Origin of the sequence: Phyllobacterium sp. (assembly GCF_037994425.1) — a bacterium.
Taxonomy (GTDB): Bacteria; Pseudomonadota; Alphaproteobacteria; order Rhizobiales; family Rhizobiaceae; genus Phyllobacterium.
In genome coordinates, this window is record NZ_JBBNAM010000341.1 from 1 (window position 1) to 44,171 (window position 44,171).

General features: G+C 58.9%; 41 protein-coding genes and 1 pseudogene. 17 read left to right on the forward strand and 25 right to left on the reverse strand.

Translation table 11 applies throughout. From position 1 onward, the window contains the following. The 5 genes from AAAB35_RS22410 to AAAB35_RS22430 form a co-directional block, all read left to right on the forward strand. On the forward strand, nucleotides 1-427 hold a 427-nt coding region (locus tag AAAB35_RS22410; RefSeq protein WP_340670483.1), incomplete at its 5' end, for a DUF4381 domain-containing protein. Continuing rightward, nucleotides 414-1,427: a VWA domain-containing protein gene (locus AAAB35_RS22415; protein ID WP_340670484.1), complete on the forward strand. Its 1,014-nt coding sequence runs from the start codon at nucleotides 414-416 to the stop codon at nucleotides 1,425-1,427. The genes AAAB35_RS22410 and AAAB35_RS22415, both read left to right, overlap by 14 nt. After that, nucleotides 1,424-2,992: a VWA domain-containing protein gene (locus tag AAAB35_RS22420; protein ID WP_340670485.1), complete on the forward strand. Its 1,569-nt coding sequence runs from the start codon at nucleotides 1,424-1,426 to the stop codon at nucleotides 2,990-2,992. The genes AAAB35_RS22415 and AAAB35_RS22420 overlap by 4 nt, the downstream gene beginning before the upstream one ends. After that, complete coding sequence (locus tag AAAB35_RS22425) at nucleotides 2,989-4,350, forward strand: BatD family protein (RefSeq protein ID WP_340670486.1); 1,362 nt, start codon at nucleotides 2,989-2,991, stop codon at nucleotides 4,348-4,350. Before AAAB35_RS22420 ends, AAAB35_RS22425 begins: the two co-directional genes overlap by 4 nt. Before the next feature lie 68 nt (nucleotides 4,351-4,418). Continuing rightward, complete coding sequence (locus AAAB35_RS22430; protein WP_340670487.1) at nucleotides 4,419-5,393, forward strand: formylglycine-generating enzyme family protein; 975 nt, start codon at nucleotides 4,419-4,421, stop codon at nucleotides 5,391-5,393. 126 nt (nucleotides 5,394-5,519) lie between these two features. Here the strand turns inward: AAAB35_RS22430 and AAAB35_RS22435 are convergent, their stop codons facing one another. Further along, a complete protein-coding gene (locus AAAB35_RS22435) occupies nucleotides 5,520-7,232 on the reverse strand; it encodes a cache domain-containing protein (RefSeq protein ID WP_340670488.1) in 1,713 nt (570 codons plus the stop codon). Between the two features lie 240 nt (nucleotides 7,233-7,472). On the opposite strand from AAAB35_RS22435, the gene AAAB35_RS22440 reads away from it, so the two are divergent. Then, entirely contained in the window at nucleotides 7,473-8,129 is a 657-nt protein-coding gene (locus AAAB35_RS22440) for a hemolysin III family protein (protein WP_340670489.1), read from the forward strand. Nucleotides 8,130-8,134: 5 nt separating this feature from the next. On the opposite strand, the gene AAAB35_RS22445 is transcribed toward AAAB35_RS22440, so the two are convergent. From AAAB35_RS22445 to AAAB35_RS22460, 4 genes are all read right to left on the reverse strand, one after another. Next, nucleotides 8,135-8,533, reverse strand: a complete 399-nt coding sequence (locus AAAB35_RS22445) for a hypothetical protein (RefSeq protein WP_340670490.1) — start codon at nucleotides 8,531-8,533, stop codon at nucleotides 8,135-8,137. Between the two features lie 143 nt (nucleotides 8,534-8,676). Continuing rightward, the gene (locus AAAB35_RS22450) at nucleotides 8,677-9,570 is read right to left on the reverse strand and encodes a substrate-binding domain-containing protein (RefSeq protein WP_340670519.1); all 894 of its coding nucleotides are present in this window, start codon (nucleotides 9,568-9,570) and stop codon (nucleotides 8,677-8,679) included. Nucleotides 9,571-9,674: 104 nt separating this feature from the next. Next, nucleotides 9,675-10,949 (reverse strand): ABC transporter permease, encoded by a 1,275-nt coding sequence (locus AAAB35_RS22455; protein ID WP_340670520.1) that lies wholly within the window; start codon nucleotides 10,947-10,949, stop codon nucleotides 9,675-9,677. A 38-nt stretch (nucleotides 10,950-10,987) separates the two neighbouring features. Further along, nucleotides 10,988-12,544, reverse strand: coding sequence for a sugar ABC transporter ATP-binding protein (locus AAAB35_RS22460; RefSeq protein WP_340670491.1), 1,557 nt, complete (start codon nucleotides 12,542-12,544; stop codon nucleotides 10,988-10,990). 110 nt (nucleotides 12,545-12,654) lie between these two features. On the opposite strand from AAAB35_RS22460, the gene AAAB35_RS22465 reads away from it, so the two are divergent. Continuing rightward, nucleotides 12,655-13,359, forward strand: coding sequence for a GntR family transcriptional regulator (locus AAAB35_RS22465; protein ID WP_340670492.1), 705 nt, complete (start codon nucleotides 12,655-12,657; stop codon nucleotides 13,357-13,359). An 8-nt stretch (nucleotides 13,360-13,367) separates the two neighbouring features. Here the strand turns inward: AAAB35_RS22465 and AAAB35_RS22470 are convergent, their stop codons facing one another. From AAAB35_RS22470 to AAAB35_RS22485, 4 genes are all read right to left on the reverse strand, one after another. Continuing rightward, on the reverse strand, nucleotides 13,368-13,940 hold the full coding sequence (locus tag AAAB35_RS22470; RefSeq protein ID WP_340670493.1) for a DUF1349 domain-containing protein: 573 nt from the start codon (nucleotides 13,938-13,940) through the stop codon (nucleotides 13,368-13,370). Nucleotides 13,941-13,963: 23 nt separating this feature from the next. Next, nucleotides 13,964-15,022, reverse strand: a complete 1,059-nt coding sequence (locus AAAB35_RS22475) for an ABC transporter ATP-binding protein (RefSeq protein WP_340670494.1) — start codon at nucleotides 15,020-15,022, stop codon at nucleotides 13,964-13,966. Continuing rightward, nucleotides 15,019-16,524, reverse strand: coding sequence for an iron ABC transporter permease (locus AAAB35_RS22480; protein ID WP_340670495.1), 1,506 nt, complete (start codon nucleotides 16,522-16,524; stop codon nucleotides 15,019-15,021). The genes AAAB35_RS22475 and AAAB35_RS22480 overlap by 4 nt, the downstream gene beginning before the upstream one ends. 205 nt (nucleotides 16,525-16,729) lie before the next feature. After that, complete coding sequence (locus AAAB35_RS22485; protein WP_340670496.1) at nucleotides 16,730-17,746, reverse strand: iron ABC transporter substrate-binding protein; 1,017 nt, start codon at nucleotides 17,744-17,746, stop codon at nucleotides 16,730-16,732. Between the two features lie 224 nt (nucleotides 17,747-17,970). Here AAAB35_RS22485 and AAAB35_RS22490 point away from each other — a divergent pair, with 224 nt between their 5' ends. Further along, the gene (locus AAAB35_RS22490; protein ID WP_340670497.1) at nucleotides 17,971-18,969 is read left to right on the forward strand and encodes a bile acid:sodium symporter family protein; all 999 of its coding nucleotides are present in this window, start codon (nucleotides 17,971-17,973) and stop codon (nucleotides 18,967-18,969) included. Nucleotides 18,970-18,985: 16 nt separating this feature from the next. Here AAAB35_RS22490 and AAAB35_RS22495 read toward each other — a convergent pair whose 3' ends face one another. From AAAB35_RS22495 to AAAB35_RS22510, 4 genes and pseudogenes are all read right to left on the reverse strand, one after another. After that, the gene (locus AAAB35_RS22495) at nucleotides 18,986-20,368 is read right to left on the reverse strand and encodes an AcvB/VirJ family lysyl-phosphatidylglycerol hydrolase (RefSeq protein ID WP_340670498.1); all 1,383 of its coding nucleotides are present in this window, start codon (nucleotides 20,366-20,368) and stop codon (nucleotides 18,986-18,988) included. Continuing rightward, nucleotides 20,365-22,995 carry a bifunctional lysylphosphatidylglycerol flippase/synthetase MprF gene (mprF, locus tag AAAB35_RS22500; RefSeq protein ID WP_340670499.1) on the reverse strand — a complete coding sequence of 877 codons (2,631 nt, stop codon included), beginning with the start codon at nucleotides 22,993-22,995 and terminating at the stop codon, nucleotides 20,365-20,367. Before mprF ends, AAAB35_RS22495 begins: the two co-directional genes overlap by 4 nt. A 185-nt stretch (nucleotides 22,996-23,180) precedes the next feature. Then, nucleotides 23,181-23,660 carry a hypothetical protein gene (locus tag AAAB35_RS22505; protein ID WP_340670500.1) on the reverse strand — a complete coding sequence of 160 codons (480 nt, stop codon included), beginning with the start codon at nucleotides 23,658-23,660 and terminating at the stop codon, nucleotides 23,181-23,183. Nucleotides 23,661-23,924: 264 nt separating this feature from the next. After that, nucleotides 23,925-24,577, reverse strand: a pseudogene (locus AAAB35_RS22510) (fumarylacetoacetate hydrolase family protein). 139 nt (nucleotides 24,578-24,716) lie between these two features. On the opposite strand from AAAB35_RS22510, the gene AAAB35_RS22515 reads away from it, so the two are divergent. Beyond that, nucleotides 24,717-26,012 carry a glucoamylase family protein gene (locus AAAB35_RS22515; RefSeq protein WP_340670501.1) on the forward strand — a complete coding sequence of 432 codons (1,296 nt, stop codon included), beginning with the start codon at nucleotides 24,717-24,719 and terminating at the stop codon, nucleotides 26,010-26,012. 95 nt (nucleotides 26,013-26,107) lie between these two features. Beyond that, nucleotides 26,108-27,016: a diacylglycerol kinase family protein gene (locus AAAB35_RS22520; protein WP_340670503.1), complete on the forward strand. Its 909-nt coding sequence runs from the start codon at nucleotides 26,108-26,110 to the stop codon at nucleotides 27,014-27,016. Nucleotides 27,017-27,062: 46 nt separating this feature from the next. Here AAAB35_RS22520 and AAAB35_RS22525 read toward each other — a convergent pair whose 3' ends face one another. The 8 genes from AAAB35_RS22525 to AAAB35_RS22560 all read right to left on the reverse strand — a co-directional run bounded on the left by AAAB35_RS22525 (nucleotide 27,063) and on the right by AAAB35_RS22560 (nucleotide 33,871). Continuing rightward, the gene (locus AAAB35_RS22525; RefSeq protein ID WP_340670504.1) at nucleotides 27,063-27,503 is read right to left on the reverse strand and encodes a hypothetical protein; all 441 of its coding nucleotides are present in this window, start codon (nucleotides 27,501-27,503) and stop codon (nucleotides 27,063-27,065) included. A gap of 69 nt (nucleotides 27,504-27,572) precedes the next feature. Next, the gene (locus AAAB35_RS22530; protein WP_340670521.1) at nucleotides 27,573-28,472 is read right to left on the reverse strand and encodes an alpha/beta hydrolase; all 900 of its coding nucleotides are present in this window, start codon (nucleotides 28,470-28,472) and stop codon (nucleotides 27,573-27,575) included. 36 nt (nucleotides 28,473-28,508) lie between these two features. After that, nucleotides 28,509-30,128 (reverse strand): molybdopterin-binding/glycosyltransferase family 2 protein, encoded by a 1,620-nt coding sequence (locus AAAB35_RS22535; RefSeq protein ID WP_340670505.1) that lies wholly within the window; start codon nucleotides 30,126-30,128, stop codon nucleotides 28,509-28,511. Next, nucleotides 30,125-30,838: an XdhC family protein gene (locus AAAB35_RS22540; RefSeq protein WP_340670506.1), complete on the reverse strand. Its 714-nt coding sequence runs from the start codon at nucleotides 30,836-30,838 to the stop codon at nucleotides 30,125-30,127. Before AAAB35_RS22540 ends, AAAB35_RS22535 begins: the two co-directional genes overlap by 4 nt. Before the next feature lie 2 nt (nucleotides 30,839-30,840). After that, entirely contained in the window at nucleotides 30,841-31,173 is a 333-nt protein-coding gene (locus AAAB35_RS22545) for an XdhC family protein (protein WP_340670507.1), read from the reverse strand. Between the two features lie 20 nt (nucleotides 31,174-31,193). After that, nucleotides 31,194-32,459 carry a VWA domain-containing protein gene (locus AAAB35_RS22550; protein ID WP_340670508.1) on the reverse strand — a complete coding sequence of 422 codons (1,266 nt, stop codon included), beginning with the start codon at nucleotides 32,457-32,459 and terminating at the stop codon, nucleotides 31,194-31,196. A gap of 1 nt (nucleotide 32,460) precedes the next feature. After that, nucleotides 32,461-33,408 carry a MoxR family ATPase gene (locus tag AAAB35_RS22555; protein WP_340670509.1) on the reverse strand — a complete coding sequence of 316 codons (948 nt, stop codon included), beginning with the start codon at nucleotides 33,406-33,408 and terminating at the stop codon, nucleotides 32,461-32,463. 7 nt (nucleotides 33,409-33,415) lie between these two features. Continuing rightward, nucleotides 33,416-33,871, reverse strand: a complete 456-nt coding sequence (locus AAAB35_RS22560; RefSeq protein WP_340670522.1) for a flavin reductase — start codon at nucleotides 33,869-33,871, stop codon at nucleotides 33,416-33,418. A 225-nt stretch (nucleotides 33,872-34,096) separates the two neighbouring features. Here AAAB35_RS22560 and AAAB35_RS22565 point away from each other — a divergent pair, with 225 nt between their 5' ends. From AAAB35_RS22565 to purB, 5 genes are all read left to right on the forward strand, one after another. Then, nucleotides 34,097-35,179, forward strand: coding sequence for a branched-chain amino acid ABC transporter substrate-binding protein (locus AAAB35_RS22565; protein ID WP_340670510.1), 1,083 nt, complete (start codon nucleotides 34,097-34,099; stop codon nucleotides 35,177-35,179). Continuing rightward, entirely contained in the window at nucleotides 35,176-36,189 is a 1,014-nt protein-coding gene (locus tag AAAB35_RS22570) for a P1 family peptidase (protein ID WP_340670511.1), read from the forward strand. The genes AAAB35_RS22565 and AAAB35_RS22570 overlap by 4 nt, the downstream gene beginning before the upstream one ends. Before the next feature lie 70 nt (nucleotides 36,190-36,259). Further along, nucleotides 36,260-36,925: a ribulose-phosphate 3-epimerase gene (gene rpe, locus AAAB35_RS22575; protein WP_340670512.1), complete on the forward strand. Its 666-nt coding sequence runs from the start codon at nucleotides 36,260-36,262 to the stop codon at nucleotides 36,923-36,925. Beyond that, entirely contained in the window at nucleotides 36,922-37,656 is a 735-nt protein-coding gene (locus AAAB35_RS22580) for a DUF2259 domain-containing protein (protein WP_340670513.1), read from the forward strand. Before rpe ends, AAAB35_RS22580 begins: the two co-directional genes overlap by 4 nt. 89 nt (nucleotides 37,657-37,745) lie before the next feature. Continuing rightward, on the forward strand, nucleotides 37,746-39,050 hold the full coding sequence (purB, locus tag AAAB35_RS22585; RefSeq protein WP_340670514.1) for an adenylosuccinate lyase: 1,305 nt from the start codon (nucleotides 37,746-37,748) through the stop codon (nucleotides 39,048-39,050). Nucleotides 39,051-39,109: 59 nt separating this feature from the next. Here the strand turns inward: purB and AAAB35_RS22590 are convergent, their stop codons facing one another. Both AAAB35_RS22590 and AAAB35_RS22595 read right to left on the reverse strand, forming a co-directional pair. After that, entirely contained in the window at nucleotides 39,110-39,922 is an 813-nt protein-coding gene (locus AAAB35_RS22590) for a VOC family protein (protein WP_340670523.1), read from the reverse strand. A gap of 224 nt (nucleotides 39,923-40,146) precedes the next feature. Further along, nucleotides 40,147-41,130, reverse strand: a complete 984-nt coding sequence (locus tag AAAB35_RS22595) for an NAD(P)-dependent oxidoreductase (protein WP_340670515.1) — start codon at nucleotides 41,128-41,130, stop codon at nucleotides 40,147-40,149. Between the two features lie 148 nt (nucleotides 41,131-41,278). On the opposite strand from AAAB35_RS22595, the gene AAAB35_RS22600 reads away from it, so the two are divergent. After that, nucleotides 41,279-41,827: an alpha/beta hydrolase gene (locus tag AAAB35_RS22600; protein ID WP_340670516.1), complete on the forward strand. Its 549-nt coding sequence runs from the start codon at nucleotides 41,279-41,281 to the stop codon at nucleotides 41,825-41,827. On the opposite strand, the gene AAAB35_RS22605 is transcribed toward AAAB35_RS22600, so the two are convergent. Both AAAB35_RS22605 and AAAB35_RS22610 read right to left on the reverse strand, forming a co-directional pair. Beyond that, nucleotides 41,828-42,592, reverse strand: coding sequence for an aldolase/citrate lyase family protein (locus AAAB35_RS22605; protein ID WP_340670517.1), 765 nt, complete (start codon nucleotides 42,590-42,592; stop codon nucleotides 41,828-41,830). A gap of 121 nt (nucleotides 42,593-42,713) precedes the next feature. Continuing rightward, nucleotides 42,714-43,031, reverse strand: a complete 318-nt coding sequence (locus AAAB35_RS22610; protein WP_340670518.1) for a DUF1476 domain-containing protein — start codon at nucleotides 43,029-43,031, stop codon at nucleotides 42,714-42,716. Nucleotides 43,032-43,345: 314 nt separating this feature from the next. Between AAAB35_RS22610 and purC the strand changes: the two genes are divergently transcribed. After that, entirely contained in the window at nucleotides 43,346-44,110 is a 765-nt protein-coding gene (purC, locus tag AAAB35_RS22615) for a phosphoribosylaminoimidazolesuccinocarboxamide synthase (protein WP_027231626.1), read from the forward strand. Nucleotides 44,111-44,171: the final 61 nt, after the last annotated feature.

The following is a 44,171-nucleotide window of genomic DNA, read 5'->3' on the forward strand; positions in this document are numbered from 1 at the left end:
GTCGTGGGTCCCGCAAACCTGGGGCTGGGGGTTGTTGGCGATCATCTTTCTGGCTGCAATCGCAATCACTTGCTGGAATTGGCTGAAAAAACGCAGAGCCAATCGCTATCGGCGGGATGCCTTGGCAATACTCGCCCAGCTCGAAAGCGATGGTAATCCCGAGACGATCAACAGGGAGGTGCCTAAACTTGTAAAACGGGTTGCACTTGCCGCCTGGCCGCGCGATACCGTCGCTTCGCAAAGCGGCGACGCATGGGTCGCATTCCTGCGAAATTCGATGCCGGATCGAACGCTCGGTGAGGATCTAGCCCGTGTGCTCGACGATCTGGAATATCGCCCGGCAAAAGCGAGTGGCACTTCCGGCGACACAAAACAGTTGCTCGCGAGCGCGCGCCACTGGATCGAGAAGCACCATGTACCAGCTTGATTTCCCCTGGTTGCTTGCGCTGTTGCCGCTCCCGATTCTGATCTGGTGGCTGCTCCCGCCCTACCGCTCTGAATCAGCTTCGGTACGCATTCCATTCTTTGAGGAAGTGACACAGGCTGCAGGAATTGCCCCGACGACCGGATCGCTTGTGACGCGCAGAACGTGGCCACAACTGATGGTGGCAACGATCTGCTGGTTTCTTGTGGTCGTCGCCCTTGCCCGTCCGCAATATGTCGAACCGCCAATCGAGAAGACCGAGCCGCAGCGTGATCTAATGCTGGCGATTGACCTTTCGCAATCGATGGAAACGAAGGACTTTCGCGATCCAGGCGGTACCTTGATCTCGCGCATAGATGCAGTCCACAAGGTCGTCGGCGACTTCGTCAGCAAGCGACCGGGCGACCGTATCGGTCTCATTGCCTTTGGTGATGCCCCCTATCCCCTGGTGCCGTTCACGATGGACCATTCCACGGTAGAGACCATGATCGCCGAGACGCTGCCCGGCATGGCTGGTCCGCGGACATCGCTTGGCGACGCCATTGGCCTTGCAATCAAGATGTTCAAGGACACGACGGCCCCCGAAAAGGTGCTCGTCGTGCTCACCGACGGCAACGACACGGCGAGCACAATGCCGCCGTCGAAGGCTGCGGACATCGCCAAGGATGCGAAAATCACGATTCATACCGTGGGTATCGGCAATCCCGAGGCATCTGGAGAGGCGAAACTCGACACCACCACGCTTGAAAAGATTGCCGCAACGACCGGCGGACGCTACTTCTTCGGGCAGGACCAGGTTGGGTTGCAGGATATCTATGCGACGCTCGACCGGATCACTCCCATGAACCAGAAAACGCTTTCCTGGCGTCCGCGCATCGAATTGTTTCACTACCCTCTTGGTGCCGCGCTGCTGCTGGCTATCTGCTATCATCTGTGTGCTTTCCTGTTGGCGCGGCTGCGAAACCGCGCTTCGATGGCGCCAGAACCGGTGAGCGGCCGATGATCGCCGACTTCCACTTCCTGCGGCCCTGGTGGCTCCTCGCGATCCTCGCGGCCATCGCAATTCCATGGCTGGCGTCGCGTCAGTCCGACATGAGGTTGCGCTGGCGCGAAATGATCGCGCCACAACTGCTCGACCACCTCGTATCCGACGATCCATCCAAGGGCCGGTTGCGGCCCTATCATCTAACGGCGATCCTTATCGCCCTGGGCGCCCTCGCTCTTGCTGGCCCGACGTGGCAACGCGAACTGCCACCTTTCGTTCAGGACGAGGCCCCGCTGGTGATTGCGATCGACCTGTCGCAGACAATGGATGCGATCGACGTCACGCCGTCGCGGCTCGAAAGGTTGAAACTCAAGGTCCATGACATCTTGGCGGCGCGTCCAGCCGCGAGGACCGCCATCATCGCCTATGCCGGGTCGGCGCATCTGGTTCTGCCGCTGACCGACGATGCGGCTCTTGTCCGCACCTATGTCGACGCCCTCGCAACGCGGATCATGCCGGTTGCCGGCAAGAACACCACGGTTGCATTGGCGGCGGCAGAGAAGGCGCTCGCAAACGCGCAGGCACCCGGAACGATCCTTCTCATGACTGATGGCGTCGATACCCCTTCATTTGAAGCTGTCACCCGCTTCAGCAGTCAGAACAACGTGATCCTCCTCGCAATTGGCACTCCTGAAGGCGGACCGGTCAAAACCAGCGACGGAAATTTCGCCAGCGACGCAGCGGGGAACCGTCTCTTTGCCAAGCTCGACGTAGATGCCCTGAAGCGACTGCAGAGCGCAGGCGACTTCAGCGTCGCCACCTTTACCAGTGACGATAGCGACGTGCGCTGGATCGTTGATCGGATCAAAACGCACTTCGCACAGAAGGCTGCCGAGGCGGAGACGCGCTGGCGCGACTTTGGCTGGTGGCTGACCATCCCGGTTGTTCTACTTGCGGCGCTCTCCTTCCGGCGCGGTTGGGTCGTCCGTTGGGCCGGAATACTCCTCGCGTTCCATCTTGTTGCCAGCCCCGACATGTCGATGGCCGCCGATCTGAGCTTCGGCAATATGTGGCTGACGCCCGACCAGCAGGGACGGTTTGCTTACGAACGAGGCGATTATCCGGGCGCGGCAGCACACTTCAAGGACAGCGAGTGGCGGGGGGTTTCGCTGTATCGTGCCGGTAAATTCAGCGAGGCTGTCGACGCGTTCGCAACGCAGGATACGGCCGAGGCCTGGTATAACCAGGGTAACGCGCTGCTCCACCTCGGGCGGCTGGATCAGGCTGTCGCCGCCTATAAGCGTGCCTTGGAACTGCGCAAGGACTGGCCGGAAGCCAAAGCCAATCTCGCCATCGCCGAACGGCTTGTTTCCCTGCAAAAGCAGGAAGAGCAGGAACAGCAGCAAGACCCCAATCTCAAGCCCGATCAGGTTCAGTTCGACGAAAAGGGTAAGCAAGGCAAGAAAGGGCAGGTCAACGTTGCCGAACAGGCGGCTGACATCTGGATGAAGAACATCGCGGTCAGTCCTGCCGATCTTCTCGCCCGCAAGTTCGCTATCGAGGCTGGAGGCGCGCGTCAATGAGGCTTCCGCCGTGGATTTTTGCGCTCTTCCTGCTGTTGGCATTTCCGGCCAAAGCGGCCGAACCCTTCGCCGAAGCCTCAGTCGGCACAAAGGGCAAGATCGTCATCGGGCAGCAGGTCAGCATCGACGTCGATGTTTACGTTCCGAACTTCTTCACCTCGCCGCCGCAATTTCCGTTGCTCGACATCGCGAATGCAATCGTTACCCTCCCCGATGAACGGGCACAGAATCTCGTCAAGTCCGTGAACGGCGAAGAGTTTTCCGGCATTCGCCGTACGTATCTCATCATTCCCCAGGTGGCCGGCGAATTCACGCTGCCGCCGGCAACTGTTCCGCTTGGCTACGCCAAGGTACCCGGCCAGTCGACGGAAGCCGTGGTAAATCTGCCATCGATTACTTTTGCGGTCGACGATTTGCCACCTGAAGCGCAAGCATCGGCATTTTCGGCCACCAACGCTGAACTCAGCCAAACCTTGGACGGCGATCCGGCCAAACTCAAGGTCGGCGATACGCTCGTACGCACGGTCACTCTTTTTGCCACAGCGACGAGGGCGATGATGCTGCCACAATTGCAATTTGATACGCCCGACAGCGTGAAACTATACCGGCAATCACCGGTCCTCGCGGATGGGGTCAGCGGCCCGAACCGTGAACAAGGGAGCCAGCGAACTGACCGCGTCACCTACATGATGGACAGGGAGGGCACGTTCACGCTTCCTCCTCTCGTGGTTGATTGGTTTGACACCCAAAGCATGCAGCCGCAGCGCACCGAGTTGAAATCCATCGTGCTTACCGTTAAAGCTGGGCCTCCCACGACCAATGTCATTCCGCCGGAACTTCCCAAGGCAGATGATGACTCTCACCGGCTTTCCGTTCGCGCGGTGATAGGCATTAGCCTGGTGGTTCTCGCCCTCGTCCTGTTGGTTCTGCTCGTCCGTGGCCTGTTGCCTCGGTTGCGGCGATGGGTTGATGCCCGCCGGGAGGCGCGGGCTCAATCCGAACACACCCGTTATCGGCAAGTTTTGACCGCGCTCAATTCCGGTGATGCGAAGACCGCCTATGCAGCGCTCAATCTTTGGACGAAAGCCATGGGATTCAAGAGTGCAACGGAATGGGCCACCACCAGCGGCGACAAGACGCTTCAAACCGCATTGGCGGCATTCGAGCGGGATCTCTTCGGCCCACCCCACTCTGCGACGCAAGGTAGCGCGCGCATCCTGACCTCGGCCATCTTGGCGTGGCGCGTGCGCAATCCCGGGCGCAACCGTCGCTCCGCTACAGTTGCGCCAGCCCTTCCTCCGCTCAATCCTCCTGTCGGCGATGACTGGCAGCAGAACGCTAGAAATCCCGGTTTGTAACCGTAACGTACTTCAGTCATGGCCCTTTCGCGGCGATGCTCCCACAAGTTGAACTCGGAGACCGAAGAATGCCAGTCGCAGCCCAGCATGATGGCCTCAGCGAGCAGTTGAAATCGGAGGACGGCCGTATCTGGATCCCTGGAAGAACCTTCATGATGGGTTCTGACAAGCACTATGCTGAGGAGGCCCCGACTCATCCGGTCGAGGTTGACGGCTTCTGGATCGATGCAACGCCCGTCACCAACCGCCAGTTCACCGAATTCGTTAAAGCCACCGGGCATGTGACCGTTGCCGAAAAGGCACCTGATCCAAAGGATTATCCGGGTGCCTTGCCACACATGTTGAAGCCGGGGTCGCTAATGTTCGACCCGCCAACGCGGCCCGTCACGAGCCCCGACATTTCCCAGTGGTGGACTTACAAATTCGGGGCCGATTGGCGCCATCCGTATGGACGGCGCAGCGATTTGCGCGGCAAACTCGACCACCCTGTCGTGCACGTTGCCTGGCACGATGCCAAGGCCTACGCAGACTGGGCTGGCAAGGACCTTCCGACGGAGGCCGAATGGGAACTCGCCGCCCGTGGCGGACTTGATGAGGCCGAATATACATGGGGAGACGAACTTACGCCGGGCGGCCGGCAAATGGCCAATACGTGGCAAGGCATCTTTCCCCATCACAACCTTCGCTCCCAAGGCGACGACCGGACATCACCCGTCCACAGATTTCCACCAAACGGTTATGGCGTTTACGACATGATCGGAAATGTGTGGGAGTGGACGGGTGATTTCTGGTCAACCCGCCATCCGGAGCCAGCGGCAAAGGCGTGCTGCATACCGCTTAATCCCCGTGGCGGCCCGGTCGATGCGAGCTACGACCCCCACCAGCCTCAGATCCGAATTCCGCGGCGGGTTCTAAAAGGCGGATCGCATTTATGCGCACCCAACTACTGCCGGCGTTACCGGCCAGCGGCAAGGCATGCCGAACCTGAGGACACTTCGACCAGTCACGTCGGTTTCCGCTGCGTCAAGCGCCCCGACCGATAGTCGACCCCGGGCTGACGGGAGTCTGGTAATTCCCCAAGCGGCGTTGCTTCTCCAGCATTTTACGGGCATTCCACCAGTCAACATAGGCTAGATCAGCCAGTTCGACGCCAAACTTAAACGCCCCTTTTAACCGCGCACTTGCACCGAGAGTGTGGTTCCCTTCTTGCTGGTGGAGATATCGAGCAGGCCGTTGAAGGGCCTTAGCCGCGCTTCCATTCCGGATAGCCCAACGCCGACTATCCTGCGATTTCTCCGTTCAATGCCGATGCCGTCATCCTTTACAGTCAGCGACAGCGTGGAATGTGCATCGCTGCCCTGACGCACAAGCCTTATCGTGGCGTGGCGGGCGTGGGAGTGGCGGTAGATGTTCGTGAGTGCCTCCTGAACGATACGAAATATCGCCAGTTCGACCCCGGCCGGGGGCCGTTTCGTTCCGATTTCCGGCGCGACGCGCAGCTCGATTTCGAGCCCGCTCCGCTCTTCGAAGCCGACAACGAGCAGTTCGAGCGCATTGGGCAGGCCCGACTCGTCAAGCATCGGCGGGTGCAGGAGATAGGAAAGGGTGCGCAGTTCCTCGTTGCTTTGCACGATGAGTTCAGCCGCCCGATTCAATGCCCGCGACGTCTCGTCATCAACGTCCGCGATGCGCGATCTGGCATTATCAAGCTCCATTGCCGCCCCGATCAGATGCTGGCCGGTGGAATCGTGCAGGTCGCGCGCTATGGAGCGGCGCTCCTCATCCTGAGATACAAGAACACGCTCGCTTACCTCGCGGAGTGACTCATTCGAATAGAGCAGCGCAATCGAATTGCGGCGCGCCATCCACGCGGTCGTCATGAATGCCGCAAGGGCGGTTGCAAGCACAGCGCCGTAGACGAAGACCGATTGCCACCAACCGGTCATCAACTTTCCCTCGTCGATGGCATAGCTCACATAGAACGGGAAGGCCTCCACCTTTCTATAGGCCACCAGCCGGTCGGCCCCGTCGCCCGGCGAAATGCCGCTAACGACCCCTGCAGTGGGATTGGATTCCACAGCGGACGCGAACCAGGCAGGAGCCTCTTTGCCGTCTTGCGCGAACGGAACATTGACGACGACTCTGCCATCGTTTCGCAAGAGTTGCGCAACGTCCGAAGGCGAAGCGGCACCATTGAACAGATTGGAAAAGTATTCGAGCGGCATAGTGATCAATATCAATCCATCGAACTTCCCGTCCTGCCGGTGCAAGGCCTTGCTCATCGTCAGAGAAAGTTTTCCATGAACCCTGCCGATGAGGGGTTCGCCAATGAAGGTCTCACGCAAGGGATTGTCGCGCAGGTAGCGGTAGTAATCGCGGTCCGTCACGCTGAACGACTTGGCGGGAAATCCTTCGCTGTAGGCGACGAGTGAGCCCTCCCTGTTGACGAGGGCAATGACGCCCGAGTGTTTCAGGAATTGCTTCTGCTCGGCCAGGATGGTTGCCACAGCTGGCGACGCCACGATGTCCCTCCAGGACATCGGATCGATTTCCGAGGAAATGTTGCGCAAGACCATCTCGTTCGCTTCGAGGATTTTGCTGACATAGGCCTCGAGGAGCGCGGTCTTCTGGCGCAACTGAACCTTGGACTCGACGATCATCCTATCCCTGCTCTCGCCCACGCCAATGATGAAGACAAGAATGATCGCGGCGACGCTGAGGAAGAGCAGAAGTCCATAGGGAAGCAGCGGCAATGGACGGGAATGCGGCCGAATTTCGCCGCTCAGCGCCTTGCCATCCGGCGCCATCACGCCAAGGCGGCGCAGGAACGCAGGTACTCCTGCAAATGTCGCCCGATCACTATATCTGCGCAGAAAATTCAACGGCCACCCCCAACTCGGAGCGGTCGCTCGGCGTCCGCTCCGGTTTTTCTATACTGCAATCCTCTCAAGTAAAAATGAATGTCATTACGAATGTAATTACCTAGCATTGTTACACATTCTCCCGCATTGCGCATCGGGATTCTCCTGATTGGCCATCGAGAGGATGCCGGTGGATTTTCGGTTGTTAAAAGCCCAGAATGAAATACGCTGCTTGCGCACCGCCGAGATTCAGGAACTCTTTTGACAAGATCGCAGTTACGAGCACTACCCGTTACGATCTTCCGACGTTATTCGGTCGCGGAGCTTTGGGCGGATGGCGTCGTTCATGTTCTTGGCACGACCCTCGCAATCGTCGCATCGGTCATTCTCCTGACGATCGTGCTCGGTCAGCCGGCACGAGGCACGTCGACCGCAACGGCCGTCTATGTTGGGACACTGGTACTTTCGATGGGGCTCTCGGCCACGTACAACATCTGGCCGGACTCTTCGATCAAGTATTTCCTGCGCCGTTTCGACCATTCGGCCATTTATCTGCTGATTGCCGGAACCTATACCCCGTTCATGGCCAAATCCGGCACGTGGTGGCTTCTCGCCAGTGTCTGGGCCACTGCCATTGCCGGCGTCGTCCTGAAACTCCTGATGCCGGGACGGTTCGACCGGCTCGCAATAGGGCTGTATCTCGCCCTTGGATGGAGTGGTGTTGCCGCCTATCGCCAACTTGAGGGCGCGTTATCAGCCTCTGCGCTGTGGCTGATCCTTGCGGGAGGAATCGTCTACTCCTGCGGCGTCATATTCCATGTTTTCGAACGCTTGCCCTTCCATAACGCGATATGGCACACCTTCGTCCTCACTGCGGCGAGCATCCACTTTGCCGCCGTTTGCGCCGTGGTCGTTTAGACCCTTTACTGCGTGTCCACGGTCGGCTGATCCTGCCCGCTTTTTGGCGCAGTGAACGGCATGGTGAACACTTGCCCGCCGATACCGGCAGCAAGACCCGACGAGAAGGTCAACGGCATGCAGGATTCGATGGCGCCGATCGCTGACCCGACGAATTGTTCACGCGCCTTTTCGTCGCCGTCTACAGCGATATTGGTCGGTTGGGGCGCGCCTATCAGGGTTCCATCGCGTTTGAAGCTGAAACTCAGCGTCACCGTGCCTTTCCAATCCGAAGCGGGCTTCCAACATGCGGCTATGGCCTGTCCGACGTCATCCATAGTTTGCAATGGTTCGGCGGAAGAACCGTTCATCGACGCGGCGCTTACGGCAAACACAATTGCGGCGGCAAAGGCGTGCTGCTTCATGTCGGTACCTCCATCCAATTGCTCTATGTCGCGGCGCTGCGAGCCACCCCACCGCCAAATCATAGCGCAGAAGCTTGCAATAACAATAAGATGTCGGAGAAAATCGAGCCGCGCAAAAATGTGCGGCTCGACATTGTGGAAGCTTAGAGCCCATTCGCCTTCAGGATTGCAGGCGCATTTTCCTTCGTAATCGTTTCCGTGCCAAGAACGATCTTTTTCTCGACCTTTTCGCCCGCAAGCACCTTCAAAGCTTGACGCAGCCCCTCGGCGCCTGGCGTTGGGTAGAGGAACGTTGCGGCGAGTTCACCCTTGTTGACCCACTGGACGCCTTCATTGGGAAGTCCGTCAACGCCGAGAAAGAGGATATCCTTCTCACGGCCAGCGTCCTTCGCGGCAAGGTAGGCGCCATAGGCCATGGGGTCGTTATGGCCATAGACCATTGTAATGTCTTCATGGTTGCGCAGTGCGGTCGCCATGATGTTGTAGGCCTGATCTTGCTTCCAGTCGCCCGACTGCTTGTCGAGCAGATACTTGATGCCCGGTTCAGCGTCCGTATACTTGTGGAAGCCATTGCTGCGATCATGGCTCGCCTGAGTCCCGAGCCCGCCCCAGACTTCAACCACAGTTCCCTTTGCCTTGCCCTTCCCGCCGAGACGCTCGACGGCATATTTGCCGGCCGCTTCGCCGATCACCACATTGTCGCCGCCGATCCATTGGGTGTATTTTTCGGTATCAACGTTTCGGTCGAGTACGATGACCGGGATACCGGCATCCATTGCCTTCTCGACGACGCCGGTCAGGCCTGCCGATTCCTTGGGGGAAATCAGGATCGCATCCACCTCCTGCCGAATGAAGTTCTCGACATCGGCCACCTGCTTTTCAGTCTTGTCCTGGCCGTCGGCAACCAGCAGCTCGACATTGGCGTGCTTCTTGGCCTCCGCTTCGAGATCCTTGTTGAACTGAACGCGCCAGGGTTCGACGGTCGTCACCTGGCTGAAGCCGATCGTGTATTTGTCCTTGGCTTGCGCTGAGGACATGTTGAAGGCGACAGGTGCGATCAGGGCCGTCGCAAGTGCCCATGTGGCAAACTGTCTGCGGGTTATGCTCATTATCTCTCTCCCTTTTGCTGTGGTTATGCGCGTTATTCGCCGTGCCGATGTGTTTCCGTCTGCTGACTGGTCACGGATCTGTCGGGTGCGTTGCGCACCTTGAGCTGGGAAAGGAAGAACATCCAACCACTTGAGCGGCGTTCCTGAAGTAGGACCGCCACGATAATGATGATGCCCTTCAAGACAAGCTGGGTATTGCTGTCGATGTTGTTGAGCTGTAGGATATTGCTGAGAAAGCCGAATATAAGCACGCCGACCAGCGTGCCGATCATCGACCCTCGACCGCCCATGAGGCTCGTTCCGCCGATGACAACGGCGGCAATTGCATCAAGTTCAAGGCCCATGCCGGCATCGGGTTTCCCCTGACGATATTGCGCCACGTAAAGAATGCCGGCGAGAGCCGCGAGATAGCCCGATATCGCATAGACGGTGATCTTGACGCGCCAGACGGGAACGCCGGCGAGCCGTGCGGCTTCCTCGTTGCCACCGATCGCATAAATGTAGCGGCCGAACTTCGTGAACTTCAGGATGATCCAGAAAAGAACGATGATGCCGGCAAAGATGACGCCTGGAACCGGGATGATCCCGAAGATGAGCGAGCGCAACGCCTCGAAATCCTCAGTGGCATTGCTGCCAGTATAGACCGGCCAGACCGCCGTGTTTTGCCCCGCAGTCAATCGGGCAACGCCGAGACCCGCCACCATCATTGCGAGCGTGACGATGAACGGCTGCAGCCTGCCGCCCACGATGACAACACCGTTGATCGCTCCGAGCATGAGGCCGACCGCGGGAACGACAAGAAGGACAAGCAGAACGCCTGCCTTGCTGCCGGAATTCGAAGCAACCCGCAATGCGATGAGAAGAGCTGCGACCAACGCCACGACCAGTGCAACCTTTGACATGCCGGGTGCGGCTTCCGCGTGTACCGCGCGCCGTTGAACCCTCAGGGCAAAGGACATGGTGCCAAGGACGACGAAGAAGGCAAGAAGAAATACGGCCGGAACTCCGAGCAGATAGGCGGATGACCAACCCTCATTGGTAAGGAGCATTGCACAGACCACAGAGCCCAATGCCAGGACCGAGCCCACCGACAGATCAATCCCGGCAATGAGAATGACCAGTGTCATACCGACGGCGGTGATGCCAGTGACGGAGATTTGACGGAAGACATCCGATAAGTTGCCAAACGACAGGAATATATTGTGCCCCTTGGAGGAGACCGGCGAAGAGAGCACGCCTACCGCAAACAGCAGCGCCAAGCCCCAGTAGAGCTTTGTGGCCTTAACGACGCCCTTCAGCCACTCCATAGTATTCGATGATGACATTGCGCGCTCGCCTGGATCGGTCATGCAGCTGCTCCGGTGAGGGCATTGCCTAATGGCGTTGCCAACTCCATGACACGCTCTTCAGAAAAATCATGCGCCTCAATAATGCCTGCCGCCCTTCCTTCGCACATGACAAGAATGCGGTTCGAAAGCGAAAGCAATTCCGGAAGTTCCGAGCTGACCATCACGATCGCGACGCCCGATCCTGCAAGCCTTTTGAGAAGATCGTAAATCTCCTCCTTTGCGCCGACATCGATGCCGCGCGTCGGCTCGTCGAGCAGGACGACACGCGGTCTCGTCTCCAGCCATTTGCCGAGAACCACCTTCTGCTGGTTTCCGCCACTGAGTTCATCGATCCCCTGATCAGTTCCCTCGCACCGGACGCGCATGGCAGTGATGATGCGACCGGCAACCGTATCTTCACGCGTCTTGCTGATCCAGCCGAGCGGCGCAAGCCATGGCAGCGATGGCAGCACGGCATTGGAACGGATGTCGGCATGCATCAGAAGTCCGGTCCCCTTGCGGTCCTCAGTAAGGAACGCAATCCCTTTACTGACGGAACGGCGCGGTGTGAGCGACTGCGCCGCCTGGTTGATGCCGGCGCGCTCGACGCATCCCGTGCGCTTGCCGATGGCCGCGCCAAAGATGAGCTCCAAGACTTCCGTCCGGCCCGAGCCCAGAAGTCCGCCGATGCCGAGAATTTCACCTGCATGAAGATCGAAGCTTACGTCATTGACAACACTGTGAATCCGGCCGCGCGAATTGGGTCGTTCAAGACTGAGATTGCGCACTGAAAGGACGATCGGGCTCTCCGACACCGAAGGCGCCACTTCCTGCTTCTTCACGTCCCGCCCAACCATCATTCGGATGACGTCGCGTTCGCTGATCTCTCCTGAGCGGCGCGTCGCGATAAAATTGCCGTCGCGCAAAACGGTAATCTTGTCGGCAAGAGCGAACACTTCGCTCATCCGGTGCGAAATGTAGACGATTGCAACGCCTTGGCGCGCCAGATCCCGCACGAAGGTTGCGAGCCGTTGGGCTTCAGCCTCGGACAGTGCGGATGTCGGCTCGTCAAGCACGAGGACGTCCGCATTCAGCGAAAGCGCCCTCGCAATTTCAACGAGCTGCTGCTCGCCAACACGCAGGTTCTCGACATCGGCGCGTGGATCGATATCGATGCCGAACCGGGTAAGTATTTCAGCGCTGCGTCTTTCAATTTCCGCGTAGTCGATGAAAAGACCCGCTCGGAGCGGCTCGCGTCCGAGGAAGATATTTTCCGAGACGCTCAGGGATGGAATGAGATTCAATTCCTGATGGATGATGGCGATCCCGTTGCGCTCGGCCTCCTTGGGGGTAGCGAAATCAACGGCCTCGCCGCGAACTTCCATATGTCCACCGCTGCGGCGATGTACGCCACTCAGAATCTTGACCAGAGTCGACTTTCCCGCCCCGTTCTCGCCCATGATTGCGTGGATCTCGCCCGAGTAGATATCGAGGTCGATACGGCGCAAGGCAATGACGTGCGCAAAGGATTTGCTGATCCCGCGCAACGACACAATAGGGGACTGATTATCCAAATGCTCCTCCCAAAACATTCTTCCCCGTTGGTATGTAACATGTTAGATGTTGGCGCGGGAGTCAATTGCTGCAACCACAGGTTTGGCAAGCATTCGGAGAGAACTCGACCGTGCAGATCCGTTCTGCGAGAAGGGATTTCAAGGAACAGAAGGTCGTCGCGGTCACGCGCAAGGACCAAGTCTACACTATACTGCGTCAGGCGATTATTTCATCCCAGCTCGCCCCAGGTGAAGCCATTCGCAAGGAAGTGATCGCCGCGCAGCTTGGCGTTTCACGGACTCCCGTCAGCGATGCGATAAACCGGCTAGCCGATGAGGGATTGGTCGAGATTTATCCGCAAACGGGTACGTTTGTCGCGCGGTTGTGGCTGGAGAAGATCGAGACGGCGCAATTCGTCCGGGTCGCTCTCGAAACGGCCGCCATCCGCCGAGCCACGGAACAACTGACGCCGGATGCCCTCGAACAGATGCGGCGAAACCTGGAGCGACAGCGGGAAGCCGCTACACGCAGGGATTTCGAACAGTTCTACGAACTCGATGAGGCGCTGCATGACATGATCAGCGATGCCGCCGGATTGGTGGGACTGCGCGAGATCGCATCGCGCGAAAGGAGCCAGATCGACCGGGTGCGGCGCCTCCTCCTCCATTACGAGGCGCGCATGGCGGATACACTTGTCGAACACGAAGCGATCATCGCGGCGATCGCCGAAAAGGATGCCGATCGTGCGGCCAGAACGATGGAAGCGCATATTTCGCAGATGGGCAAAATGCTTCTGCACCTTCGCAACAAACGCCCGGAATTATTCAAGGGCTAGAGCCTGAGCTAGTCGTGCAGCTTGCGGTCGATGGCAGGACCGAGACTGAACCCGCGAAAGTTTGCCGAGAACCCTGCCCTTTCCGGCGAGCAGGCCATCATTCCGACTGAAGCGTCGGTGCCCGGAAATGGCGCAAGGCGTGCCAATTGCCAAGGCGCATCATTGACAGAAAACTGAACGCGGACCGCGCTTGCGTGGCGGGTCAATCGCACGGCGACCTCATCGTCACGATCCGCATCAGGCAACGGAATGACCGACCAGTCGGATGAGCCGTTCGTGACCACGACGCTGAAATGCATCAGCCCGTCCGTATATTCGATGCCGGTCTTGATCCACGCCCGGGCGTCGATCCTTAACATCAGCCCGGCTTGATCGTAGAGTTCCCGGTAGTCGCCTTTAAAGCGGACGTGAGCCGTAAAATCGCCCTCTACCAGCGTGAGATAGGCATGACCGTTGTCGCGCGCGAAACCATAAAACGTTTCCTGCCAGAAGTCGGTTTTCGCGCCCGTCGTAACGTGCAGGTCGGCGGCATCGCCGCGATGAACTTCAGGTTCGTTCAGCCAGATAAAGTGCCCGTCCATTTGTTCGTTTCCCCGCCCAAGGATCAGGCGAAGACGTGGGCCTGACCGATCAGGCTGATCTGAACACGGCTGCCAACCGGCGGCAAGTCCATGCGCGCGCTCTTGATCAGGAGCGGCGCTGCGCGCACCTCGCCATCGATGCCGGCAAGCGACAGCGAAATCAAGCTTGACGGTCCGTTGAAATCAATCCGCGTGATCATTCCATGGCAAGCCTGCACACCGTTATGCACGCCGCTCGGCAAGGACAAGACCACCTGCTCAGGCCGCAGCATGATCTGCGCCTTGCCGCGATAGGGGGTCAATACCTCCACATGCCCAAGAGCGCAGCTCGCCCACCCGTCCTCGATCTCGGCTGGCAGGATGATTGCATCCCCAAAAAAGGCGGCGATGCCGGGATCGGAGGGCCTCATGTAAAGGTCGCGCGGCGGACCGGACTGAAGCAGCCGTCCGTCGCGTAGAATGGCAACCTGGTCGGCAAATGACAGTGCCTCGGCCTGATCATGCGTGACCAGCATGGCCGTTATCTTCTCGACCCGCAACAATTCGGCAACGGAGATACGGATCGCCTCCCGCAGCCCCGTGTCAAGCGCCGAGAATGGTTCATCAAGCAGCATCAACTTCGGCTGCCTTGCCAAAGCACGCGCCAGGGCAACCCGCTGCTGCTGACCGCCGGAGAGCTGATGAGGCCGCCTGTCGCGCATCGGCCGCGCCAGTTCCACCATGTCCATCAGTGCCAGGATGCGCTGATCTCGGTACGGCGCCTTTCGATCCAGGCCGAAACCAATATTGTCTGCCACGGTGAGGTGAGGAAAGAGTGCCCCGTCCTGCGCGACAATGCCAATGCTCCGCCGGTGTGGAGGAATGGCTGCCCGGCCCTCCGCCAGAAGTTCACCGTCCAATTCGATCCGGCCCGCGTCTGGCACTTCAAACCCGGCAATGAGGCGCAAGAGCGTGGTTTTGCCCGAACCGGACGGGCCGACGATCGCGGTGCGACTTCCGGCGGCGACATCGATGCTGACGGCGTCGAGGGCGGTAACCCGTCCATAGCGTTTGGTGACGGTTCTTACTGAAAGGAAGGTCATCGTCCGGCCATTCGCTTCGATTGGATGTAGAGCAGCAATGTCATGGGCAGGGAAAAGAGAACCATCAACAGTGCGTAGGGTGCAGCCGCCACGTAGTCAATCTCACTCGTCAGCGACCAGAATTGCGTCGCGAGCGTGCGCGTGCCGTTGGGCGAGAGCATCAGCGTGGCGGTAAGCTCGTTGGTAATGCCTAGTGCAACAAGCGCCATGCTGGCGGCAAAGCCAGGCGCCGCGAGCCGCATGGTGATCTGCGCTACGGCGTTGAACGGCGTACGGCCAAGCGCCATCGCCGCCTGTTCAAGCTCGACGGGAACTTGCGCAATGCTGGCGCGCAACCCTACGAGGGATCGCGGCAGGAACAGAAGAGCATAGGCGAGCAGCAGGGTTGCGACCGTCTGGTACAGCGGCAGAGCGAAGCGCACGGTAATGGTCACGAGCGCCAGCGCCACGACCACGCCTGGAAGCGATCCTACGTAATAGTGGCATGCCTCCATGATACGTTGGGCCCGGCCGGGCGCGCGGACGGATAGCCACGCCATCGGGAAGGTCAACACTGTCGTCAAAGCCGCTCCGGCGAGCGCGAACAAGATGGTTTGCCCCAGAGCGTTGCCAATGAGGTCAATGCGCCAAACACTGGCCCCGCCAAGGATGAGCCAGCGGCCGAGTGTCATGAAGGGAACGCCGATCGCGAGTGCCGCGGTCAATGCGCAAAGGACCAGCCCCGGCACCACCATCCAGCCAAGCGCCCGTTTGACCGGGACGCGCGCCGCGCCGGAGCCGACGCGCGCATAACGTTCGTTGCCACGGGCCGCGGCTTCAAGACCGAGTAAACCGAAGCAGCAAGCCACCAGAACGCCGGCAAGCATATTTGCTGCAGGACCGTTGTAAGCTGATTGGAACTGGTCGACGATCGCCGTCGTAAATGTGTCGAACCGGATCATCACGTAGAGACCGTACTCAGCGAGTAGATGCAGGCCGATCAGAAGAGAACCGCCGCAGATCGCCAGGCGCAGTTGCGGCAATACGGCAAAGACGAATATTCGCCATGGGCCGTTGCCGAGCGAAGCCGCGGCATCCTCGATTGCCGGATCGAGTCGCCTGATCTGCGCGGAAATCGGAAGGTAGAGAAACGGAAAATATGCGAGAACCGAAACGAGAACGCCGCCGAACAGCCCTTGCAGCCCCGGCACCAGACTAACCCAGGCATAGCTGTGAACGAAGGCGGGAACGGCGAGCGGCGCAACCGCAAGCCACGACCAGAAACGTGCGCCGGGAAGGTTCGTGCGCTCCGTGAGCCATGCGAGGGAGACCGACAGCAAGATCGAAATTGGAATCGTGAATACGAGCAGGAGAACCGTATTGATCAGTAATTCGCCGACACGTGGGCGAAAGATCAGGGCCGACGCCGTTACCCAACCGGTCTGAATGGTAATCCAGATAACAAAACCGACGGGTAGCAGCGAGAACGCCGAAACGATCGCCGCGGCGGCAAACACCGACATGCGTGGTAGCCCGCGGCGACGGCCTAGGGGAAACGGAGCTTGCAGCAATAACTCGCCTGGCTGGTTTGACTGGCTTGGCGGCAATGGAGAAATTGCTTTCCTCGTTTTGGTGCAGGAGGCCCGTTTCTGGGTTCTGCACGGAACTAGCAGCACCCCGACATTGATGCCGGAGTGCTGCGACGTGCCTTATGAACGCGACGGCCGCCTAGAGCAAGCCAGCCGCAGTCATCAAATCCGTCACCTTCTTGCTGTTGAGCTTCGAAGGTTCAACCTTGGGTGCCTTCAGGTCGGCCAGCGGTACCAGAGCGGGATTCGACGCCTCCCCCTCACCGACGGCATACTCGAAGGAATTGCCATCGCGAAGCACTGCCTGGCCGCCCTTGCCGGTTACCCATTTCAGAAAGGCTTGCGCCTGATCCTTCTTCTTGCTCGAGGCAAGCACGCCACCACCGGAAATGCTGACGAATGCACCTGGATCTTCGTTCTTGAAGTAGTGCAGAGCAACGTTCTTGCTGTTTTCGCCGGTCTTCGCCTGATCGCCGTAATAGTAGTAGTGATAGATCACGGCACCGTCGACTTCACCGGTGTTGACACCCTTCATGGCAATGCTGTTGCCCTTGAACGGCTTGGCGTTTTCCTTCATGGCCTTGAGCCAATCGGCTGTTACTTTTTCGCCCTTGAGTTCGAGCAAGGCGCTGACGATGGCCTGGAAGTCGGCGCCCGCAGGCGCTGCACCCCAGCGGCCCTTCCAGCTCTCATCCTCGAGATCGACCAGCGATTTCGGCAGCTTGTCCTCGCTCAGCTTGTTCTTGTCGTAGGCAAAAACGGTTGAACGGGCAGCGATGCCGATCCATTGCCCATTGGCCGGCCGATAGTTTTCGGGCACCTGGGCGAGGATATCCGCATTTAACGGCGCAAATAGACTTGCGTTGTCGACCAGCGCCATGGCTGGCGAGTTCTCGGTCAGGAAAACGTCCGCTGGGGAAGCTGCACCTTCCTGGACGATCTGATTGGCGAACTCCATGTCCTTGCCGTTACGGATCGTGACCTTGATGCCGGTTTCCTTGGTAAATCCGTCCGCCCATGCCTGCGTCAGGCTCTCATGTTGGGCGTTGTAAACAGTGATGCCATCAGCAGCTCCTGCCGTTGCCATCATGGTCGCACTTGCAACGCCTGACGCCACGACGAGCGCGCCAGCAAATTGCGGAAATGATATCTTCATGGAAACTACCCCCTATCAAATAGCGTCAGGACCGAGCTGATGCTTCATCCGTTGGTTAGGCAATTATGATAAAGCTTGTCAAGTTAAACCAGTGACATTTATGTGAGCGGTTGGCTCATATTTTCTGTATCTTTCACCACCTGCAAATGTGATTGTCCTGCTCCGTTTCAGGACGGCGCAGCCTGTGATAGACGAAACCATTGTATTTACATCTGGAAGTCGTAATGCGCCGCTTTTTGCCTGATAATTTCACCCTGATGTTGGTCGGGGCCGTGATCCTGGCCTCGCTCTTTCCGGTAAGCGGGGTCGCGGCGGACTATTTCGGCATGGCGACCAAGGTCGCTATTGGCATCCTGTTCTTCCTGCATGGCGCCCGTCTGTCGCGTGATGTCGTCGTTGCGGGTTTCCTGCACTGGAAATTGCACCTGACGATTCTCGCGGCGACCTTCTTGCTGTTTCCGCTCCTCGGTCTATCCACGGGGTTTCTGGTACCGAACATTCTGCCGCCAGCCCTTTATACCGGAATCCTTTTCCTCTGCGTTTTGCCCTCGACGGTGCAATCATCGATCGCATTCACCTCGATCGCCGGCGGCAACGTGCCTGCCGCGATCTGTTCAGCTTCTGCCTCGAACATTTTCGGCATGTTCCTCACGCCGTTTCTCATCGGACTGCTGCTTTCGGCGGGCGGAAACGTTGGATTTTCCCTTGATGCGTTGCAGTCCATACTTCTGCAACTTCTCGCCCCCTTCGTTCTTGGGCAAATTCTCCAGCCGTTCATTGGCAGTTTCATTCGCGGTAAACGCAAACTTCTGATGCCTTTCGATCGCGGTTCGATCCTGATGGTCGTCTACCTTGCCTTCAGCGAGTCGGTCACCGAAGGCCTTTGGCGTACCATCACCATTCGCGACCTTGCGGTTGTGATCCTCCTCGACATTGCAATCCTTGCCATAGTGCTTGCCACTACAATGTTCGGCAGCCGCTGGGCGGGTTTTTCACGCGAGGACGAGATTGCGATCACGTTCTGCGGCTCAAAAAAGAGCCTTGCGAGCGGCCTGCCGATCGCGACGGTGATCTTTGCCGGTCAGAGCATTGGCAGCATCGTGCTACCATTGATGCTCTTTCACCAGATTCAATTAATGGTATGCGCCGTCATTGCCCAGAAATATGCTGACACCGCAAAGCAACCTCGCCACCAAGAAGCCCATCCTGCGGCTCAGGCGTAAGCACGGAAGTGCAGCGTTATTTCGGCTGACGGGAGGCTATTGCCTGCATGAGCTTTGCGGCCAGCATGTCATATTTCTCATCGTAGTGATGGTCGCCCTGCAGTTCGATTTTCTCAGCGGCAGCAAGTGATGGGTTTTTGCAGGCCGTATCGTCCTCTTCGGAACCATAGACACACAGCACCTTTTCGAGCGGCAGCTTGGCGACAGCCGGCGCAACCTCATTGTCGCCCCCAAGTCCAAGCCACGCGCCGACGGAAACCTGAAATGGCGTCGTCTCTTCCGTACCGATCAAGCCGACCATTCTGATTCGTTCCTGCAATTGCTGCGGTATGTATGGCCACGAGAATGGGATTGTGTTGGCGCCAAACGAATAGCCGAGAAGAACGACCGGCAACTTTCCGGATGGATCCGCTTTCGCAACGATCCGGCTGATGTCCTTGGCGATATCCTCGGGGTTGCGCAGCGTCCAGAAATAGCGAAGCGAGTCAACACCAACGACATGGACGCCTTCCTTGGCGATGATGTCGCCGACCGATTTGTCGATATCGCGCCAACCGCCATCGCCGGAAAAGAACACGGCAAGATATTTGGGATCGCCGGTCGCGGCCGGCACATCGACGATGGGTAGCGATGCGGCGGAGGCGTCTTCTCTTGCGATCTCAACCGCTGCATCGGCAGCAATCTGAAGTCGATCCGGCTTGGTTGCACCAAGCTTCTCCTGGGCAAGGAAATATCCAGCGCTGGGCGGGCCCTTGGCTTCCGCATCCGCCTTTTCGCGTACGATCGTTCCGGGATTCGGCAGATCGGCATCATAGGAGTAACTGAAGCCCTCACCCGCCACCGCGTCATAGTCCGCGCCCTCGCACGACGGGAGCTTGGTCTTGAGACCGATTGATGGATCAATGACGACCGCACCAGCCAAGGTTGCCGCCGGCGCATCTGCAACGGAAGCATAGGCCATTACCCCGCCCTCGCCTATGCCGATCACGACGGGGTGCATGTAGGTGTCGACCGAGATCATGCGCTGCGCCTCCTTGGCGACGCCTTCAAGATCGGACACGAAATAGGTGCAGTCGCCAGTGTCCTGGTCGAGTTCCTTGCGCCATTTTTCAAGATCGACGGTCAAGACCAGAAAGTTCCTGTCGAGCAAAAGCTTGCTCAACGCTTCGTCGTCCGCGGCAAGGCCACCCTTTTGCGAAACGACGATGGCGAGGCCCGATGGCTTGCCACTCGGCTGCAGCAACGGCACGTGGCTGAGCCGTTCGGATGAAACGAGGATGCGCTTGCTCCCGGCACCGAAACCAAACTGAGGCGCATAGTGAAGGGCAGCGGAAAGCACAACGCTCACGATCAGGAGCGCCAAAATGACGAGCAGGTAGGGCCTGCGCAGGAATTTCATCGTTTGAAGACCTCAAAGGGGCTGCCGCTCACCAGATTCGTTGCATCAATAAGCGAACGGGGCGTTGCGAGGCCCGGTGGGCAAATCAGGTAGTAGGGTGTCCATTTCGGGCCAAACTTATCCTTGAAAGCACGAAGGCCGTCAAATCGATAAAATTCTGCGCCGCGTCGATAAATGAAGGAGCCGATCCGGTTCCACCGCGATGCCAGATGGCTGTCGGAGAGCCCCGACAGCGGCGCCGCGCCGAGGTTGAACCAATGATAACCTTCCGTCTTTGCCGCCATCAAGAGATTCGCGAACAGTCCGTCCATGACGACGCTTGAGGCATCCGGGACGTGGCGCATCAGGTCGACGGCGATTTCCTGCTTATCCGCACCACGCCACATATTTGCAAAGGCAACGATCTTGCCCTCCTTGCGCAGGACCGCGATATCGAAATTGGCGAGATAGGCATTTTCGAATGATCCGAGAGAAAACCGCTTCTCGGAACCCGATTTCATCTCGAGCCAGGCGTCCGAAACCTCGCGGAGTTCATCCATGATGTCCTGCGTTGCTTCCTTCGAAATGACCTCGAAGGTCACCCCCTCCTTCTCGAGACGACGCGCGGCGTAGCGCAGCGGTTGACGCTTCGAGCCCTCGAGCGAGAAATCGCTGAGATCGACGCGCGCGACTTCGCCAAGCTTCAAGGCCGTAAGGCCCATGTCGAGGAACAACGGCAGCCTTTCCGGCCCCACACCATAGAACACCGTGCGCGACCCGGTTCTATCCGCGAGGCCGCGGAACGCCCAGGCGAGGTCCGACATCACCACACCATCGCTGCCGACAGGCTCGCCCATGGATACGAGGCTGCCGCCGGAACGAGCATACATGACGAAGCCCCGTCCCTGCGGATCCATCAGGAAACGTTTGTCACCGAGAAGGGCGAGTGCATCCGAGGCTCGCGGCGACGCGGCCACGAGATCGGGCACTTGCTCGGGAATAGGCTGGGCCTTCAGCTTGCTGCGGCCGACGCCATTGATGACAGTATTGATCGTTACGGCGGCAAGGAAGGTTAGCAGCAATACGCTTGCCCGCAAGAAGCGCGAAGCCTGGGCGTCCCACGCAAACTCCCACCAGAGTTCATTGGCATATTCGACGTGGTGATAGGCGAAAAATCCGAGCCAGATCACGGCAAAGGCCGTCGTACCGATGCTGGCGAGCCAGCCCCAGGTCAGCGTGAATCTTTCATTGAGCGGTTTGCGATAGAAGGAATCGCGGAACAAGAGCAGCGTTCCCGCCATCAACGTCAGTATCAGGGCCTCTTCCCAGGCAAGACTCTTCGCCAAGGCAAAGATCGCGCCGAGGCTGAAAAGAACAAGTGCGAGGAACCATGCGCGCCAGAGCCGCCGGGCTAGTCCTCGCGCAACGATAAGGAGCGCGAGGCCGACGAAACTTGCGCCGAGATGCGACATTTCGAGAAACGGCATCGGCAGGATTTCGGCAAGCATCTCAAGGCGATAATGCATTCCTGGAACGACCGCCGAAATCAGAAGAACAATGCCGCCGAGAAAGGCGATGCCTGCGGAAAGCGGCGGAATGAGCGGCTCGAACATGCGCGCGGCCAGCATCGTCGGTGCGGCAAGGAGATGCCGTTTGCGCAATATCTCGGAGACGACGAAGCCGGCGATGGCGACAAGGAACGGGATGAGGGTATAGATGACCCGATAGGCAACAAGTGCGGCGATCGCATCCGGGTTCTGCCCGAGGCCAAGGCCCGCGACGATCGTTGCTTCAAAGGCGCCGATTCCGCCGGGCGCATGGCTGACGATGCCGAGGGCGACCGCGACGACGTAGACCAGTGCAAATGCGGGAATGCTGCCGACCGATCCTGCTGGCAACAGGACATAGAGCGTTGCTGCGGCTGCCGCGACATCGACAAGTCCGGCCAGGATCTGCAGGAGCGCGCCCTGCGAGGACGGCAGGCGTACCGACATGCGGCCGATCTTCAGCGTGCGCGCGCGGCGCGACAACCAATAGAGAAGCACCGCGACGGCAGCGAGAATGGCCGCGCCAATCACCTGGTCAAACAAGGGGCCGAAGGAAACTACCCAGGGAATGCGTGTAGGATCGATAACGAGGGCAACCGCAATAAGGATCGTAAAGGCGAACCAGATTGCCAGCCATGAGGTGCCGATAATGCGGCCAATATCAGCAATATCGATGCCTTCAGCGGCGTAGACCCGGTAACGAAGCGCACCGCCCGTCAAAAGCGAGAAGCCCAATGCATTGGAGATGGCGTAGCCGGCACCGCCCGCCATGGCGGAAATGTGATAGGGTACGCGTTTGGGCGCGATCGTTTCCACCGCAACCACATCATATAGCGCGACGGCCGCAAAGCTGATGATCGTAAAGAGCAACGCAATCAGCAGGGTGCTGTTTGGAATGGCGTGCAGAGATCGCTTCACGTCATGCAGCGAAATTTCGCTTGAAAGGTGAGCGAGAACGAGCAGGCTCACCGCGGCAACGGCAATGCCGATAGCAGCGAAGAATGCCGATTTCGCCTTCTTGCCCCACCACGGGAGGCGGGATTGCGCGCGGGCCTCTAGCCTCTGTATTTGTTTTTCGTGGTCTGCGACAGCCGTCGTCATGGATTATTCCGAAATCAGAATGGATCTGAGGGAAGCGAATTTCACCGTTTCAAGGATGGCGCATTAGCCTTGAAATAATGGCGGGATTGAGCCGAGTGTAACGACAAGCTGATCTTTCGCCCGGCGGGGCCCGGCGAACTATATCCGATCTGTTATTACAGTCTTATTGGGAGATCAATCTCGGCTCACGCCGGGTCAAGCGACAATTGCCGATGACTCCCCGGCGCCCGCACACGGCCAATGGCCTGGCGCGGTGGCATAAGGCCCATCCCCTTCGTTACGGCCGTTGCGACTGAATTACTGTTCTGGGTAAGGAAAGAGTAGCGCAGTTCCGATTGGCGTATCCGTTCGGCAACGCCCATGGCGGCGCGCCAGCGCGCGGCGATCGTCGCGTGGTTGCCCTCGATCAGCAGCGTGGTGCGCGAAGTCGGGCGTACGTAAAATTCGGGAAAGTAGACGAGATCGCGCTTGGCATAGTCGGTAACGACGGCAGTCAGCGGCCCGCCGATCGCGCAATAGTTGAAACTCCCATCCGCGTTTGCGGCCCCGCCGTTGATTTCAAACAGCGGACGCCCGCTCTTGTCCGTCCAGACCACAAAATTGTGGCTGGCAATCCCGCCAAAACGCGGGATGGGATAGGAGCCAAAGAGAATACGGTGTTCCATCGAAATGAGCGCTCTGAGATACGAAACGGGAATGATTGAATCTCAAATACTCCATTTATTTTCAAACACAACACTGCAATTCTTCACAGATATGCGAGGTGATTTCGCTTAGCCGACGCAGAATTGCCTAAGGCGCGGCGATCGCGTGGAAATCCTGCCAAAACGCGAACGTCCGCATCAAAAGTTTTATTTTGCCAGGTTAATCCGTTTCAGCCGAAAACAAGTTGGCTTCGTCGGCAAAATTGTATCGGATTGCAATCCGCCTCAAACCACGCGTAGCTGAATTTCGCCGATTCCGTCGACACCACCATGCATTTCATCGCCGCGCTGGACCGCGCCAACGCCCGCTGGCGTGCCAGTGAAGATGAGGTCTCCGGGTTGTAGCGTGAACAGCGTGGATAGGTAGGAAATCGTCTCCGGAACCCTTCCAGATCATTTGACTGAGATCCTCCACGCTGGCGTTCGGTTCCGTTGATCTTGAGCCATATGGCTCCGCTCGCCGGATGGCCAATCGCGGCCGCTGGCACAATCGCGGAGCAGGGTGCTGACGCTTCGAATGCCTTGCCAACTTCCCATGGGCGACCGAGCTTCTTCGCCTCCCCCTGCAAGTCGCGCCTAGTCATATCGAGGCCGACAGCATAACCGTACACATGGTCGAGTGCATAATCGGTGCTGATGTCAGAACCGCCCTTTGCCAGCGCCACGACCAGCTCCATTTCGAAATGGACATCCTTCGTTGCGCTCGGGTAAGGAAAATCATGCCCTTCCGTCAGCAGGCTATCGGGGTTCTTCTGGAAAAAGAATGGCGGCTCGCGGTTGGGATCGTGTCCCATTTCGATGGCGTGGTCGGCATAATTGCGCCCCACACAATAGATGCGATGGACCGGGAACAGCTTGTCCACCCCGGCCACTGGCAATGCAGATTGCGGAAGCGGGTCAAAAACAAAACGGTCCTGCTGCTTCCTGGTTTTCGCTGGTACATCTTCTCACGCGGTACCAAGCGTAATATAGATTCGAGACGTCCGCCCGATGCAACCCGGCATATGCAGCGGCATAATGCCCTTGGCAAGGATCTCGCTGCACCTGATGGACCTTCGACTTGACCAGCCCAGCGGGTTTCATGCCGACGACAGTGACGAAACCCTCCTCGATTGGGTGCAGCGTGCAACCTTCCGCTATTTCTGGGAAGGTGCCCATCCGTACAGCGGCCTTGCCCGCGACAGGTCTGGCCGGACAGCCGATCCCAAAAATGACCTCGTTTCAGTCGGCGGCTCCGGTTTCGCATTCATGGCGATCATCGTCGCCATGGAACGCGGCTGGATCACACGCAACGATGCGATCGCCCGCATTGGCGCAATGTTGTCGACCCTCGAATGCGCGACACGATACCAGGGTGTTTATCCGCATTTTATCAACGGACGGGACGGCTCCACGGTCCCTTTCTCCCGTCTGGACGATGGCGGTGATCTCGTTGAAACGTCTCTGCTGTTTCAGGGGCTCATATGCGTTCGGCAATATTTGGCATCGGTTCGCTCTGCCGATGCCGGCATCAGCGCGCGGATTGACCGACTCTGGCGCACGGTCGATTGGAGCGGGCACGTCAAGCCCGGAACAAATGTGCTCTACTGGCATCACAGCCCGAAACATGGCTGGGCGCGCAACCTGCCGATCCGCGGCTGGAACGAAGCGCTAATCACCTATGTTCTCGCCGCCGCCTCCCCTGATTTCGGCATCGAACCCCACATCTACCACGAAGGCTTTGCCGCCAATGGCGCTTTCGTCAACGGGCGGGACTATAACGGGATAACGTTGCCTCTCGGCCCGGACCATGGCGGTCCGCTGTTCTTTGCCCATTACTCGTTCTGCGGGCTCGACCCGCGCGGGCTCAAGGATCGCTACGCCGATTATTGGCAACAAAACTGCAATCATTCGCGCATCAACTACCTGCACAGCATGCAGAAGACGCGCTCAGGCGACTGTTGGGGGCTGACCTCGAGCCATGCTCCGAAAGGCTACGCCGTCAGTTCGCCGGCGTCCGATACGGGGCTGATCGCGCCGGCCGCCGCGCTGAGCAGCCTGCCTTACACGCCGGACGAGTCGATGCGTGCCCTGCGCCATTTCATGTCATTGCCGCGGGGCAGGATTGCCGGACGTTTCGGCTTTGTGGACGCCTTCGCGCCGGCTCGCAATTGGTATGCCCGAACCTACCTAGCGATCAACCAGGGTCCCATTGTCGCGATGATCGAGAACCATCGCAGCGGCCTTCTCTGGGAGCTCTTCATGAGCGCACCAGAAATCACGGACGGGCTGCGCAAGCTCGGCTTTGCAAGCCCGAAGGTCCTACCAAAGTAGAGGAACCAAAAGGCCGCTGAGGGATTGTTTTTAACGGGGCAATTGATCATCTTCCGCTCACTTCGCTGCGTTTCTCCGCTGAACAAGGATCAGACATGAAAGTCCACGCCGTTTTCAACCGCGATGGCGGCACGTTTCGGACGATGGACATGGACGCGTTCGCAGCAGCGGCAAAATCAACGTTCGAAGCCCACGGGCATACGTTTGAAAGCGAGATTATCGCGGGCAAGAAGCTCATGAAAACGCTCGAACGCGTCTGCGCCGAGCCGGGCGATCACGTCCTGATGGCCGGCGGCGGCGACGGGACCATTTCGGCAGCGGCCGACTTTGCGTGGAAATCGCAGATTCCGCTCGCCGTGCTTCCCGCTGGAACAATGAACCTTTTCGCGCGGGCGCTCAAAATTCCCCTGGACCTCAACGCTGCCCTTGAAAGCCTCGCCAACGGCACAATCGAGGCCGTCGATATTTCCACGGCCAATGAAGAAAGCTTCGTCCACCAGTTTTCCATCGGCTTTCAGCCGCAGATGATCCAGGTACGCAATACGCTGGAATATCGCTCCCGTTGGGGAAAACGGCTTGCCAGCATGCGTGCCTTTGCCAAGGCCATGGGGCGTCCGCCGAAATTCCTCGTTCGCATGGTGGTCAACGGAACGACCATCGAGCGTACTGTTTCGGCCATCTCTGTTGCCAACAACGCGTATGGCCATGGTGTCTTGCCGGTACCGGAAGTCGTGAACCGCGGCGAGCTCGGCGTCTATATTGCCGGTCGGCTTACGCCATGGGCCCTTCTGAAGCTTGCTTTCACGGTCCTGACCGGATCCTGGCGCAGCAATCCGGACGTGGACGAAGTGCTTGCGAAACAGGTGGAGTTGCACTTTCCGCATTTGCGGCGCGGTGCAAAGGCTACGATCGACGGCGAACTGATCGCCCTGCCGCGTGATGTCAGGATTGCCGTCCACGCCGGCGAACTCAAAGTGCTTGCGCCACAACGCCCTGAGAAATGAAAACAGCGCGGCATGCCGCGCTGTTCGAACGTTCAAGAAACCATGCTTAGCCGCTGGTTTTCTTTGTCTTTTTCGCAGGCTCCGGCTCGGCGGGCGTTGCCGATGGGTCGGTGGCCTTGCGTGCGGCCGCTTCGTCGGCGGCAGCCTGGTCGGCACTCTTGGGCATTGTATCGACGACCGAGCGCACCTTGCCCTTATCGGTCACTGTGCACATCGCATCTCGCAGATCGGCCTTCAGGCGAACCTGGTTCACACCACCGCCGATCGGTTCAGCTTCAACTGCCTTGATATTGCTTTCGGAGAGGAAATATTTGGTGGCAGCTGCAGAAATGCAGGGCTCGGCGAGAGCGGAATCCACAGGGGGGCGAACCGGCGCGAAAGTCGGGATCATCGGAACCAGCGGGGGCTGACCGGTGGTGGAGCATGCTGCCAGGGGAATTAGAACTGCCAAGGGGGCAATTCGGCTCAGGATTTCAGGCAGGCGCATGGGTCTCTCCGCAAAGTCTCATCGCAGTGTTGGATATAGGCCGGAAACTATTCGCTTTTCGTCATTTGTCTAGTGGCACAACTGCCACAATGGGACTTTATTGCCACAACCCAAAACAGCTCGCGGCGTGACTGACAACATCCAGTTCAAGGCACTTCTCCAGTCCGTCATGCGGATGGGCGTCCCATGGTTGCCGCTCTCGAAGCGTGCAAAGCGCACGGGATAGCCTTTGGCCGAACCGCGGATTTGCTGGTAAAAGGCTTCCTGTTTATCGATGGCAAACACCGGGTCGCGGCTGCCGTGACCGAAAAAGACCGGTATGCGCCGCTTGAACGCTGGGGATCCGACGAAGTGATCGTCCCATAACGATCCGAGAATGATCAATCCTGAGATATCCTCAGCTGTCTTCGAATCCTTTGCCAGGCGCCAGCACAACATTCCTCCCATGGAACCGCACGCGACGAACACCTTCGCCCGCGGCGCTTGTGCCTTGAAATGAGAGATCAGGCCGGCAATCTGAGCCTCACCCTTGTCGCCGAAATCGGTGAAGTCGGGCGTAAGATATAGCCCGCCGTTGCGGTCCATGAGGTTTTTGAGGCGATTGAAATTGCCACCGAAGGTAAAATCATTCATGCCCTGCTGGCGATTGCCCCCCTGACCGTGCAGGTAAATCGTGATGATGGCGGGGTGCTCCAGATTACCGGCAGCCATGACTTTGACCGGACCGACCTCCGTCGTGACCACGAGGTCTTTTTGCGATCGCTTCGGCTGCAGGGAAACATAGTTCTGTTTAACCCGCCGTTCCGGCACCGCGTCGCGGCCATTGATGTCGCGCATCTCGTTGTAGCCGACCACCACATAGTCGCCGCCGTCTGCAGTCCTCAAAATTTCCGGATAGCCAAAAAGATCATCCTTGTAGGGGTCCAACTGTAGCGCTGAAGCGGGCGGTATCAGGCACAGAAAAGCCAGCGCAGCAAATAATAGAGGTCTCAGCAAGGGTTGATCCTATACGTTCGGTACGGCGAGCGTGCCGCCGGCGCGATTGAGCATATCGGGCGTATCGACATCAATAGCCGCCGCTTCGCCGAGTTCAACATCGATCAATGGAAAATCCCCTCGCTCGATTAAATGGCGGGCGCCGACATCGCCGGCGAGCGTGAACACTTCGTCAAACAACTGGCGGGGCAGCAGCACCGGATTGCCTCGCTTTCCATTAAAGGTCGCCCGTACAATGGATTGGGCGCCGGCCTCCCTGAAGCGTGTGATCATCGTATCAATGTGAGCGCTCGAGAGCGCCGGCATATCGGCAAGCAGCATCATCACGCCATCCGCCGATGCGGGGACATGCTTTATCGCGGTTTGCAGCGAGGAAGCGAGGCCACTTGCGTAGTCCCGGTTGATGGCAATGACAACGTTCAGACCTTCAAGGGCTGCACTGCATTCCTGCGCCATATGACCGAGGACGACAATGACCTGATGGCCGCCAGCCCTGATTGCCGTGAGGGTGGAGCGTCGTATCAGTGACGTTCCGCCGAATGTGGCAAGCAGTTTGTTGGAGCCGTTCATGCGCGTCGATTGCCCGGCTGCCAGCACGGCGATCGCAACATCAGAGCGTGACGAGGACGGCCGCGGATCGCGCGGTTGCGGTCGCGACGGAATCTCCATCAGTAGGCCTCCTACTCCCATGCCGATCACATCTTTCGGTTTGACGGGTACGCCCGCCATAAGCCGGTCGAGCACCCAATCGAAGCCATTTTCCTTGGGGCTGCGGGCGCAGCCCGGCGCGCCGATGACCGGCTTGCCATCAAGTTCGCCAAGCACCAGCAGGTTTCCCGGATCAACCGGCATGCCGAGGTGATGCACGATACCTCCGGCCTTCCTGATGGCCGCGGGTACAACATCGCCTGCGTCGACAACCGCCGACGCGCCGAAAGCAATGACGATATCATTCGATCCATGAAGTTCGCGTATGGCTTCGGCGAGCGCGTTTTCCGAGTGAGCCATACGCCGCTCGGCCGTCACCTCCCCGTGATTACCCGCGACGCGCGCTTCGATCACACGCCGCGTCTTGTCGAGGACATTCGCCTTCACCGACGGCAGTGTGGTCTGGGCAAGGCCGATACGTGCGCCGGCAAATTCGTGAACGCCAAGGGCCGTGCGCCCCCTCGCAAGTGACGCGATCCGGCCCACGATTTCCACCGGGATCGCGAAAGGAATGATCTTGATCGTGGCGACCATCTGCCCCGGTTCAACACGCTCGAACGGTTCCAAGGTGGCGATCGTTGCCGCCGGATCGACGGCATTGATGGCGTTGACGAGAGCGGCATCGACGCGAAAAAGCCCCGGCTTCTCCGCATAGCAATTGACCCGTCCCGTTGACGCTGCTCCTGCTCTAACGTTGAACATCTCCAGCGCTTTGGTGATTTGATCTGCAGCGGCATTCTCCTCGATATCACCGCTCTCCAGCCGGGCGGCGATGACATGGGTCAGCCCGGCGGACTGCAACTGCACGATATCGCCTGGCGACAGCACATGCCCCTTCTTCAGCTTGAGAGCACCTGCATGCGTCGAATGAGCGAGGATTGTCCCAATCGCATCCTCAAGCCGTGTTTCACCAAATATCATGCGGTTCGGTCCAGTTCGTGCGAGGGTAGCAGCTCCCGCGCATGGAATGTCTTGATGACATCGGCAAGTACTGCAACTGCAATCTCGGCAGGACTGGAGGCGCCAATATCAAGACCTATAGGGGCCCTTATCCGACTGATTTGTTCCTCCCCAAGGCCTAGCGCCAAAAGGCGCTCTATCCGCTTGGCATGGGTCTTGCGGCTGCCAAGGGCGCCCACGTAGAAGCAATTGGACGTCAAAGCCGCCGCAAGCGCGGAATCGTCGATTTTCGGATCATGGGTGACAGCTGCGAGAGCCGTATAAGGGTCGAGCGGCCGCGCTTCCAGGACGTCCTGCGGCCATTCCGCGTGCAGCGTCACGTCCGGAAAACGCTCCTCCGTCGCAAATGCGGTGCGCGGGTCGACAATTTCCATATCGTATCCGGCAATCCTTGCCATAGGAGCCAGAGCCTGGCTGATATGCACCGCGCCGATGACGACGAGGCGTGGCGGCGGCAGATGCACATTCAGGAAGAACGAACGTCCGTCGACCTCGGCAATTCCGGATTTTCCAGACAGGAACGCCGTGCGAACCGCTTCACCGAGCACACCGGCGACCGGATCGCCCTGCCGGATGACCCGGTCCCTTCCATCAACCATGTCGGTCAGGAGGATGGCCGCGCGACGCGCATGACGCTCCTCATTCAGCTTCTTGAGGCAATAGGGGTCCACGATCAGCCAAGCCGCTCTACATAAACTCTTATGCGCCCACCACACGAAAGCCCGACCTGCCAGGCGGTCTCGTCGGCGACGCCGAATTCCAACATGCGGGACGTGCCGCTCTCAATTACGTCCATTGCCTCGGCAATCACCGCGCCTTCAACGCAGCCGCCCGAAACCGAGCCCTCGAAATTACCGGACCGGTCGATCACCAGATGGCTGCCGACGGGTCTTGGAGCCGAGCCCCATGTCTCGATTACGGTTGCGATCGCGACGTCCCGACCATCCGACATCCATTCCTGCGCCGTCGTCAGCGGATCAAGTGCCTGTTGTTTGGAACCTTGCATCGTCATGCCCTCCAGCATGCTCAATATGGGTGCGTACCCGGCGCATGGGAAGGGCCTTCCCGCTTCAACCACCGCTTCGGATCATCATTCCTGTCGCGCGGCCCGCCGAGCGCCTTGCACAGGTCATCCAGCGCCTCAAGGTTGTGAACGGCGCGGAAGTCATCGACATGGGGCAGCATCGCCCTGACGCCGCGCGCACGCGGTTCAAAACCTTCGAACCGCAGTAGGGGGTTGAGCCAGATCAGACGCCTGCAAGATTTCGACAGCCGCTCCATCTCCATTTCGAGTTCACTCGTCTCCTCGCGCTCGAGCCCATCGCTGATGAGCAGAACTACCGCGCCCTGTGTGAGGACGCGACGCGACCACTGCCGGTTGAATTCGTGCAGGGTCTCACCAATACGCGTGCCGCCCGACCAGTCCTTCACTACGTCGGTACAGCGCGCGATGGCATCGTCGGGGTCCCTGTACCGCAGCGGCCGCGTGATATTGCTGAGACGCGTTCCAAATACGAAGCAATGGACGCGGCGCCGCCTCGCCATGATCGCGTGCATGAAGTGCAGAAAAATACGCGTGTATTGGCTCATCGAGCCGGAAATATCGGCAAGAACGACAAGCGGCGGGTGCACGAACCTGCGCGAACGGAACTTTGGCAAAATCAGGTCGCCTCCCATACGCAGGCTTGCCCGCATCATTGCCCGAGGATCGACGCGCAATCCATGCGGATCGCTGCGAAACCGCCTGGTTTTGACCTCATCGAGCGGCAAAGTGAGTTCGCTCATGGCGCGGCGCGCCTCGCTGAGTTCGGCGGCGCTCATCTGGGCAAAATCCTTTGTACGCAGGACCTCCTTGCCGGAAAACGTGAAGCGGGCGTCGACATCGATTTCCGGTGGCCTTTGGCCCGGCTCCGGCTGCCGGCTGCTCTTGAGCAATGCCTCCGCCACCCGCCCTTCTGCTGCCCTTGCCCGTTCACGGTCCTGCGCCATCGCAACCGGCGAGAACATCGCCAGCATCTTTTCGATCAATTCCCGCGAGCGCCAGTAAAGGCGGAATGCTTCGTCGAACGTCGCGTGGTCTTCGCGTCGCGTCACGAGAACGCTGTGCAGCGTCCAGTAAAAATCATCGCGCGACCCTATGCCACCAATCAGAACAGCCTGGATGGCGTCCTGAACGGATGCGGGACCGACGCGTAAGCTGGCCTTGCGCAGGGTGCGAGCGAAGTAGACGATGTTATCCGCGAGGTGACTGCCCGAACCCGCCTGATGCGGTAATGGTTCGAACGCCGCCATGTCAGACGGCATTCAAGCTGGCGGCCGATTGGCGCATCTCCGCCTTTACTTCATCGAGAATGCGTCGCCCCTCGCCGCCAGCGATCCGTGCAATGTCGTCCTGATATTTCAGGAGCACGCCAATCGTGTCCGACACGGATTCAGGATCGAGAGCGAGCTTGTCCATCTCGGTAAGGGCGCCGGCCCAGTCGATGGTTTCTGCAACACCAGGCAGCTTGAATAGATCAATCTCCCGCAGTTTCTGGACGTAGCGAACAATCTCGTCGGAAAGGCGCTCATTGGCCGATGGCACCTTGCGACGGACGATTTCAAGTTCGCGCGCGGCCGACGGATAATCCACCCAGTGGTAGAGGCAGCGCCGCTTGAGCGCGTCATGAATTTCGCGCGTACGGTTGGTCGTGATGATAACCAGCGGCGGTTCGCTTGCCCGAATTGTGCCAAGCTCGGGGATTGTCACCTGGTAGTCCGACAAGACTTCGAGTAGGAAAGCCTCGAACGCTTCGTCAGTTCGGTCCAGTTCATCGATCAGGAATATTGGCGCCTTGCCGGCCTCACCCGAAAGCGCCTGGAGGACAGGCCGCCGGATCAGGAACTTCTCGGAGAACACATTTCGTTCGATCGAGTGCTTGTCGACGATGCCACTGGCCTCGTCGAGGCGGATTTCGATCATCTGGGCCGCATAGTTCCACTCATAGACGGCTGAGGAGACGTCCAGGCCTTCGTAGCACTGCAACCGGATCAAGGGTCTGGCGAGCGTCGTGGCAAGCACCTTGGCAATCTCTGTCTTGCCGACCCCGGCCTCGCCCTCGAGAAACAGCGGCCGCTTCATGCGCAAACTCAGGAACAGCACGGTCGCTAGCGCCCGGTCAGCAACGTACCCACCGGATTCGAGCAGGGCCAGCGTGGCCTCGATCGATTGCGGCAGGGACGAAACGGCTTGCTTGCCCATGCTGATGCTAGTCCCCGGCAGCGTGATAGGAGCGGTTGAGATATATCAGTGACCTTGCTGGGTCGCCCATATTGAGGGCCGTCACTTTGCCATAGATCACATAGTGGGTTGCTACCTCGTGCGTCGCAATGATGCGGCAGTCGAAGCTAGCCAGGGCGTCCACGAGAACCGGCGCACCGGTCTGCAACGTTTGCCAGCGGCCGAGCGCGAACCTGTCACGCTGCGCCAGGTCCCCCTTGCCGGAAAAAACCTCGGAAAGCGCCTGCTGGCCAAGGGACAGGGTGTTCAACGCAAACACCTGGTTCTCGATGAAAAGGTGATTGAGATCATGCTGCCGATTGAGGCAGACAAGCATGGTTGCGGGATTGTCGGAAACGGAGCAAACGGCCGAAACAGTTACGCCGCGACGTCCCGCCGGACCATCGGTCGTGATGATGTGCACGGCTTCCGCGAAATGGCTCATGGCATTGCGGAATGCGAGCGGCTCTATCTTCTGATCCTTGGCTATTAGCAAGCTTTCAATTCCGTATCTGCAGCATCAGTATCGCAACAATCGCCGCAACCAAAGAGTGCCCGCAAATTTTTGTTCGATCCCTTTATTATATAGACCCCAATTGCGCGGAATGAAGGAAACAGTTACCGAAAACATGTAACTGGTTACCACGCAACAGGAAACGGCCCTCTCCCGATGAATCGCTTGCTATGCGCCGCAACATTCGGCCTTGGCCTTATGGTCACGAGTGTCGCACATGCAGAAGACAGGATTGGCGTTATTGCGCCGCTTTCCGGTCCTTTTGCGCGCCTCGGCATGCAAGTGGTCGATGGCAGCACGGTCGCGGTGAAAACCGCCGCAAACGGCCAGGCCATATCGATTATCACGGCTGACGACAAATGTGACGCGGCTGGCGGCGAGGCAGCGGCCAAGCAAATGGTACAAGCCAATGTAATGATCGTCGTCGGCTTTCTTTGCGCTGAATCCCTGGAAGCGGCGCTGCCAATCCTCAACCAGAAGGGAATTCCTGTCATAACTCCCGGCGTGCGCTCGCGGACGCTGACCGAAAGGCGAGCCGAGCAGCCCTTTGCGGTATTCAGGCTGGCGCCATCCGATCAGAACGAGGTAACTGAAACTGGCGACATTCTCGCTGAGCTATGGCATTCCACACCCTTCGCCATCATCGATGACGGCACGATCTTCGGCCGCGAACTCGCATCTGGCGTGCGAGCACGTCTTGAGGAAAAGGGCCTGAAGCCGGTCTTCGCCGACACGTACCGCCCCGGCCTCGATAACCAGAATGCCCTTGTCGGGCGGCTGAAGCGTGCCGGAGCCACGCAGATCTTCGTTGGCGGTGAACGCGACGACGTCGCCGCGATCGGGCGCAGCGCCACCGCCCTCGCCTATCCACTCGTTATTGTAAGCGGCGAGGCTCTCGGCGAGGTCGGCAATGGCAGCGACCTTGCGGTTGGAACGTTGATGATCGCCCCGCGCGAAGCTGAGAAGCTCGACAGCGCCCGTAACGCCAAAAATGCCGTCGAACTCGCCGGCAAGGTTCCGGAGGGCTACGTCATAACGGCCTACGCCGCTACCGAGATCGCCTTGCAGGCACTTGCGGCCGCACAATCGCAGGCGGGTTCGCTTAGCGAGCTTCTGCATAGGAACGCCTTCGAGACCGCACTAGGGTTGATCCAGTTCGATCCTTTGGGCGAGCGGATCGCCGATACCTACCGGGTGCAGAAATTCGACGGAAACCAATTCGTCCTGGAGGCGAAATGATGGCAGTCGTGAAGACAGGACCACGCAACCTCATCACCGATGTGGAGGGACTCAGCGTTGGCAATGCGACCGATGAAACGGTCAAGTCGGGCACAACCGTGATCCTCTGTGATGCCCCGGCAACCGCTGCCGTCCAGATTCTAGGTGGCGCGCCCGGAACGCGCGAGACGGACCTGCTCGAACCGCACAATACGGTCGAAACGATCAATGCGCTGGTGCTATCGGGTGGCTCGGCATTCGGCCTTGATGCTGCGTCGGGTGTTCAGTCGGCATTGCGCGAAAAGGCGATTGGCTTCGAAGTCGGAGGCCACCGTATTCCCATCGTCCCGGCAGCCATTCTGTTCGACATGCTCAATGGTGGCGACAAGGATTGGGGGCGCTTCCCGCCTTATCGCGAACTCGGCTATGCCGCTGTCCAGTCCGCATCACGCAGCTTCACGCTTGGAACCATCGGCGCGGGCTCTGGCGCAACAGTTGCCGGGTTGAAGGGCGGGCTCGGCTCGGCCTCATCTGTTCTGGCAACCGGCGCAACTATTGGCGCCCTCGTCGCGGTCAACGCGCTTGGATCGGTAACGGTTGGACGAAGCAGGCATTTCTGGGCTGCACCCTTTGAGATCGGCGGCGAGTTTGGCGGGCATGGCCTGCCGCATCCGCTTCCAGCCGATGCCAGTGAGATCAGAACAAAATTCAACGAAGCTGCCGCCAATGCGAACACGACCATCGGCGTCATCGCGACCGACCTTGTGCTGACCAAGGGACAGGCGAAGCGCCTGGCGATCGCCGCGCATGACGGCTTTGCCCGTGCCATCTGGCCATCACATACGCCCTTTGATGGCGATCTCGTTTTCGCGCTCGCAACGGGCGCGAGCGGCAGGGCGCCGGAAGTTGGCGAATTCATCGACCTTTGCGCCACTGCCGCTTCGACTATGGCGCGCGCGATCGCCCGCGGCGTCCACGCGGCAACGCCGGCCGAGAACGATCCCTTCCCGGTGTGGACGTCGCTGACCTGAACGGTTTCGATTGTGCCTTGCAGACGCGCATGGTAACGGCGCGCAGAACTTTTTTTCCGGAGACCCGAACATGAGCCGTCCGCTCGTCATTGCCCCATCCATTCTCGCTTCGGATTTTTCCAAGCTTGGTGCAGAAGTAACGACCGTCCTCGACGCGGGCGCAGACTGGGTCCACATCGACGTGATGGACGGACATTTCGTTCCGAACATCACATTCGGTCCGGAGGTGGTAAAAGCAATCCGCCCGCTGACCGATGCCGTATTCGATACGCATTTGATGATCGCGCCGTGCGATCCCTATCTCGAAGCCTTCGCCAAGGCGGGCTCGGATATCCTGACCGTTCATGCCGAAGCCGGGCCTCATTTGCATCGTTCACTGCAGACGATCCGCGCCCTTGGCAAGAAGGCAGGCGTCGCGCTGAACCCCGGCACGCCGGAATCGGCCATCGAGTACGTATTGAACGATATCGATCTGATCCTGGTGATGACAGTCAATCCCGGCTTCGGCGGCCAGAAGTTCATCCAAGAGACACTGGAAAAGATACGGAAAATCAAGGCGATGATCGGCGACCGGCCTATCGACCTCGAAGTCGATGGGGGTATTACCGCCGAGACCGCGGCGCTGGCCACAGCGGCCGGCGCAAATGCCTTGGTTGCAGGTTCCTCGGTATTCAAGGGTGCATCGTACCGCGCCAATATCGACTCGATCCGTAGCGCCTGCGTGAAAAGCGCGTGAGCCCGTATCGCCGCCTTGCCTTTGGTTTGCTGCTCGCCGCCTGTCCGCTGGCGACTGCGCATGCGGGCGACGCAGCGAAGCTCAACATCCTCGGCTTCTCGAAGGACGGCAGCATCTTCGCGTTCGAGGAGTACGGCATTCAGGATGGCTCCGGCTTTCCCTACGCCAACCGCTTCTACATCGAGACCGCAACGGACAAGTTCCTGCCGAAGACACCGGTTCGAGTCCGATTGGACGACGAGCATTCGTCACTCGAAGAGGCGCGCGACAAGGCAGCGCGGGATGCGCAGGGCGTGACATCGCTGACCGATCTCGAGTTGCAGGCGAACTTGGGAAATACAGTCGCCTCCAATCCGGTGACAGAGCTTTCGGCGGATCCGTTCAAGGTGAAAGTCAATCCAAGGCCGATTTTTCCGGCACTTGATCCAGTACTCACCTTTACGCTGGAGGAAGTCGCCGCTCCGGCGAGCGAGACGTGCCAAAATATCGCTGAGATCAAAGGGTTTCGCTTGACGCTTACCGAAGACAAGCCAGAGGCCAAGCAGGAGCTTTTGCACGCCGATGAAAGTGTGCCAACGAGCCGCGGCTGCCCATTGGGTTACAGCATCGGCGCCGTTCAGACATTTTATCCCCAAGGCGCGAAACCTGTCGTCGCCATCCTCGTCGCCATACGCGCCTTCGGCTTCGAGGGTCCCGATCACCGCTGGCTCGCAGTCACAACCCGCCGATAGGCGAGCGACGATGAAAACCTGCGTTGAGAGATTGGCCGAGGTCTGATAGACCGCACTCAACTTTCAATTCTTCGCCGACAGGAAGACATATGATCCCGCGCTACTCGCGGCCCGAAATGGTCGCCATCTGGTCCCCGGAAACAAAATTCCGAATCTGGTTCGAAATCGAAGCCCATGCCTGCGACGCCCTCGCCGAACTCGGCGTCATCCCGAAGGAAGCGGCGAAAACTATTTGGGAAAAAGGTGGCAAGGCGACTTTTGACATCGACCGCATCGACGAGATCGAGCGCGAAACCAAGCATGATGTCATCGCTTTCCTTACCCACCTTGCCGAGATCGTCGGTCCCGACGCGCGCTTCGTACATCAGGGCATGACTTCGTCCGACGTGCTCGATACCTGCTTCAATGTGCAGCTGATGCGCGCGAGCGACATTCTCCTGGCCGACCTCGACAAGCTTCTGGCCGCACTGAAGACGCGCGCCTTCGAGCACAAGGACACCGTCACCATCGGCCGCAGCCACGGCATCCACGCCGAGCCCACGACCTTCGGTGTCAAGCTTGCCCAGGCATATGCAGAGTTCGAACGTTGCCGCAGCCGCCTCGTCGCTGCACGCGCGGAGATTGCGACCTGCGCCATTTCCGGCGCAGTCGGGACCTTCGCCAACATCGATCCGCGCGTGGAAGAACATGTCGCCAAGGCATTGGGAATGCAGCCGGAACCGGTTTCGACGCAGGTCATCCCCCGTGATCGCCACGCGATGTACTTTGCAACCCTGGGTGTCATCGCCTCGTCCATCGAACGCCTGTCCGTCGAAATCCGCCATCTCCAGCGCACCGAAGTTCTCGAAGCCGAGGAATATTTCTCGCCGGGCCAGAAAGGCTCTTCGGCGATGCCGCACAAGCGCAATCCTGTGCTTACCGAGAATATGACGGGTCTCGCCCGCATGGTCCGCGCTTTCGCGCTTCCGGCAATGGAGAATGTCGCGCTTTGGCACGAACGCGATATTTCGCACTCCTCGGTCGAACGCATGATTGGCCCGGACGCGACGATTACCCTTGATTTCGCCCTGGCGCGCCTTACCGGCGTTGTCGAAAAGCTTCTGGTGTACCCGGACAACATGCTGAAAAACATGAACAAGTTCCGTGGCCTTATCCACTCGCAGCGCGTGCTTCTTGCCCTCACCCAAGCTGGCGTTTCGCGCGAGGATTCCTATAGGCTCGTGCAACGAAACGCGATGAAGGTGTGGGAACAGGGCAAGGACTTCCTCGAGGAACTGCTTGCCGATGCGGATGTGCGTGCTGCGTTATCGGAGGAAACGATCCGCGAGAAATTTGACCTCGGCTATCACACCAAGCATGTCGACACGATCTTCAGGCGCGTGTTCGGGAACTGACACAAGAAGCAAGTCAACGCTCGGCCGCTGAACTGCGAAGCCGAGCGTCGAGTGATCCGTCAGCCGCGTTTCGCAGGAACGATACGGATGACATTGCCCCAGGGATCGACGATTTCGCGTTCGTCACTGGCGTTCACAGAGCTGAACTCGGCCCAAGCGAGGCCGGAACGGTCATTGTCGCGCTGGCCGGCGCCGCGGCTCTGCCAGGAATTGGCTGCGACGTGGTGGTGGTAGCCGCCCGTCGACATGAATACGGCGCTGCCGCCGAAGCCTGCCACGGTCTCTAGTCCAAGTTCATCGTGCCACCAGGCCTCCGCATCCTTGGCGTTGCCGACACGCAGGTGCAGATGACCCACCATGGTCCCGTCGGGAGCCGCCAGCCATGGGGACTCGCTGCCGGGTTCTGCAATCAGGCTTCCAACATTCAGCGCCTCGGTGCCCATCGCTACTGACGAGCCATTCCACTTCCAGGTTTCGTGCGGACGATCCGCATATATTTCGATGCCGTTACCTTCAGGATCGGTCAGATAGATCGCCTCGCTGACGAGGTGGTCCGACGCGCCGACGATTGGCGTGCGTCGCTCAATGGCCCGCTTCGCCCAGCGGCCGAGATCGGAACGGACCGGCAGTAGAAAGGCCGTGTGGTAGAGCCCGGCACTGTGCGGGTCGTCGGCGCGGATGGCATTTGCCTGCTCGATCTCGAGCAAAGGCGTCTCTCCTGCGCCGAGAATGACGGATTGTCCCTTGCGCGCGATCTCCCGCAACCCGACCACATCCTCATAGTATTTTGCCAGTGTGTCGGCGTCCTTGGCCTTGATGCCAACCTTCGACACATGTGTCGGTGCCGTCGCTGCAAAGGATATCTTTTCCATTTTTGTCTCCGCGCGGGCATTTGCCGCTGTTGCAACGAAAGCGATTGACCCACCGACCATCTCCCGGCGTGTGATCGCCATGCTGCCCTCGTACAGATAGAATTCGTTGCCCATAACGTCGGCTTTATCTACATCAGATACAAGCGGGAACCAGCGAACAGCTTGTTCACAAATCGTAAACCGATTGGCGGGGATTGTTTACCGATAAACCAACACCCAAGGGGTTACTCTACTGGGTAAGGCCCGTCGTCAAAGCGTTCGGCATGATATCCCTTCGAACCGATAAGTCGGGCCAGCGGGCTACGCATATCCTCGCCCTGCGCCAGCCGTCCGATCAGGTAGCCAAAATCGTAGCGCGGCTTCCAGCCGAGGTCACGGCGGGCTTTCTCATTGACGTAGACCCGATCGACCCCGTCCAGCATTTTCCACCCGAGCCGTGCATACACCGCTTCGTAGTCCGGCACATGCCGGCGAACTGCTCGCGAAGCGTCGACGCGCAAATCCGCAAGGTCATCGCGCGTGAATGGGCTCGTCGCGCTGATGATATATCGGCCGAAGCCGAGCTCGGGAGCTCTTTCGGCCGCGAGCAAATGGGCATCCACGATGTCCTGGATCTCCACGCGGCGATAGAGGAACTCGTTGAGCTTCTGGTTGGCGTCGGCAAATCCCGCGCGAACGGCCTTGTTGTCGTCCTCTTCCGGAAAGAAACGCGATGTCCGCAGAACAATGGTTGGCAATCCCTGGTTGCGCTGGAACAACTGGCAAAGATCTTCGGCTGCGGCCTTGGTCACCCCGTAGATGTTTTTCGGTATCGGCCTGACGTCCTCGGTGATCCAGGCCGCAGGTGTGCCTGGCGGTGGTATCAGGGCATCGCCGAACACACTGGTCGTGCTCGTATAAATGAAAGCGCTGGCGCCGGTCGTGACCGCTTCTTCCAAGAGGTTGAGGGTGCCCGTGATGTTCGTATCGACAAATCCCTGGCGCGTATGGGTTCCTACATGCGGCTTGTGCAGCGTCGCGGCATGAAAAATAGTCTTAACGCCATTCATTGCGCGCCGCACAATCTCACGATCCGTTATCGAACCGACGTGGGTCGTAAATGGACCCGGATTGATGTCGAAACCTCGGGCGTTGCGCCCTTTGTCGCGCAATACGCGCATCAGGGCCTCGCCGAGATGGCCCGAGCTTCCGGTAACGAGAACTGTCACGCACGCCTCCCTGATGGAATCGCGCAAATGCTAGCACCGGCACAGCCCCAAGTTGAAGCCAGACATCGATCGCTCCTGACATTTTGCCCGCGCATGGTAGAATCCCGCCAATGTTGCGATCCCAAACCGATTCTTCTAAAGACGGCGCATGAAAGTCAAAGACGTCGATATCCTCATTGTTCCCGGTTACACCAATTCCGGCCCCGATCACTGGCAGACCCGCTGGGAGGCCAAGCTTTCCACGGCGCGCCGCGTCGAACAGGCGGAGTGGACGAAACCGGTGCGCGAGGATTGGGTGGCCGAGGTGGTAAAGGCCATCAATGCGGCGACGAAGCCTGTGGTCATCGTCGCCCATTCGCTCGGCGTTCCCACCTTCGTCCATGCCCTTCCCGCGATCGGCGACAAAGTGAAGGGCGCCTTTCTGGTCACTCCGCCAGACGTTTCCAACCCGAAGGTCAGGCCGAAGCACCTGATGACGTTCGGTCCCTACCCGCGCGAGCCTTTCAAGTTTCCTTCCGTTGTCGTTGCCAGCCGCAATGATCATTATTGCAGCTACGAGGTGGCTGAGGATCTTGCAGCGGCCTGGGGTTCACTGTTCATCGATGCTGGCGACTCGGGCCATCTTAATGCCGAATCCGGCCATGGCCCGTGGCCGGAGGGGTCCATGGTATTTGCGCAGTTCCTGTCGAGACTTTAGTCAAGCTTTCAATCCATCAAGGATGCTTTGGACGCCGAGCGTGAGATATGCCGTATCGACCGCCAATGCGAGGTAGGTGTAACCCAGCCCGCTGAACCGATTGGCCATCTCAGCATTGGCAGCATAGATTGCGGCGAATTTGCCTGCTTCTTTTGTCTTGGCGGCAATGCGCGTCAACGGCTCGACGATCGCATCAGAACCTGCATTGACCTCGGCGCCCTTGCTCCAGGCAATCGAAAAATCCGAGGGGCCGACGAAAACGCCATCGATGCCTTCGACACCGAGAATTTCGTCCAGTATGTCATAGGCCGCAATGGTCTCGATCATGGCGAAGGCCAAGGTCGACGCGTTCACCTCCCGCAGATATTCGCCCGAGCCGCCAGTCCCATAGTTTGCAGGACGCCCGCGCAGTTGCCCCCACGAGCGCTCGCCCATCGGCGGGTATTTCATAGCGGCGGCAAAAAGTCTTGCATCCTCGACACTGTTGATCATCGGTGCGACCACGGCGTCCACGCCGATATCGAGGGCGCGGCTTGCCATATCGAAGCGTCCGACCGGGATACGCACCAAGGCGTGTTTCTGGCTTGCGCGCAGGATGCCAGTGAGCGCGACGACGCTCGCCGTGTCATGTGCGCCGTGCTGCATGTCGAGAAGCACCGCGTCGAGCGGCGTTCGGCACAGCGCTTCCATGACCAGTGGATCGGTCACGCTCGACCAGCCAGAATAGATTGTTTCCCCTGCCCTGAGACGCGACGCAAATGACATGATTCTGATCCTTCTCCGATTTCAGGCCGGAGTATGGGAAACGCCGCCATGGCGGGTCAAGCAGGAGCATCACAAAAAAGCCCGGCGCAGGGCCGGGCTTTTTGTGATCGTCCCGTTCGTATCAGGAAGCTTCGATCTGGCGGATCGCCTCGACCATCAGCTCTTCCATGGTGCGTCGAATGCGGTGGTCGGACGTATCGAGCCCCGCCGCGTCGAAATCGGCGCGAATCTTGCGGAAAACGTCATCATCGCCGGCTTCCTGGAAATCCGCCTTGATGACTTCCTTCACGTAGGCATCGGCCTCTTCCCCGGTCTTGCCGAGCTTTTCTGCCGCCCAGTGGCCAAGAAGCTTATTGCGGCGGGCTTCAGCCCTGAAACGCACTTCTGCGTCATGCGCATACTTGTTTTCAAAGGCGTTTTTGCGATCTTCCATTGTCATACTTATCTGCTCCCGCAAAATGATCGGTTGGTTCGGTGCTTAGATTACATCCGGGCCTTGGGCGTTTTTCAGGCAGTTCCCCAATGCTTTCGCTTCTGGGTTCATATAGCCGTTCCACGCAAAATCAAAAGTCCGAAATGAACCGGGCCGATCAATTTGTCGTACATCCTGCATGGAATACCTATATTCCACAAATCAGCGCACCAGCACAAAGGATCATTGTAGAATGCTTGCTTTTACGATAGTTAGCGCGCCAACATGATGGCGCTGCTAAGAACCGGGGCCGACCGATAACTCCAATACCGAGATTCGCAATGAACCGTCGCCGCCGTGTCTACGAAGGCAAAGCCAAAATCCTTTATGAAGGACCAGAGCCAGGCACACTCGTCCAGCACTTCAAAGACGATACCACCGTGCTGCATCCCAAGAAATCGGAAGTGATCGACGGCAAGGGCGTCCTCAACAACCGCATTTCCGAATATATCTTCAGCCAGCTCAACCGCATGGGCATTCCGACGCATTTCATCCGCCGGCTCAACATGCGCGAGCAACTGATCAAGGAAGTCGAGATCATTCCGCTGCAGGTCGTGGTACGCAATATTGCTGCCGGCTCGCTGGCAAAGCGCCTCGGGATCGAGGAAGGCACTGTCCTACCCCGGTCGATCATCGAGTTCTATTACAAGAACGATGAACTTGACGATCCGATGGTCTCGGAAGAACACATTACCGCCTTCGGCTGGGCTGCGCCCCAGGAAATCGACGACATCATGGCGCTTGCCATCCGCGTCAACGATTTCCTGAGCGGCCTCTTTCTCGGGGTCGGCATCCAGCTCGTCGACTTCAAGATTGAATGCGGCCGCCTCTACGAAGGCGATCTCATGCGCATCGTTCTTGCCGATGAGTTCTCTCCGGATTCGGCGCGGCTCTGGGACAGCCAGACCGCGGAGAAGCTCGACAAGGATCGTTTCCGCCGTGATATGGGCGGGCTTATCGAAGCCTACCAGGAAGTCGCCCGCCGCCTCGGCATCATGAATGAAAACGAACCGACCCGCCCGGCCGGGCCGGTTCTGGTCAAATGAATTGCAGTCGAATCAGCTCGGAGAAGACAAGTCGATGAAGGCACGTGTCACTGTAACCTTG

Bases quoted from the DNA above. Each gene is read 5' to 3' on its own strand.
- purB (WP_340670514.1), top strand. From the start codon at position 37,746: ATGATCCCGCGCTACTCGCGGCCCGAAATGGTCGCCATCTGGTCCCCG.
- mprF (WP_340670499.1), bottom strand. From the start codon at position 22,995: ATGACGACGGCTGTCGCAGACCACGAAAAACAAATACAGAGGCTAGAG.
- purC (WP_027231626.1), top strand. From the start codon at position 43,346: ATGAACCGTCGCCGCCGTGTCTACGAAGGCAAAGCCAAAATCCTTTAT.
- AAAB35_RS22420 (WP_340670485.1), top strand. From the start codon at position 1,424: ATGATCGCCGACTTCCACTTCCTGCGGCCCTGGTGGCTCCTCGCGATC.
- AAAB35_RS22605 (WP_340670517.1), bottom strand. From the start codon at position 42,592: ATGTCATTTGCGTCGCGTCTCAGGGCAGGGGAAACAATCTATTCTGGC.
- AAAB35_RS22425 (WP_340670486.1), top strand. From the start codon at position 2,989: ATGAGGCTTCCGCCGTGGATTTTTGCGCTCTTCCTGCTGTTGGCATTT.
- rpe (WP_340670512.1), top strand. From the start codon at position 36,260: ATGAGCCGTCCGCTCGTCATTGCCCCATCCATTCTCGCTTCGGATTTT.
- AAAB35_RS22525 (WP_340670504.1), bottom strand. From the start codon at position 27,503: ATGCGCCTGCCTGAAATCCTGAGCCGAATTGCCCCCTTGGCAGTTCTA.
- AAAB35_RS22480 (WP_340670495.1), bottom strand. From the start codon at position 16,524: ATGTCGGTGTTTGCCGCCGCGGCGATCGTTTCGGCGTTCTCGCTGCTA.
- AAAB35_RS22430 (WP_340670487.1), top strand. From the start codon at position 4,419: ATGCCAGTCGCAGCCCAGCATGATGGCCTCAGCGAGCAGTTGAAATCG.
- AAAB35_RS22515 (WP_340670501.1), top strand. From the start codon at position 24,717: ATGCCCTTGGCAAGGATCTCGCTGCACCTGATGGACCTTCGACTTGAC.
- AAAB35_RS22485 (WP_340670496.1), bottom strand. From the start codon at position 17,746: ATGAAGATATCATTTCCGCAATTTGCTGGCGCGCTCGTCGTGGCGTCA.
- AAAB35_RS22565 (WP_340670510.1), top strand. From the start codon at position 34,097: ATGAATCGCTTGCTATGCGCCGCAACATTCGGCCTTGGCCTTATGGTC.
- AAAB35_RS22445 (WP_340670490.1), bottom strand. From the start codon at position 8,533: ATGAAGCAGCACGCCTTTGCCGCCGCAATTGTGTTTGCCGTAAGCGCC.
- AAAB35_RS22520 (WP_340670503.1), top strand. From the start codon at position 26,108: ATGAAAGTCCACGCCGTTTTCAACCGCGATGGCGGCACGTTTCGGACG.
- AAAB35_RS22475 (WP_340670494.1), bottom strand. From the start codon at position 15,022: ATGACCTTCCTTTCAGTAAGAACCGTCACCAAACGCTATGGACGGGTT.
- AAAB35_RS22450 (WP_340670519.1), bottom strand. From the start codon at position 9,570: ATGTCCTCAGCGCAAGCCAAGGACAAATACACGATCGGCTTCAGCCAG.
- AAAB35_RS22545 (WP_340670507.1), bottom strand. From the start codon at position 31,173: ATGCAAGGTTCCAAACAACAGGCACTTGATCCGCTGACGACGGCGCAG.
- AAAB35_RS22560 (WP_340670522.1), bottom strand. From the start codon at position 33,871: ATGAGCCATTTCGCGGAAGCCGTGCACATCATCACGACCGATGGTCCG.
- AAAB35_RS22610 (WP_340670518.1), bottom strand. From the start codon at position 43,031: ATGACAATGGAAGATCGCAAAAACGCCTTTGAAAACAAGTATGCGCAT.
- AAAB35_RS22470 (WP_340670493.1), bottom strand. From the start codon at position 13,940: ATGGACGGGCACTTTATCTGGCTGAACGAACCTGAAGTTCATCGCGGC.
- AAAB35_RS22590 (WP_340670523.1), bottom strand. From the start codon at position 39,922: ATGGAAAAGATATCCTTTGCAGCGACGGCACCGACACATGTGTCGAAG.
- AAAB35_RS22490 (WP_340670497.1), top strand. From the start codon at position 17,971: ATGCGCCGCTTTTTGCCTGATAATTTCACCCTGATGTTGGTCGGGGCC.
- AAAB35_RS22415 (WP_340670484.1), top strand. From the start codon at position 414: ATGTACCAGCTTGATTTCCCCTGGTTGCTTGCGCTGTTGCCGCTCCCG.
- AAAB35_RS22535 (WP_340670505.1), bottom strand. From the start codon at position 30,128: ATGATATTTGGTGAAACACGGCTTGAGGATGCGATTGGGACAATCCTC.
- AAAB35_RS22495 (WP_340670498.1), bottom strand. From the start codon at position 20,368: ATGAAATTCCTGCGCAGGCCCTACCTGCTCGTCATTTTGGCGCTCCTG.
- AAAB35_RS22555 (WP_340670509.1), bottom strand. From the start codon at position 33,408: ATGGGCAAGCAAGCCGTTTCGTCCCTGCCGCAATCGATCGAGGCCACG.
- AAAB35_RS22505 (WP_340670500.1), bottom strand. From the start codon at position 23,660: ATGGAACACCGTATTCTCTTTGGCTCCTATCCCATCCCGCGTTTTGGC.
- AAAB35_RS22600 (WP_340670516.1), top strand. From the start codon at position 41,279: ATGAAAGTCAAAGACGTCGATATCCTCATTGTTCCCGGTTACACCAAT.
- AAAB35_RS22550 (WP_340670508.1), bottom strand. From the start codon at position 32,459: ATGGCGGCGTTCGAACCATTACCGCATCAGGCGGGTTCGGGCAGTCAC.
- AAAB35_RS22455 (WP_340670520.1), bottom strand. From the start codon at position 10,949: ATGGAGTGGCTGAAGGGCGTCGTTAAGGCCACAAAGCTCTACTGGGGC.
- AAAB35_RS22570 (WP_340670511.1), top strand. From the start codon at position 35,176: ATGATGGCAGTCGTGAAGACAGGACCACGCAACCTCATCACCGATGTG.